At 71.6% G+C, this 55,235-nt stretch carries 56 protein-coding genes and 2 pseudogenes (2 of these 58 cut by a window edge); 22 read left to right on the forward strand and 36 right to left on the reverse strand.

The annotated features are described in order from the left end of the window. Nucleotides 1-360, reverse strand: the beginning of a protein-coding gene (locus tag FF096_RS09350) for a D-alanyl-D-alanine carboxypeptidase family protein (RefSeq protein ID WP_230462471.1). The gene continues 882 nt to the left of window position 1, outside the view; the window shows 360 of its 1,242 coding nt (coding positions 1-360); it begins with the start codon at nt 358-360; the stop codon falls past the left edge of the window. Between the two features lie 369 nt (nt 361-729). Between FF096_RS09350 and FF096_RS09355 the strand changes: the two genes are divergently transcribed. After that, on the forward strand, nt 730-1,578 hold the full coding sequence (locus tag FF096_RS09355; protein ID WP_155216410.1) for a hypothetical protein: 849 nt from the start codon (nt 730-732) through the stop codon (nt 1,576-1,578). A 113-nt stretch (nt 1,579-1,691) separates the two neighbouring features. On the opposite strand, the gene FF096_RS09360 is transcribed toward FF096_RS09355, so the two are convergent. Together FF096_RS09360 and FF096_RS09365 are read right to left on the reverse strand one after the other, a co-directional pair. Next, the gene (locus tag FF096_RS09360) at nt 1,692-2,123 is read right to left on the reverse strand and encodes a protein-tyrosine phosphatase family protein (RefSeq protein ID WP_309222977.1); all 432 of its coding nucleotides are present in this window, start codon (nt 2,121-2,123) and stop codon (nt 1,692-1,694) included. Nucleotides 2,124-2,179: 56 nt separating this feature from the next. Beyond that, nucleotides 2,180-2,977: a DedA family protein gene (locus FF096_RS09365; RefSeq protein WP_155216412.1), complete on the reverse strand. Its 798-nt coding sequence runs from the start codon at nt 2,975-2,977 to the stop codon at nt 2,180-2,182. Nucleotides 2,978-3,057: 80 nt separating this feature from the next. Here FF096_RS09365 and FF096_RS09370 point away from each other — a divergent pair, with 80 nt between their 5' ends. After that, nucleotides 3,058-3,753: a carbon-nitrogen hydrolase family protein gene (locus FF096_RS09370; protein ID WP_155216414.1), complete on the forward strand. Its 696-nt coding sequence runs from the start codon at nt 3,058-3,060 to the stop codon at nt 3,751-3,753. 13 nt (nt 3,754-3,766) lie between these two features. On the opposite strand, the gene FF096_RS09375 is transcribed toward FF096_RS09370, so the two are convergent. Then, complete coding sequence (locus tag FF096_RS09375) at nt 3,767-5,272, reverse strand: serine/threonine-protein kinase (RefSeq protein WP_155216416.1); 1,506 nt, start codon at nt 5,270-5,272, stop codon at nt 3,767-3,769. Nucleotides 5,273-5,449: 177 nt separating this feature from the next. Between FF096_RS09375 and FF096_RS27470 the strand changes: the two genes are divergently transcribed. From FF096_RS27470 to FF096_RS09390, 3 genes are all read left to right on the forward strand, one after another. Further along, nucleotides 5,450-6,091: a TetR family transcriptional regulator gene (locus FF096_RS27470; RefSeq protein WP_375335316.1), complete on the forward strand. Its 642-nt coding sequence runs from the start codon at nt 5,450-5,452 to the stop codon at nt 6,089-6,091. Nucleotides 6,092-6,194: 103 nt separating this feature from the next. Continuing rightward, nucleotides 6,195-7,115: an ABC transporter ATP-binding protein gene (locus tag FF096_RS09385; RefSeq protein ID WP_155216418.1), complete on the forward strand. Its 921-nt coding sequence runs from the start codon at nt 6,195-6,197 to the stop codon at nt 7,113-7,115. Continuing rightward, nucleotides 7,112-8,770 (forward strand): ABC transporter permease, encoded by a 1,659-nt coding sequence (locus tag FF096_RS09390; RefSeq protein ID WP_155216420.1) that lies wholly within the window; start codon nt 7,112-7,114, stop codon nt 8,768-8,770. The genes FF096_RS09385 and FF096_RS09390 overlap by 4 nt, the downstream gene beginning before the upstream one ends. Nucleotides 8,771-8,861: 91 nt before the next feature. Here FF096_RS09390 and nhaA read toward each other — a convergent pair whose 3' ends face one another. Then, on the reverse strand, nt 8,862-10,130 hold the full coding sequence (gene nhaA / locus FF096_RS09395; protein ID WP_155216422.1) for a Na+/H+ antiporter NhaA: 1,269 nt from the start codon (nt 10,128-10,130) through the stop codon (nt 8,862-8,864). A gap of 166 nt (nt 10,131-10,296) precedes the next feature. Here nhaA and FF096_RS09400 point away from each other — a divergent pair, with 166 nt between their 5' ends. From FF096_RS09400 to FF096_RS09410, 3 genes are read left to right on the forward strand one after another with little or no spacing between them, the layout of a single operon-like run. After that, nucleotides 10,297-10,872, forward strand: coding sequence for a TetR family transcriptional regulator (locus tag FF096_RS09400; protein ID WP_309222978.1), 576 nt, complete (start codon nt 10,297-10,299; stop codon nt 10,870-10,872). Beyond that, nucleotides 10,865-11,590: an ABC transporter ATP-binding protein gene (locus FF096_RS09405; RefSeq protein WP_155216426.1), complete on the forward strand. Its 726-nt coding sequence runs from the start codon at nt 10,865-10,867 to the stop codon at nt 11,588-11,590. The genes FF096_RS09400 and FF096_RS09405 overlap by 8 nt, the downstream gene beginning before the upstream one ends. Beyond that, the gene (locus FF096_RS09410) at nt 11,587-12,351 is read left to right on the forward strand and encodes an ABC transporter permease (RefSeq protein WP_155216428.1); all 765 of its coding nucleotides are present in this window, start codon (nt 11,587-11,589) and stop codon (nt 12,349-12,351) included. Before FF096_RS09405 ends, FF096_RS09410 begins: the two co-directional genes overlap by 4 nt. Nucleotides 12,352-12,453: 102 nt before the next feature. Here FF096_RS09410 and FF096_RS09415 read toward each other — a convergent pair whose 3' ends face one another. Both FF096_RS09415 and FF096_RS09420 read right to left on the reverse strand, forming a co-directional pair. Beyond that, nucleotides 12,454-13,329, reverse strand: a complete 876-nt coding sequence (locus tag FF096_RS09415; RefSeq protein ID WP_155216893.1) for a helix-turn-helix transcriptional regulator — start codon at nt 13,327-13,329, stop codon at nt 12,454-12,456. A gap of 140 nt (nt 13,330-13,469) precedes the next feature. Further along, entirely contained in the window at nt 13,470-13,709 is a 240-nt protein-coding gene (locus FF096_RS09420) for a DUF397 domain-containing protein (RefSeq protein ID WP_155216430.1), read from the reverse strand. 254 nt (nt 13,710-13,963) lie between these two features. On the opposite strand from FF096_RS09420, the gene FF096_RS09425 reads away from it, so the two are divergent. After that, nucleotides 13,964-14,611, forward strand: a complete 648-nt coding sequence (locus tag FF096_RS09425; protein ID WP_309222980.1) for a GGDEF domain-containing protein — start codon at nt 13,964-13,966, stop codon at nt 14,609-14,611. Nucleotides 14,612-14,694: 83 nt separating this feature from the next. Here FF096_RS09425 and FF096_RS09430 read toward each other — a convergent pair whose 3' ends face one another. The 6 genes from FF096_RS09430 to pstS form a co-directional block, all read right to left on the reverse strand. Next, nucleotides 14,695-15,174 carry a type II toxin-antitoxin system PemK/MazF family toxin gene (locus FF096_RS09430; protein WP_309222981.1) on the reverse strand — a complete coding sequence of 160 codons (480 nt, stop codon included), beginning with the start codon at nt 15,172-15,174 and terminating at the stop codon, nt 14,695-14,697. Nucleotides 15,175-15,249: 75 nt separating this feature from the next. Next, the gene (locus FF096_RS09435) at nt 15,250-15,606 is read right to left on the reverse strand and encodes a DUF2267 domain-containing protein (RefSeq protein WP_309222982.1); all 357 of its coding nucleotides are present in this window, start codon (nt 15,604-15,606) and stop codon (nt 15,250-15,252) included. A 296-nt stretch (nt 15,607-15,902) separates the two neighbouring features. Beyond that, nucleotides 15,903-16,766 carry a phosphate ABC transporter ATP-binding protein PstB gene (gene pstB, locus FF096_RS09440; protein WP_155216433.1) on the reverse strand — a complete coding sequence of 288 codons (864 nt, stop codon included), beginning with the start codon at nt 16,764-16,766 and terminating at the stop codon, nt 15,903-15,905. Between the two features lies 1 nt (nt 16,767). Further along, nucleotides 16,768-17,682: a phosphate ABC transporter permease PstA gene (gene pstA / locus FF096_RS09445; RefSeq protein ID WP_309222983.1), complete on the reverse strand. Its 915-nt coding sequence runs from the start codon at nt 17,680-17,682 to the stop codon at nt 16,768-16,770. Then, nucleotides 17,679-18,671: a phosphate ABC transporter permease subunit PstC gene (pstC, locus tag FF096_RS09450; RefSeq protein ID WP_155216435.1), complete on the reverse strand. Its 993-nt coding sequence runs from the start codon at nt 18,669-18,671 to the stop codon at nt 17,679-17,681. Before pstC ends, pstA begins: the two co-directional genes overlap by 4 nt. Nucleotides 18,672-18,756: 85 nt before the next feature. Then, nucleotides 18,757-19,857, reverse strand: coding sequence for a phosphate ABC transporter substrate-binding protein PstS (gene pstS / locus FF096_RS09455; RefSeq protein WP_309222984.1), 1,101 nt, complete (start codon nt 19,855-19,857; stop codon nt 18,757-18,759). Between the two features lie 264 nt (nt 19,858-20,121). Between pstS and FF096_RS09460 the strand changes: the two genes are divergently transcribed. From FF096_RS09460 to FF096_RS27030, 5 genes are all read left to right on the forward strand, one after another. Continuing rightward, entirely contained in the window at nt 20,122-20,733 is a 612-nt protein-coding gene (locus FF096_RS09460) for a bifunctional 2-polyprenyl-6-hydroxyphenol methylase/3-demethylubiquinol 3-O-methyltransferase UbiG (RefSeq protein ID WP_155216439.1), read from the forward strand. A 103-nt stretch (nt 20,734-20,836) separates the two neighbouring features. Further along, nucleotides 20,837-21,436 carry a bifunctional 2-polyprenyl-6-hydroxyphenol methylase/3-demethylubiquinol 3-O-methyltransferase UbiG gene (locus FF096_RS09465; RefSeq protein WP_155216441.1) on the forward strand — a complete coding sequence of 200 codons (600 nt, stop codon included), beginning with the start codon at nt 20,837-20,839 and terminating at the stop codon, nt 21,434-21,436. 95 nt (nt 21,437-21,531) lie between these two features. Further along, nucleotides 21,532-23,283 (forward strand): ABC transporter ATP-binding protein, encoded by a 1,752-nt coding sequence (locus tag FF096_RS09470; protein WP_155216443.1) that lies wholly within the window; start codon nt 21,532-21,534, stop codon nt 23,281-23,283. Next, the gene (locus FF096_RS09475) at nt 23,280-25,040 is read left to right on the forward strand and encodes an ABC transporter ATP-binding protein (RefSeq protein ID WP_309222985.1); all 1,761 of its coding nucleotides are present in this window, start codon (nt 23,280-23,282) and stop codon (nt 25,038-25,040) included. Before FF096_RS09470 ends, FF096_RS09475 begins: the two co-directional genes overlap by 4 nt. A gap of 17 nt (nt 25,041-25,057) precedes the next feature. Next, the gene (locus FF096_RS27030; protein WP_255456607.1) at nt 25,058-25,180 is read left to right on the forward strand and encodes a hypothetical protein; all 123 of its coding nucleotides are present in this window, start codon (nt 25,058-25,060) and stop codon (nt 25,178-25,180) included. Nucleotides 25,181-25,285: 105 nt separating this feature from the next. Here FF096_RS27030 and FF096_RS09480 read toward each other — a convergent pair whose 3' ends face one another. Continuing rightward, the gene (locus tag FF096_RS09480; protein WP_155216445.1) at nt 25,286-25,861 is read right to left on the reverse strand and encodes a dihydrofolate reductase family protein; all 576 of its coding nucleotides are present in this window, start codon (nt 25,859-25,861) and stop codon (nt 25,286-25,288) included. A gap of 117 nt (nt 25,862-25,978) precedes the next feature. Beyond that, nucleotides 25,979-27,355 carry a type VII secretion protein EccB gene (eccB, locus tag FF096_RS09485; protein WP_155216447.1) on the reverse strand — a complete coding sequence of 459 codons (1,377 nt, stop codon included), beginning with the start codon at nt 27,353-27,355 and terminating at the stop codon, nt 25,979-25,981. A 111-nt stretch (nt 27,356-27,466) separates the two neighbouring features. Here eccB and FF096_RS09490 point away from each other — a divergent pair, with 111 nt between their 5' ends. Together FF096_RS09490 and FF096_RS26315 are read left to right on the forward strand one after the other, a co-directional pair. After that, nucleotides 27,467-28,186 (forward strand): spermidine synthase, encoded by a 720-nt coding sequence (locus FF096_RS09490; protein ID WP_309222986.1) that lies wholly within the window; start codon nt 27,467-27,469, stop codon nt 28,184-28,186. A gap of 98 nt (nt 28,187-28,284) precedes the next feature. Continuing rightward, nucleotides 28,285-28,461, forward strand: coding sequence for a hypothetical protein (locus tag FF096_RS26315; RefSeq protein WP_196222498.1), 177 nt, complete (start codon nt 28,285-28,287; stop codon nt 28,459-28,461). Nucleotides 28,462-28,553: 92 nt separating this feature from the next. Here FF096_RS26315 and FF096_RS09495 read toward each other — a convergent pair whose 3' ends face one another. Together FF096_RS09495 and FF096_RS09500 are read right to left on the reverse strand one after the other, a co-directional pair. Beyond that, nucleotides 28,554-29,711 carry an acyl-CoA desaturase gene (locus FF096_RS09495; RefSeq protein ID WP_155216449.1) on the reverse strand — a complete coding sequence of 386 codons (1,158 nt, stop codon included), beginning with the start codon at nt 29,709-29,711 and terminating at the stop codon, nt 28,554-28,556. Between the two features lie 14 nt (nt 29,712-29,725). Further along, nucleotides 29,726-30,817, reverse strand: coding sequence for a ferredoxin reductase (locus FF096_RS09500; protein ID WP_155216451.1), 1,092 nt, complete (start codon nt 30,815-30,817; stop codon nt 29,726-29,728). A gap of 84 nt (nt 30,818-30,901) precedes the next feature. Here FF096_RS09500 and FF096_RS09505 point away from each other — a divergent pair, with 84 nt between their 5' ends. Next, nucleotides 30,902-32,149 (forward strand): helix-turn-helix domain-containing protein, encoded by a 1,248-nt coding sequence (locus FF096_RS09505; RefSeq protein WP_309222987.1) that lies wholly within the window; start codon nt 30,902-30,904, stop codon nt 32,147-32,149. A gap of 18 nt (nt 32,150-32,167) precedes the next feature. Here the strand turns inward: FF096_RS09505 and FF096_RS09510 are convergent, their stop codons facing one another. The 9 genes from FF096_RS09510 to FF096_RS09550 all read right to left on the reverse strand — a co-directional run bounded on the left by FF096_RS09510 (nt 32,168) and on the right by FF096_RS09550 (nt 40,027). Then, nucleotides 32,168-33,739 carry a Na+/H+ antiporter gene (locus tag FF096_RS09510; RefSeq protein WP_309222988.1) on the reverse strand — a complete coding sequence of 524 codons (1,572 nt, stop codon included), beginning with the start codon at nt 33,737-33,739 and terminating at the stop codon, nt 32,168-32,170. A 97-nt stretch (nt 33,740-33,836) separates the two neighbouring features. Continuing rightward, nucleotides 33,837-34,625, reverse strand: a complete 789-nt coding sequence (locus tag FF096_RS09515; protein WP_309222989.1) for an IclR family transcriptional regulator C-terminal domain-containing protein — start codon at nt 34,623-34,625, stop codon at nt 33,837-33,839. After that, a complete protein-coding gene (gene pcaC, locus FF096_RS09520) occupies nt 34,622-35,002 on the reverse strand; it encodes a 4-carboxymuconolactone decarboxylase (protein ID WP_155216455.1) in 381 nt (126 codons plus the stop codon). Before pcaC ends, FF096_RS09515 begins: the two co-directional genes overlap by 4 nt. Then, a complete protein-coding gene (gene pcaD, locus FF096_RS09525; RefSeq protein WP_309222990.1) occupies nt 34,999-35,781 on the reverse strand; it encodes a 3-oxoadipate enol-lactonase in 783 nt (260 codons plus the stop codon). The genes pcaC and pcaD overlap by 4 nt, the downstream gene beginning before the upstream one ends. Next, on the reverse strand, nt 35,778-37,115 hold the full coding sequence (gene pcaB, locus FF096_RS09530; protein WP_155216457.1) for a 3-carboxy-cis,cis-muconate cycloisomerase: 1,338 nt from the start codon (nt 37,113-37,115) through the stop codon (nt 35,778-35,780). The genes pcaD and pcaB overlap by 4 nt, the downstream gene beginning before the upstream one ends. Further along, nucleotides 37,090-37,659 (reverse strand): protocatechuate 3,4-dioxygenase subunit alpha, encoded by a 570-nt coding sequence (pcaG, locus tag FF096_RS09535; RefSeq protein ID WP_155216459.1) that lies wholly within the window; start codon nt 37,657-37,659, stop codon nt 37,090-37,092. Before pcaG ends, pcaB begins: the two co-directional genes overlap by 26 nt. Further along, nucleotides 37,652-38,392, reverse strand: coding sequence for a protocatechuate 3,4-dioxygenase subunit beta (gene pcaH / locus FF096_RS09540; protein WP_309222991.1), 741 nt, complete (start codon nt 38,390-38,392; stop codon nt 37,652-37,654). Before pcaH ends, pcaG begins: the two co-directional genes overlap by 8 nt. A gap of 43 nt (nt 38,393-38,435) precedes the next feature. Beyond that, nucleotides 38,436-39,203, reverse strand: coding sequence for a CoA-transferase subunit beta (locus FF096_RS09545; RefSeq protein ID WP_155216461.1), 768 nt, complete (start codon nt 39,201-39,203; stop codon nt 38,436-38,438). Then, the gene (locus FF096_RS09550; protein ID WP_155216463.1) at nt 39,200-40,027 is read right to left on the reverse strand and encodes a CoA transferase subunit A; all 828 of its coding nucleotides are present in this window, start codon (nt 40,025-40,027) and stop codon (nt 39,200-39,202) included. Before FF096_RS09550 ends, FF096_RS09545 begins: the two co-directional genes overlap by 4 nt. Before the next feature lie 379 nt (nt 40,028-40,406). Here FF096_RS09550 and FF096_RS09555 point away from each other — a divergent pair, with 379 nt between their 5' ends. Together FF096_RS09555 and FF096_RS09560 are read left to right on the forward strand one after the other, a co-directional pair. Beyond that, nucleotides 40,407-41,186: an IclR family transcriptional regulator gene (locus tag FF096_RS09555; protein WP_155216465.1), complete on the forward strand. Its 780-nt coding sequence runs from the start codon at nt 40,407-40,409 to the stop codon at nt 41,184-41,186. A gap of 122 nt (nt 41,187-41,308) precedes the next feature. After that, complete coding sequence (locus tag FF096_RS09560) at nt 41,309-42,478, forward strand: 4-hydroxybenzoate 3-monooxygenase (protein ID WP_155216467.1); 1,170 nt, start codon at nt 41,309-41,311, stop codon at nt 42,476-42,478. Nucleotides 42,479-42,518: 40 nt separating this feature from the next. Here the strand turns inward: FF096_RS09560 and FF096_RS09565 are convergent, their stop codons facing one another. From FF096_RS09565 to FF096_RS09590, 6 genes and pseudogenes are all read right to left on the reverse strand, one after another. Next, a complete protein-coding gene (locus FF096_RS09565; protein WP_155216469.1) occupies nt 42,519-43,499 on the reverse strand; it encodes a hypothetical protein in 981 nt (326 codons plus the stop codon). Nucleotides 43,500-43,600: 101 nt separating this feature from the next. After that, nucleotides 43,601-44,098, reverse strand: a complete 498-nt coding sequence (locus FF096_RS09570) for an N-acetyltransferase family protein (protein WP_309223054.1) — start codon at nt 44,096-44,098, stop codon at nt 43,601-43,603. Between the two features lie 171 nt (nt 44,099-44,269). Continuing rightward, nucleotides 44,270-45,058, reverse strand: a pseudogene (locus tag FF096_RS09575) (AMP-binding protein); the annotation flags it as partial. After that, on the reverse strand, nt 45,055-45,519 hold the full coding sequence (locus tag FF096_RS09580; RefSeq protein ID WP_155216471.1) for a MaoC family dehydratase: 465 nt from the start codon (nt 45,517-45,519) through the stop codon (nt 45,055-45,057). The pseudogene FF096_RS09575 and the gene FF096_RS09580, both read right to left, overlap by 4 nt. After that, nucleotides 45,516-46,688 (reverse strand): acyl-CoA dehydrogenase family protein, encoded by a 1,173-nt coding sequence (locus FF096_RS09585; RefSeq protein ID WP_155216473.1) that lies wholly within the window; start codon nt 46,686-46,688, stop codon nt 45,516-45,518. Before FF096_RS09585 ends, FF096_RS09580 begins: the two co-directional genes overlap by 4 nt. A 23-nt stretch (nt 46,689-46,711) precedes the next feature. Then, the gene (locus FF096_RS09590; RefSeq protein WP_155216475.1) at nt 46,712-47,860 is read right to left on the reverse strand and encodes an acyl-CoA dehydrogenase family protein; all 1,149 of its coding nucleotides are present in this window, start codon (nt 47,858-47,860) and stop codon (nt 46,712-46,714) included. An 89-nt stretch (nt 47,861-47,949) separates the two neighbouring features. On the opposite strand from FF096_RS09590, the gene FF096_RS09595 reads away from it, so the two are divergent. The 3 genes from FF096_RS09595 to FF096_RS09605 all read left to right on the forward strand — a co-directional run bounded on the left by FF096_RS09595 (nt 47,950) and on the right by FF096_RS09605 (nt 51,197). Then, complete coding sequence (locus FF096_RS09595; RefSeq protein ID WP_155216477.1) at nt 47,950-48,615, forward strand: TetR/AcrR family transcriptional regulator; 666 nt, start codon at nt 47,950-47,952, stop codon at nt 48,613-48,615. A gap of 90 nt (nt 48,616-48,705) precedes the next feature. After that, nucleotides 48,706-50,124 carry an aldehyde dehydrogenase family protein gene (locus FF096_RS09600; RefSeq protein WP_155216479.1) on the forward strand — a complete coding sequence of 473 codons (1,419 nt, stop codon included), beginning with the start codon at nt 48,706-48,708 and terminating at the stop codon, nt 50,122-50,124. Further along, nucleotides 50,121-51,197 (forward strand): alcohol dehydrogenase catalytic domain-containing protein, encoded by a 1,077-nt coding sequence (locus FF096_RS09605; RefSeq protein WP_155216481.1) that lies wholly within the window; start codon nt 50,121-50,123, stop codon nt 51,195-51,197. Before FF096_RS09600 ends, FF096_RS09605 begins: the two co-directional genes overlap by 4 nt. Nucleotides 51,198-51,283: 86 nt before the next feature. On the opposite strand, the gene FF096_RS09610 is transcribed toward FF096_RS09605, so the two are convergent. The 4 genes and pseudogenes from FF096_RS09610 to FF096_RS09625 form a co-directional block, all read right to left on the reverse strand. Then, nucleotides 51,284-51,772: an NUDIX domain-containing protein gene (locus FF096_RS09610; protein ID WP_155216483.1), complete on the reverse strand. Its 489-nt coding sequence runs from the start codon at nt 51,770-51,772 to the stop codon at nt 51,284-51,286. Beyond that, entirely contained in the window at nt 51,769-52,929 is a 1,161-nt protein-coding gene (locus FF096_RS09615; RefSeq protein WP_155216485.1) for a hypothetical protein, read from the reverse strand. The genes FF096_RS09610 and FF096_RS09615 overlap by 4 nt, the downstream gene beginning before the upstream one ends. Then, the gene (locus FF096_RS09620) at nt 52,926-53,630 is read right to left on the reverse strand and encodes a hypothetical protein (RefSeq protein ID WP_155216487.1); all 705 of its coding nucleotides are present in this window, start codon (nt 53,628-53,630) and stop codon (nt 52,926-52,928) included. Before FF096_RS09620 ends, FF096_RS09615 begins: the two co-directional genes overlap by 4 nt. 460 nt (nt 53,631-54,090) lie before the next feature. Beyond that, nucleotides 54,091-55,235 (reverse strand): annotated as a pseudogene (locus FF096_RS09625) (MFS transporter) (its annotated part continues 142 nt past the right edge of the window); the annotation flags it as partial.

Consider the following 55,235-nt stretch of genomic DNA (forward strand, 5'->3'; position numbering starts at 1 on the left):
ACTGGCCGGGGTGGCGTACTCGTGGGGCCCACAACCACCCAACACCTCGCCACTGTCCAGATCGGCCACCAGCCACGACGACGCGGTCACCTTCGGTGGCGCGGGCACTCCGGGCGGCACGATCAGGCCGGGGGTGGCGAGTGCGTCACCGCCGACCACCCGATGCTCCGGAACGGGCGGCGGCGGTGTCGGTTTCGGTGATCGGGTCACCTTCGGCGCCACCGCCTTCGGGCAGGGCACCGCCGTCGGGGCCGACCCGGCAGAGTCCGGTGCGGGCGGCGGTGTCACGGCGGCAGCCGGACGTGCGAGCGGGACGGACCGTCCGGAACCCGCAGTGTTCGCGGCAACACCGGGAGTCATGGATATCGTCACTGCGGCGACGGCGGCGCAGCCGGCGACCAGAGCCCGAACTCTCATGAAGACGCAGACTAACGGCACGATCGCCGATGCCGTCCACCCCGCCGGGCCGGGATCGCCCCGCCGACAGCCGCGATCTTCGCGGGGATCTGTTGAACCGGTCCCCGGTGTCTTCGCGTATCCACGACCGAACACACGAAACGCCCGGACCTGCTGCGGGAGCGCTCCCGCAGCAGGTCCGGCAGCACCCGAAGGTCCTCGGCACGCGGGGCGGGGCCGGCCGCCGCTGTCGAATCGTCCTCCCGGGCATCCCACTGCGCACACCCGCCGACCGGGCGTGTCCTCCGGCGGTCACATCATGAGGAGAAGAACATGGTCAGGCGTACCCGCACGCACCAGAAGCACGCCGCCCTGAAGCTTGGCGGCGTCGGTGTCCTGGCGGTGGTGCTGCTGGGCGGTGGCCTGGCGCTGGCCTCCGCTGACGAGGCCGCCGGGCCACAGACGGCGAACTGCCCCACGGTGCGGGACAAGCTGTCCAGTGTGCCCGCAGCCGCCCGCGACGGCGTGGAACAGGAACTGGCCAACCTCGACAAGCAGATCGCCGACGCCAACGCCCGCCTCGCCCAACAGGCCGCCAACCCCCAGGGCGGCCCGAACTTCATCCAGAACGCCATCCTCGGCCCGCTGGCCAGCAAGCGCACCGCCGCCCTCGACCGCATCGGCATCACCATCAACCGTGCCGGTGGCCAACGCCCCGACCTCGCCGCCCTGGCCACCTGCGGCCTGAACGCCCCGGGGGTACCCAGCGCCGTCAACGGCGACGCGGGCAACGGCGACGCCGGAAACACGGGCAACGGCAACGCCGGGGACGCCGGGAACGCGGGCGACGGCGGCGCCGGGAACGCGGGTGACGGGGTCGCCCAGCGGGTGAGCTGCCCGACGGTGGCCGACCGGCTTCCGGCAGTGCCGGCACAGGCGGCAGCGGAGGTACGACGGGAACTGGCCAACTTGGAAAACCAGATCGCCGACGCCGACGCCCGCCTCGCCCAGCAGGCCGCCAACCCCCAGGGCGGCCCGAACTTCGTCCGCAACGCCATCATCGGCCCACTGGAGGACCGACGCGTCGCGGCGATCAACCGCATCGCCACCGCGATCGGCCGGGTCGACGGCAACCGCCCCGCCGACCTGGTCAACCTGGCCCGGCCCTGTTCGACGCACTGACCGAGCGGGACCTCGGTGGGCGTGGACGAGACGCCCTGACCCTCCGCCGGGGCCGGTCGGCGCGTCGCCTACCGGCCCCGGTGCCCGTGGCCCGACCGGCCGGGCGTCACCGCCTAGCGGGTCGACGCGCCGACCACCCGGCGCAGCCAGCGCCGCTGCCAGGGAGTCTCCACCGCGCCCGGCCGGTAGGCGGCGCGTACCCAGTCGACCGCGCGCTCCGCAGGTAGCCCGTCGAGGATGGCGAGCGCGGCCAGCGCGGTGCCGGTCCGTCCCCGGCCACCCAGACAGGCCACCTCCACCCGCTCGCCGGCGTACCCACGGCGCAGCGCCTCGCGCAACGCGTCCAGGGCGTCCGCCCGGTCCAGCGGAACCCAGAAGTCCGGCCACCGGATCCGCCGGTACGCCCAGCCCGGCACCGGCCCGGGGGCGAGCAGCAGGCTGAACTCGGCCGGTGAGGCGTGGTCACCGATGCGTCGGCCCCGTACCCGCACCCCGCCGGGCAGTTCCACCACACCGGCCTCGTCCGACCAGGCTCGCCTCTCCACCACCACGACCTCTCCCGAGTTGGCCGGTCCGGCCGGATGTTGTCACAGTCCGCCGTTCACCGCTCCTGGTCGCCCTGCCGGTAGCCGTCCGACCAGACACTGCGGTAGATGGTGCCCCGCCCGTCGGGGTCGGGGACTCCGGTGGACCCCACCTCGGTCAGACCGGCCCCGCTGTCGTTGGACCGCAGACCGCCGGCTCGGCGGGAGCGGCGCAGCCGGGTGACGACGAACCAGACGAGAGCCAGCAGCGTGGCGACGATGACCAGGTTCTGCAGGATACCGGCGTACCCCTCCACCAGGTGCCAGTTGTCACCGAGCAGGTAACCGGCCATCACGAAGGTGGTGTTCCAGATCAGACTGCCCAGCGTGGTGTAGACCGCGAAGGTCAGCAGCGGCATGCGTTCCACCCCGGCCGGAATGGAGATCATGCTTCGGAAGATCGGAATCATCCGTCCGAAGAAGACGGCCTTGACGCCGTGCCGCAGGAACCACTCCTCGGTCCGGTCGATGTCGGTGAGCTTCACCAGCGGCAGTCGCGCCGCGATGGCCCGCGTCCGCTCCCGGCCCAGGGCGGCGCCGATCCAGTAGAGCGCCACGGCACCGACCAACGAGCCGAGGGTGGTCCAGAAGATGGCGCCGATGACGTTCATCCGCCCCTGCGCCGCGACGAACCCGGCCAGCGGCAGGATCACCTCGCTGGGAATCGGGGGGAACAGGTTCTCCAGCGCCACGGCCAGCCCCGCCCCGGGGCCACCGAGCCGCTCGACCAGGTCGGTGACGAAACCGACCAGACCGTCCTCGGGCGGTGCGGACTGGCCGAGGACGACGGAGGAGGCGTGCCGGGCATGCGTCATGGGCTACACGCTACGAACCTCGCCGCGACGGCGCTCGCCCGGCATCGACCTTTCCGACCTACGGGGCTTAAGCTGCACGGATGTCGCGCCCTCCGCTGAGCATCGCCGTCGCCCAGCCCTCGTGTGTGGCGTACGACGTCGACGCGAACGTGGCGGCGCACGCCGCGTTGCTGCGGACCGCTGCGGCCCGGGTGGTGGTCTTCCCGGAGTTGTCGCTGACCGGTTACGAACTCGACGCCGAGCCGGTCGACCCGGCCGATCCGCGACTCGCGCCGCTGGTCGCGGCATGCGCGGCGACGGGGACGCTCGCGCTGGTCGGCGCGCCGGTGGCCGGCGAGCACATCGCCACCCTCGCGGTGGACGGCACCGGGGCCCGGGTGGCGTACCGAAAGATGTGGCTGGGCGACGTCGAGGCCCGCCGGTTCCGCCCGGGACCGGCACCGGTCGTGCTGGACGTCGACGGTTGGCGGATCGGCCTGGCGATCTGCAAGGACACCGGAGTCGCGGACCACGCGGCACGCACCTGCGCCGCCGGCATCGACGTGTACGCGGCCTCGATCCTCGACGCCGCGACGGAGGCGCACGTGCCGGACCAGCGGGCGGCGCGGATCTCCACCACCCACCGGGTCGTGGTCGCGGTCGCCAGTTTCGCCGGTTCCACCGGTGGTGGCTACACCACGGCGGCCGGGCGATCGGCGATCTGGGCGGCGGACGGTTCGGTGCTCGCTCGCGCCGGGACCGCACCGGGCGAGGTCGTCGGAGTGAGCCTGACCTGAGCGGCCGGACGGCTCACCGCCTCGGCAGGGTCGCCTCGAGCCGGTCCAGCACGTCGTCGACCCGGTCGGCGACGTCGCTCGGCAGCCGACCGCGTGCCACCTCGTCGTCGAGGCGATCACGCAGGTCCTCGAGGCGCTTCTCCTGGTCCTTAGGTCGCCCCTCGACGAGGTCGGTCAGGTGCTTGCGCAGCCGGTCGGCGACCTTACGGTCGACCTCGCCGGTGAGCTGCGCCTCGGTGAGCAACGCGATGAGTTCCACCGCCGCCCGGCGCAGGTTCACCGGCTCCGTGCGCTCGGCGGGCGACGTGGTGGCCGGTCGTGGCGAATTCGCCGCCGACGGGGGCGGTGGAGCGGTCGTCGGGGTCAGCGGAGCGGTGGTCGGCTGCCCGTCGCCCCGGTCACCGAGAACCACCATCGCGCCCAGGCCCAGGAGCAGCACCAGCGCGAACGTGACCAACGCTCCGGTGGGCGGGCCGGTACTCCCCCGGCGGGCCCGTGGTCGTCCGGGTGCCGGCCCGCGCAGCGGTCTACCGGTCACGGAACGGGGCCTGACGACGGACGTGACCCGCGCCGGGCGGGCCGCCGGCTCGACCAGGGTCGGTGGGTGGTGCCGCAGCGGCCGGGTGGCGTCCGGGTCGCCGCCGGTGACCGGGGTGTCCAAAGTGGCCGTCGCCGCCTCGGCGGCAGCGGCGGCGCGGAGCCGGGTGGCCAGTCGCCCGGCGGTGGGGCGTCGTTCCGGGTCCGGGTCGAGACAGGCCAGCACCAGTTCGGCGAGGTCGTCCGGCAGGCCCGGCGCCCGTGGGGGTGCCACGCTCGGGCGGTCCGCGTGCACCCGGACCGCGTCGGACCAATCGCGTACGGGCAGCGGCACATCACCGGTGACGGTGCGGTACAGCAGCGCGCCGAGGGCGTACACGTCGCTGGCCGGATGCGGTGGGGCGGCGCTCAACCGTTCCGGCGCGACATACGCGGGCGTACCCATCAGGATGCCGCTCGCCGGTCGGCCGCCGGGCGTCGGCGCGCCCGCCAGCGCGGCGATGCCGAAGTCGAGAACCTTGGCACCGTTGTCGGTGAGCATCACGTTGCCCGGTTTGATGTCCCGGTGCACCACGCCCAGGCGGTGCGCGGCGGCCAGGGCGGCGGCCACCTCGGCGGCCATCCGCAGGGCCGGTCGCCAGGGCAGTGGCCCCTCGGCCAGGCGGTCGGCGAGACTCTGCCCGTCGACCAGTTCCATCACCAGGTACGGCACGACGCTTCCGCCGGCCAGGGCCGCTTCGCCGTAGTCGTACACCTGGGTGACGTGTGGGTGGGTCAGTCGCGCCGCGGCGCGGGCCTCCCGCCGGAGGGTGGCCCGCAGGTCCGGGTCGACGGCGAACGTCCCGGCGAGCATCTTCACCGCGACCGGTCGGCCGAGGACCTCGTCGTCGGCCCGCCACACCTCGGACATTCCGCCGAGGCCGATGCGGTCGTGCAGCACGTAGCGGTCGTGCAACCGCAGGCTGGGGGTGAACGGCGACATGGGCCCCCAGTGTGCCCGCTGCACCAGTTGGCGCACCACCCCTGTCTCGGGTCGCCGTCGCGAGGGCTGGGAAACCGGTGGGCAGCGCCCTTGCAGGTTCATTGAACACCGGTTTAATCTGGGTTCGTGGCGTCGAATGGCGTGAGGTCAGGGGCGCACGATGGCGAGTTCGCCACCGTGAGTCGGATCCGTGACGCCGCCATCGCCCGGTTCGCCCGAGACGGTTTCGGTGCCGGGTTGCGCGCCATCGCCGCCGACGCCGACGTCACCGCCGGCCTGATCGTGCACCATTTCGGCTCGAAGGACGGGCTGCGTCGCGCCTGCGACGCGCACGTGCTCGCGTTCATGCGCGAGGAGAAGGCGAAGGCGCTGACCAGCAACACCGGCACGACGCTGCTGGCGCAGATGGCCGAGATCGCGCGCTTCGCGCCGATGGTGCAGTACCTGCTGCGCAGCATGCAGGCCGGCGGCGAGTTGGCGCTCAGCATGCTCGACCACATGATCGCCGATGCGGAGGAATACCTGTCGACGGGTGAGGCGGCCGGCGTGGTCCGGCCCAGCCGAGATCGGGCCGCGCGGGCGCGATACCTGGCCTATCAGGCGACGGGCAGCATGGTGCTGTGGTTCACCCTGCACGGGTCCGCCGCCGCCCCGGAAGAATTCCCGGTCCTGTTCCGTCGGTACATCGACGACCTCGTGCTCCCCGCTCTGGAACTGTTCACGCAAGGGCTGCTCGTCGACCGGTCGATGTTGGACGAGTACCTGATGTACGTGCCGGATCCGCCTGCGACGGGCGACGCGGGTAACGCCGCACGCTAGCCACCACGCCCCGGCGTGGCCACCTTTTCTCCGCGAGTTCACGGTCTCACGACGTCAGTTTCCCGGGACGCCCCTGGGCTCTCCTCAGACGAGGTCTACGACGATGACTCCTGCTATCGACATCCAGCACCTTGACAAGTCATTCGGGCGGGTCAAGGCCCTCAGCGGGCTCGACCTCCGGGTCGCCACCGGCACCGTGCACGGCTTCCTCGGGCCCAACGGCGCGGGCAAGTCCACCACCATTCGGATCCTGCTCGGGCTGCTCCGTGCCGATGCCGGCCGGGCCCGGCTGCTCGGCGGTGACCCGTGGGCGGACGCGGTGACGCTGCACCGCCGGCTCGCCTACGTCCCGGGCGACGTGGAGTTGTGGCCCAACCTCACCGGGGGCGAGGCGATCGACCTGTTCGCCCGGCTGCGCGGCGCGGTGAACGCGGGCCGCCGCGACGAACTGTGCCAACGCTTCGACCTGGACCCGAGTAGGAAGGGTCGCACCTATTCCAAGGGCAACCGGCAGAAGGTGGCCCTGATCGCGGCCCTGGCCAGCGACGTCGAGTTGCTGCTGCTCGACGAGCCCACCGCCGGGCTGGACCCGCTGATGGAGGCGGTGTTCCAGGAGTGCATCCGCGAGGCCAAGGAGGCCGGCCGCACCGTGTTGCTGTCCAGCCACATCCTGGCGCAGGTCGAGGTGCTCGCCGACCAGATCTCGATCATTCGTCAGGGCACCATCGTCGAGACGGGCTCGCTGACCGACCTGCGTCACCTGACCCGGACCTCGGTCGACGCGATCACCGATCGCCCCGCCGACGCCCTCACCGGCCTGCCCGGCGTACACAACCTGCGCTCCGACGACGGACACGTCCGTTTCGAGGTCGACGGCGACCACCTCGCCGCCGTTGTCCGTCACCTCGGCGAGCTCGGCGTACAGGGGCTGACGGTCCGGCCGCCGACCCTGGAGCAACTGCTGCTGCGTCACTACGGCGACCAGGTCACCCACCACGGTGCGACGGAGGTGGCGGCCCAATGACTACGAAGGTGCCCAGCCCTCCGGAGCGCGTCGCGGTCGGTGGCGGCAACGCCGTCACCGGAACGGGCACGCTCCTGCGCTTCATGATCCGCCGTGACCGGATCCGGTTCCCCGCGTGGACGCTCGGGCTGACGCTGCTCATGATGTACTTCGCGACCGCGCTGGACGCCATCGTGCAGAGCCCGGAGGATCTCGAAGGGCTGACCGCGTTCTCCAGCAGCCCGGTCGGCGCGGTGTTCGGCGGACGGGGCTTCGGCTTCGACGAGCTGACCATCGAGCGGTTCCTCGCCGGCCAGTACGGCCTCTACGTGGCCCTCGGCGCGGGCCTGATGGGACTGCTCACCGTCGTACGGCACACCCGGGTCGAGGAGCGCTCCGGCAGGGCCGAGCTGATCCGCGCCAACGTGGTCGGCCGGCACGCCCAACTCACCGCCGCGCTGACCCTGACCGCCCTGATGGCGGTGCTGGTCGCGGTGCTGATCGGCGCGACGATGATCAGCCGTGGCTTCGACGGCCGTGGTTCGCTGCTGTTCGGCGCGTCCGTCGCGGCGGTGGCCCTCGCCTTCGCCGGCATCGCGGCGGTCACCGTGCAGTTGTCGGAGTATCCACGGGCCGCCTCCGGCCTGGCCGGCGCGGCTCTCGGTGCCGCGTTCGTCGTGCGGGGACTCGGCGACATGGCGGCGGTGCAGGGTAGCGGACCGTCGTGGTTGTCCTGGCTGTCGCCGTTGGGCTGGTCGCAGCAGACCGCGCCGTACGTCCACGACCGGTGGTGGCCGCTCGCGGTGTCACTCGTGTTCGCGGCGGCTACCGCCGCCATCGCCTACCTCCTGTCCGCGCGGCGGGACTTCGGTGGCGGCCTGGCACCGCCCCGCCCGGGTTCGCCGCGCGCGGCGGCCTGGCTGGCCACCCCGATCGCCCTCGCGTTCCGCCTGCACCGGGCGAGCCTGGTCGGCTGGAGCATGGCGCTGCTGGTCGCCGGGCTGGCCTACGGTTCGTTCGCCGAGCCGCTGCTCGACGGGCTCGACAACGCGCCCGAGGACCTGCTCGCGGTCATGGGTGGACCGGGGAACCTGCTCGCCGGGTACCTGGCCATGATGGGCCTGACCATGGCGCTCGCCGTCGGTGTCTACGCGGTACTCGCCGTCCAGACGCTACGCGCCGAGGAGGTCGAGGGGCGCACCGAGCCGGTCCTCGCCACCGCGGTCAGCTGGCGCGCCTGGCTCGGCAGCCACGTCGCCGTGGTGGCCCTCGGCGTACCGTGGCTGCTGCTCGTCGCCGGTCTGGGGGTCGGCGTGGGGGCCGCCGCGAGCACCGGTGACGCGGCGCTGGTCGGCGACCTGCTCCTCGGCCACGTGGCGCACGCTCCGGCGGTGTGGCTGGTTCTCGCCGCCGCCGCCCTGCTGTACGCGACGGATCCCAGGGCGCTGCCGGCGATCTGGGCCGTGGTCAGCTACGGGCTGATCGCCGGCTACTTCGCCCCGCTCCTCGACCTCCCCGAGGCCGCACTGCGGCTGTCACCGTTCGAGCACGTCGGGGACTACCCGCTGGAGGAGATCAACGTCGTCGCGGTCGTGGTGCTGACCGTGCTCTCCGGCGCGCTACTCCAGGCCGCCCTGGTCGTGTTCCGTCGGCGCGACCTGGTCAGCGGCGGCTGACCGCGACCGGGCGGGCCGCCGAGCCGACATCAGCGTTCGGCGGCCCGCCCGGCAGCGGAGGCTCAGCGAGTTCGGACCGGGGCGGGCTCGCTCAGGTCTCCTCCGCAGGGTCGCGGATCGGCCGGACATCGGTGTCGACGATCCCGTCCTCGTTCATGTCCCGGTGTCGTGCCTTGCGGGCGTCCCACCGCAGGGTGACCGCAGCGAGGATCGCGGCCAGCGCCGTGCCGGTGAGCACGCCGATGGTCGCGCCATCGGTGTGCGCCGAGTCGGAGAAGGAGAGCTCACTGATCAGCAACGAGACGGTGAAGCCGATGCCGGTGAGGAACCCGACCGGGAGCAGGTCCCGCAGGCCGATCGCGTCCGGCAGGCGCAGCTTGGTGAATCGGGTGACCAGCGCGGTGACCCCGAGTACGCCGACGAGCTTGCCTGCCACGAGGGCAACGATGATCGCGATGAGCACCGGCTGCGTGAGCACGGCGTCGTCGCCGTCGCCACCGACGAACGTGACACCGGCGGCGAAGAACGCGAACACCGGCAACGCGAATCCAGACGAGACGGGGCGGACGGCGTGTTCGAACCGGTGCGTACGGGCGGCCGACTCACCGTGCACGGGGCGGGCGGTCACACAGAGCCCGAGCAGGACGCCGGCGATGGTCGCGTGCACGCCGGAAGCGTGCATGAACACCCACGCGATCACTCCGATGGGCAGCAGCAGCCACCATCTGGGTCGTGCGGAACGGACCACCACCCTGAACACCGCGATCGCGGCGAAGGCAAGCAGGAGCGCGACCCAGTCGAGGCTGCCGGTGTAGAAGACGGCGATGACGATGATGGCGAGAAGGTCGTCGACCACCGCCAGGGTCAGCAGGAAGGTGCGGAGCGCGACCGGTAGTCCCCGACCGAAGATGGCCAGAACCGCCAGGGCGAACGCGATGTCCGTGGCGGTGGGAATCGCCCACCCGCGCAACGCGGCCGTATCCCCCAGCGCCATGACGAGCACCACGAACGCGGCTGCGGGCAGGATCATCCCACCCACGGCCGCGACCACGGGAACCGCCGCCTCGCCGAGCCGACGCAGACTGCCGGCGACGATCTCGTGCTTGAGTTCGACGCCCACGACGAAGAAGAAGATCGCGAGTAGCCCGTCGGCTGCCCAGGCCGACACGGACAGGTCCAGATGCAGAGCGGCCGGGCCGATGACCTGATCGGAGACCGACGTGTAGTGGGACCGCCAGGGTGAGTTGGCCATCCCCAGCGCCGCGATCGCCGCCACCAGGAGCAGCGCGCCACTCGTGGTTTCGAGGGATATCCAACGACGGAAGCGGCCATGCCGGGACGCGTGAGGTAGATCAGCCATCACAGTGCTCCATCTGGTCGACGCCTCCTCGGTGGGGGTCACCGACGGGCATGCCGACCAGGCTTCCCGGCGCACCGACGATCACTCTAGCCGGTCGGACCCGGTGCGGCGCGCGGTGGTGGCCCCCCTTCCAACGGCTTGAATGTTAGTGACCAACATTTGCCGGGTGACGCTTCCGAAACTCCGGGGCAGGCGGGCCCGTACGCGGGACCGCCTGGTCACCCATGCCCTGGACCTGTTCGAGGACAACGGATTCGAGCAGACCACCGTGGGTCAGATCGCCGCGCGGGCGGGCGTATCGGAGATGACGTTCTTCCGCTACTTCCCGAGCAAGGAGATGGTGGTCCTCGACGACCCGTACGATCCGGTGATCGTCGACGCGGTCGCCCGCCAGCCGGCCACGTTGCCGCCGCTGATCCGGGCGGTACGGGGACTGCGCGCGGCGCTCACCCAGCTGGACGACTTGGATGACCAGACCGCCCGGCGCCGGATCCGGATCGCGGCGAACAGCCCGGCCCTGCGGGGCGGCATGACCCGGATCAACGCGGCCACCGAGACGGCCATCGCCGACCAACTGATCGCCGACGGCGCCGCGTCGCTGCCGGCCAGGGTCGCCGCCGCTGCCGTCCTCGCCGCGCTGACCTGCGCCCTGCTGGACTGGGCCACCAGCGAACAGGGCGGCGACCTCACCCTCGCGGTCACCACCGCCCTGGACACCATCGAGGCAGGTCGGCATGACTGACCGGCTGGCGGTCCACGGTCTGGTCAGGGCCTTCGGGACCGACGCGGGCGTGCTCGGCGTCGACCTCACGGTGCGCCCCGGCGAGATTCACGCCCTCGTCGGCCTCAACGGCGCGGGCAAGACGACCCTGATGCGGATGGTCCTCGGCATGCTCCGTCCCACCGCCGGCGACTGCCGGATCAACGGCCGCCAGCTCGCTCACCTCGCCGCCGACGACTGGGCCAGGGTCGGCCACCTGGTCGAGCATCCGTTCGCCTACCCCGACCTCACCGTGCGGACCAACCTGCTGCTGGCCGCACGACTACGCCGGATCCCGACCGCGCACGCCACCAGGCTGGTCGAACAGGCACTGATCGAGCTCGACCTGACCCGTTACGCCGAGGTCACCGCACGCCGCCTGTCCCAGGGCAACCGGCAGCGCCTCGGCATCGCGGCGGCGCTACAGCACCGCCCCGACCTGATCGTGCTCGACGAGCCGACCAACGCGCTCGACCCCGCCGGAGTGATCCTGCTGCGCAACGTGCTGTCCGGCCGAGCCGACGACGGTGCCGGCATCCTGGTCTCCAGTCACCACCTCGACGAGGTCGCCCGGATCGCCCACCGCATCTCGGTCGTCAACCGCGGGCGGCTGATCGGCACCCTCGACCCCGCCGCCACCGATCTCGAACGCGCCTTCTTCGCCCTGGTCTACGACGACGAACAGGACCATCCACGATGACACCCGCGCTGCCCACGGCGCTCCACGTCGAGCTGCGCAAGCTCACAGCGTCCCGGGTCATCCGCACGACGAGCGTCATGATCGTCGTCGGCATCACCGTCCTGTCCGCCGCCCTCACCTGGTCCGCGACGACGGGCAACGAACAGGTCATCGCCCAACTCGGTCCGCTCGCCGACGCCGACGGCTGGGACCTGCTCACCGGCGTGGCAGCCCAGGTCACCGCGGCCGGTGGGATGCTCGCCTTCGGGGTCGCCCTGAGTTGGCTGATCGGCCACGAGTTCAGCGACGCGACGATCACCGGCTTGTTCGCGCTGCCGGTGTCCCGCCGCACCATCGTGTCGGCCAAGCTCCTGTCGCATCTGCTCTGGGCCGTGCTGGTCGCCGTCGGGTTGACCGCTGCCATCGCCCTCACCGGAACCGTCCTCGGTCTGGGGCACCCGACGACCGACGTGCTCGACTCCCTGGGGCGACAGTTCGTGTTGACCGTCCTGTCCGCACTCATCGCCACCCCGGCCGCGTGGGCAGCCACCCTGGGACGCGGCCTGCTGCCCGGCATCGCCACCACGATCGGTCTGCTCGTCGTCGCGCAAGTCGCTGTCATCGGCGGTGCCGGCGCCTGGCTGCCCATCGCCGCGCCAGCCCTGTGGGCGTTGCAGCCGCACGCCGTGAACGCGGTCCAACTCGCCCTGGTCGCCGTCGTGCCAGCAGGTTTCGCCGCACTGACCCTCGCCGCCTGGGCCCGACTTCAGCTCGACCGCTGACCACGACCGGTGATCATGGGGCGGCCAGCACCGGTGGCCGCCCCGGGCGACGATCTCCCGGTCAGCGCACGGTCGCACTCGTGGCCGGCACGCGGTGTGGGATCAGTTCAGGTCGGCGAGGATCTGTTCGAGGATCTCCGGGGTACGCTCCGGTGGTTCCGCCTCGACGCAGAGCCGTTCCATGGCCACCGCGTAGAAGTCGAGGTCCTCGCGCTTGTCCAGGTAGATGGCACTGGTCAGCTGTTCGATGTACACGATGTCGGGCAGGTCCTGGTCGCCGAAGCGCAGGATGGTGAACGCTCCCCCGGCGGCGGCGTGCCCACCGGCGGCGAACGGGATCACCTGCAACCTGACGTTCGGCGTCCGGGTCGCCTTGAGCAGCGCCTCCAGCTGCCCGCGCATCACCTCGGGGCCACCGATCGGGCGGCGCAGCGCCGCCTCGTCGACGACCGCCCACAGTCGGGGTGGGCGCGGCCTGGTCAACAGTTCCTGCCGACGCATCCGCAGGTCCACCCGACGGTCGATCTCCTCGGGCCCGGCGGTGCTGTGACCGAGCAGGACCACGGCTCGGGCGTACTCCCGGGTCTGCAACAGGCCGGGGACGAACTGGACCTCGTAGCTACGGATGAGAGCGGCTGCGGCCTCCAGGCCGAGATAGGACTGGAACCACGACGGCAGCACGTCGCCGTAGCGGTGCCACCAGCCGGGGTTGTTCGCGTCCCGGGCCAGTTTGAGCAGCGCCGAGCGCTCCTGCTCGGCGGTGACGCCGTAGAGCGTGAGCAGATCGGCGACGTCGCGCTCCTTGAACCCGACGCGCCCCAGCTCCATCCGGCTGATCTTCGATTCCGATGACCGGATCTCCCAGCCGGCGCTCTCCCGGGTCACCCCCCGCGACTCGCGTAGCCGCCGCAACTGGGCACCGAGCAGCATCCGCAGCACGGTCGGGCCGGCCGCCGGGCCCTCCTCGGCGGAAACCATGGTCACCTACCGTCCTCCGCAAGGCAGTCAAGAGTCGGAGCCGGTGGACTGGCTCGACCGACGTGTAAGCATGCCATGAACCATCAGTGAGGTGAACCACCCATCCCGTGCAGGGCGAATCCCGTGGATGGGATGCCGGGTCAGCCGATCAGGTGATCGAAATCACCATCTCGGGCCCCGAGCACGAACGCGGCGATCTCGTCCACCGTGTAGATCAGCGCGGGTCCGTCAGGGTGCCGGGAGTTACGCATGGCGATGCCCGCTCCCCCGGGCAGTTCGGCCAGCTCGACGCAGTTACCGCTGGGATTGCTGCGCCGACTCTTCTGCCAGGCGAGGGGAGGCAAGTGGTTAACGGGAACACCGTTGGGCGGCTGCTGCATGAGGCTTTTCTGTTCTCTCCGATGGGCGCCGGTGCCGTGGGAGGAGCGGTAGCGGCTTGAGGGACGGTGTCGGCTCGTTATGCACGTGCATCTGCTATTGCATCTGCAATGGACACCGGGGATGATAACGCACGTGCGGGACGACTACCTGCTCACTTTTGTCCCGCACGCATGACAGCCATCAGGGGAAACGGGGTGCCTGGCAACGTCCGCCGCTCGACGCCGGGCGAGTGTCGCGGAGAAGGGAGATGGTGGTGCCGGATCCGCTGACCGTCGCGTCCGGCATCTGCGCCGCCGGAGCCCTGCTCTCTTCCTGGCAGTTGGGGCGGCGGGCCATCCGGGCCGAAGCCGAGATCGGGCGGCTACAGGCGGAACTCACCGCCGAGCGGCACGCCGCCAGCCACGACCCACTCACCGGTCTGCCCAACCGGCGGGCCTTCTACCGCCTCGCCGCGACGCTGCTCACCAACCGGTCCGGCTGCCACCTGATCGCCGTGGTGCTCGACGTCGACGACTTCAAGCAGATCAACGATCGGTACGGGCACGCCGCCGGCGATCAGGTGCTGGTCAGCGTCGCCGAGCGACTGGCCACCTTCGCCGGTGACAACCTGGTGGCCCGCCTCGGCGGCGACGAGTTCGCCGGGCTGCTGGCCAGCCCGACACTGGACCGGCGGTGGATCGACCATGCCACCCGCCGGTTGTACGACATGCTCGCCGCGCCCATTCCGATGGGCACCATCACGCTGCGGGTGACCGCCTCGGTCGGCCTCGCCCCTGTGCAGGACTGCCAGCTCACCGAGGCGCTCGACCGCGCCGACGCGGCGATGTACGAGGCCAAGGCGCTCGGCAGCGGCCGACCCGGCCGGGCGCTACGCGACGCCGCGCACCTCGCCGAGTGCTGACGCCACCCCGAACGCCGTCCCACTGTCGCGCGTCGTTCCGCCGTCGCGCGGTCGAATGCGCCAGCAGGCTCCGGGGCGGGCGGTCAGCGCCAGCCGTACCCGGCGCGCAGCGCCTGACCCACCCGGTCGAACCGGGCCCGGTCCAGCACCGCGCCCTCCCGCCGGATGCCGTCCTCCCGCATGGTCAGCACCCGGTCCAGGCGTACCCAGCTCGGCCGCCGCTCGCGGTCCCACTCACCCGGCCCGAGGGCCAGCCAGTGCCGCTCACCCTGGCGGTCCTGGCTGGAGAGCATCAGCCCGAACAGCGTCCGGCTGTGTCGACCCACCACCAGCACCGGCCGGTCCTTGCCCTGCCGGGGGTCGTCCTCGTAGGGCACCCAGGTCCAGACGATCTCCCCCGGGTCGGCATGGCCGTCGAGCTCCGGGGCGTACGACAGCTCGCGGCGCTGCAACGCGCTGACCTGGCGCGGTCGCGCGAGCTTGGCCGGGGAGGGCCCCGCCGACCGCGGTTTCGGGATCACCGCGCCGACGCGGGACGCCATACTCCTCAACAGACCTGCCACGGCGGCAGCCTATCCGCTGCCGCCGGTCCCCTCGCCGGCAGGGAGTGGTCGGCCGCACCGCGTGCCGGTCAGATGTCACCCGGCGAACGGCTCGGTGCCACCGCCGGCGCTCGGTAGCCGCGCCACCATCTCCTGGAACTCGCCGACGGTCACCGTCTCGCGGAGGGTGGCGAACACCGCGGCGGCACCGGCCGCCGCCGTACTCTCGTCGACGCCGGCCCGGTCGGCGACCCGGCGCAGGAAATCACCCGGTCCGCCCGGCGAGATCGCGTCGGTCAGCTCGGTCGGCAGGTAGCCGGTCGGATCGGTCGGCGCGCTACCGGTCATCCGTTCCACGACGGTCTGGAGCACCGCGCGCGCGACGACGGCCGCTGGTTCGGGCGCCAGCCCTGAACGGCGGGACACCGCGGCGACGAACAGCGGAAACCGCACGGCGGTGGCTACCCGTCTCGGCGGCGGACAAACGCGCGGACGACCGTACGGTCCCGGGCGGGCCCGTCAGGCACCGACCAGGTGCGGGGCCGGTGGGACGAGCGCCGCCCGGAGTCTCTCGGCCGTCGTGTGCGACTCGCCCGCACCCGTCGCGCCCCCGTTAACCACCACGTGCGCGGACCCGAAAGACCCGTCGGCCACCGGCCCGGCCGGCAGTTGCCCGGCCGCCGGGGGTTGCCGAACGAAGGATATCGTACGCGTACAGTAAGGAGCCCTGTCAATGTTCGTTCGTGATCTCAGCCGAAGCGCCCGGTGATGTAGTCCTCCGTACGCTTGTCGGCCGGGTTGGTGAACAGCTGGTCGGTCGGGCTGAACTCGACCAGCCGACCGTGCCGCTCCTGCCGCTCGTCCACCTCGGCGGTGAAGAACGCGGTGTGGTGGCTGACCCGGGCCGCCTGTTGCATGTTGTGCGTGACGATCACGATGGTGTAGTCGTGCGTCAGCTCGAAGATCAACTCCTCGATCTTCGCCGTGGCGATCGGGTCGAGGGCCGAACAGGGCTCGTCCATCAGGATCACCTCGGGCTTGACGGCGATCGTCCGGGCGATGCACAGCCGCTGCTGCTGGCCGCCGGAGAGCGCCAGTGCGCTCGTACGCAGCTTGTCCTTGACCTCGTCCCAGAGCGCGGCCTGCGTCAGCGCCGCCTCGACGTGCTCGTCGAGACGGCCCTTGACGCCGTTGATCCGCAGCCCGTACGCGACGTTGTCGTAGATGGACTTCGGGAACGGGTTGGGCTTCTGGAACACCATGCCGATCCGTCGACGGACCTGGGTCGGGTCGACGTGCCGGGCGTACAGGTCCTGACCGTGGAAGAGGACGTCGCCGCTGACCCGGGCGCCCGGGATCGAGTCGTTCATCCGGTTGAGCGTGCGCAGCACCGTGGACTTGCCGCAGCCGGACGGCCCGATCATCGCGGTGACCTGGTTCCGCTGGATCGGCATGCTGGTGCGACGCACCGCCTCGTAGTTGCCGTAGTGGACGCTGACGTCGCGCAGTCGCATCACCGAGGTGTCGGCGAACGCCGCGCCGGAGGTGGTGACGGCGGCGGGAGCGTGCACCGTCACGGACGGACGGGTGATGAGGTGGGTGTCACTGACCATGTCAACGCTCCTTGGTGGCGAATCGGCGGGAGATGAGGCGAGCGAGGACCGTGCAGCCGAGGACGATCACGATGAGCGTCAGCGCCGCCCCCCACGCCCGGTCCTGGGCGGCGTCGAAGGGCTGGCTGGCGTTGCGGAAGATCTGCGCCGGCAACGCCGTGTTGGACCCGTCGAAGAGGTTCCAGTTCGGGGAGAAGACGATCCCGGTGACGATGATGATCGGGGCGGTCTCACCGGCCGCGCGGGCGACGGCCAGCAGCGAGCCACTGGTGATCCCGGAGATCGCCGCCGGCAGCACCACGGTGAGCGTGGTCTGCCACTTGCGGGCACCGAGCGCCATGCTGGCCTGCCGCAGCTCCTCCGGGACCAGCCGGAGCATCTCCTCGCTGCTGCGGATCACCACCGGCAGCATCAGGCAGGCCAGCGCCAGCGCACCGGCGAAGCCGGTCTGCGCACCGACGAGCAGCACCCAGGAGAGGTAGACGAACAGACCCATCACGATCGACGGCACTCCGGTCATGACGTCGGCCATCAACCGGATGAGCCGGGCCAGTGGTCGCTGCTTGCCGTACTCGTTGAGGTAGATCGCGCCGAAGACGCCGAGCGGGATCGCCATCAACGCGGCCGTCCCGGTGATGAGCAGCGTGCCGACGATCGCCGGGGCCATGCCCCCGCCGTCGCGGCGGTAGGAATTCGGGATGTCCTCGGTGAGGAACGACAGGCTCATCACCCCACCGCCTCTGGTGATGACGGTGTAGGTCACCAGCGCCAGCGGGACGACGGCGAGTAGCACGGCGGCCCAGATGGCGGCCGTGGCGAGATGGTTGGTCAACCGTCGACGGCCGGACAGCGCCGCCCGGGTCAGGTCGGGTCCACCCCCGGCCGGGCGGAAGGTCGGTGGTGCGGTGAGAGTCACGCGACGCCTCCCTTCATCCGGGCCTCGGCCCGACGGACGACCACCCGGGCGAACACGTTGATCAACACCGTCATCGCGAACAGCACCACGCCCAGCCCGATCAGCGCGGCGGTGAAGGTGCCGGTGGATTCGCCGAACTGCTGCACGATGACGGCGGCCATCGAGTTACCGGGGGCGAACAGGTTGGCGGTGATGTTGGTGGCACCGCCGATGACCAGGGCCACCGCGATCGTCTCCCCCATCGCCCGGCCCAGGCCGAGCATCACCGCGCCGACGATCCCACCGAAGCTGTGCGGGAGGACCGCGCCCCGGATCATCTCCCACCGGGTGGCACCCAGGGCGAGGGCGGCGTCCTTGTCGGCACGCGGCACCGTGCCGAACACCTCGCGGGTGATCGAGGTGATGATCGGCGTGATCATGATCGCCAGGATCAGCCCGGCGGTCATGAAGGTGCGACCGCTGCCCACCGGGCCGACAAGGCGACCGAGCAGTGGCACGCCACCGAAGACGTCGTGCGTCCACTGGTAGACCGGAACCAGCGCGGGCGCCACGACCAGGATGCCCCAGAGGCCGAAGACCACCGACGGCACGGCGGCCAGCAGGTCGATCACGGTCACTGCCGGGCCACGCAACCGGCGTGGGGCCAGTTCGGTGAGGAACAGCGCGATGCCGACCGAGACCGGCACCGCGAACAGCAACGCGATCAGCGACGAGACGGCGGTGCCGTACGCGAACGACAACGCGCCGAAGATCGCGTCGCCGGTCGCCGGGTTCGGGTCCCAGACCCGTTCGGTGACGAAGCGCGGGCCCATCGCGTCGAACGCGGGCCACGCCTCCCGGACGGTGGTGACCAGGATCAGCCCGAGGATCGCCAGCACCAGCAGCCCGGTGCCGAGCGTCCACCAGGAGAAGACCCGGTCGCCGAGGGCACCGTGACCGCGTCGACGCACGGCCACCTCGGCGGCGGGGGACGGATTCGTCAAGGTCATCTTCACTCCTGCCCCGGGTACTCCGCCGGGGACGGGATCGACGAGATCCCGTCCCCGGCCGGACGCCCCGGCGCTCCTGGTTCGCTCAGCCCTGGATCTTCTCGATCTGGGCGAGCGCCTTGTCCCGGAGAGAGGCCGGCAGCGGCGCGAAGTCCGCGTCCTCGGCCAACTCCTGGCCCTCGGTGAGCAGATAGTTGAGGAAGCCCCTGACCAGCGCGGCCTTGTTCGCGTCGTCGTAGGCGGTCCTGACGATGACGAAGGTCGGCGCGGTGATCGGGTAGGCGGTGGCCCCGGCGGCGTTGAGCGGGTTGTAGCTCAGGTCGTCGGCGACCTCGGCACCCTCCAGACCGGCGGTGGTGCCCTCCAGCGACGGCTCGACGAACTGGCCGTCCTTGTTCTTGATGGCGGCGAACGTCAGGCCGGTGGCCTTGGCGTCGCTGAGGTCGACGTACCCGACGGCACCGTTGGTCTGCTTGACGATCTGGGCGACACCGGTGTTCTTCTCGCCGCCCTGGGTGTTGGCCGGCCAGGCCACCGTGTCACCGCTGCCCAACTTCCAGGTGCCCGCGGCGGCGGCTTCGAGATACTTGGTGAAGTTGCTGGTGGTGCCGGAACCGTCCGAACGGTGCGCCACCGTGATCGGAGTGTCGGGCAGCTCGACACCCGGGTTGTCGGCCTTGATGGCCGCGTCGTCCCAGGTCGTGATGTCGGTCTGGAAGATCTTGGCGAGGGTCTCCGGGCTGAGCTGAAGCTTGTCGACACCCTCGAGGTGGTAGGAGACCGTGATCGGGGCCGCCACCGTCGGGACGTAGCGGAACGAACCGGCGGCCACGCCGTCGGTCTCCTTCACCAGCGAGTCGGTGCCGGCGAAGTCGACCAGACCCGCACCGAACTGCTTCTTGCCGGTGCCGGAGCCGGTCGCGTTGTAGGTGACCGTCACGTCGGGCGCCGCGCTCTTGAACGCCTCGACGACCTCTTGGTAGTAGGCGTCCGGGAAGCTGGCGCCCGACGCCGTCAACTCGCCGGACAGGTCCGCGTAGGCGCTGCCGCCGCCGCTGCCCGGCTGGGAACTATTGCCGTCACCGCCCGGCTGGGAGCTGTTGTCGTTGCTGCCGCAGCCGGTAAGCGCGAGCGCGACAAGCGCGACGCCGGCAAGGACGCGCCGCGAAAGCACGTTGCGGTTCACCAGGTAAGCCTCTCTATCGGGATGCATCAGCCCGGCCGGGCCGTACGCGAGTCAAGCTAGGAGGCACAGGTGGCCGGACTCCCCGACCCAGGTGAACGCGACATGAACGTGGCGGGTCGGAACCGGTGACCCGAGCGGATCGGTTCGCCCGGTGTCGCCACGGGGTAGCGACACCGGGCGAGGCTAGGCTGGGACGATCGCGGCGCGGGTCACGGTGCCACGGGCGTGGACCAGCACACGTGGGTACGGGACTGGGGAGATCTGATGGCACACGCACGGCAGGACCCGACGGACACGGAGAGCGTCGACTACACCCAGCGACTGCGACGCCTCAGCGGGGCGCGTTGGAAGCAGGTGCTGGACGTACAGGCGCCCTACCGGTGGAACCTGCGGCGGCTGCGGTTGGGCCGGACCCTCGACGTCGGCTCGGGGCTCGGCCGGAACCTGGTCAACCTCGGCACGGGCGCGGTCGGAGTGGACCACAACCCCACCTCGGTGGCCCACTCCCGGGAACTCGGTCTGGAGGCGTACACCGTCGAGGAGTTCTTCCGCTCCGAGCACGCGCGGCCGAACGCCTTCGACTCGATGCTCGCCGCGCACCTGCTGGAACACATGCCGGCGGAGCAGGCGCGCGAGGTGGTCTCGTCGTACCTGCCGTTCGTCCGCCCCGGCGGCCGGGCGGTGTTCATCACCCCGCAGGAGCGCGGCTACCACAGCGACCCCACGCACGTACGCTTCGTCGGTTTCGCCGAGGCGGCGGAGACCTGCCGGGAGCTGGGCCTGACCGTGTTGCGCCAGTACTCCTTCCCCTTCCACCGCCTCGCCGGCAAGGTGTTCACCTACAACGAGTTCGTGACCGTCGCCCGACTCCCCTGAGCAGCCCGGATACCGTGGCCCTCATGAGCGAGCGACAGCGAGCGGGTCAGCAGCGCGGCCCGACGGTGCCCCAGACCGCCCCGCGACGAAGCGGAGGCGCGGCATGAGGAACACACGCTGGGTCACCGACACCGGTCCCGGGCACTCACAGTGGTACGTCAACCGCTTCCGCCAGTTGGCCGCCGAAGGAGCCGACCTGGCTGGTGAGGCCCGCCTGCTCGACGCGCTGGTGCCGCCGACCTCCCGGATCCTCGACGCGGGCTGCGGCACCGGCCGGGTCGGTGCCGAGCTGGCCAAGCGGGGGCACACGGTGGTCGGGGTGGACGCCGACCCGGTCCTGATCGACGCGGCCCGCGCCGACCATCCCGCGCCCCGCTGGCTCGTCGCCGACCTGGCCGAACTGGACCTGCCGGCGGCCGGCGAGGAGGAGCCGTTCGACGCGGCGGTGCTGGCCGGCAACGTGATGGCCTTCGTGGCCGCCGGCACCGAAGGTCAGGTGCTCCGCCGGGTGGCCGCCCACCTCCGCCCGGACGGTGTGCTCGCGGTCGGATTCGGCACCGACCGGGGTTATCCGGTCACCGACTTCGACGCCGACGCCGTCGGTGCCGGGTTGCGCCTGGAGCACCGCTTCGCCACCTGGGACCTGCGCCCGTGGCACGACGACGCGGACTTCGTCGTCACCATCCTGCGTCGTCCCGCCTGACCGACGCCGCCCACCTCGGCGCTGACGGCACGGCCGCCACCCGACGCCTATCGCCGCCGTCGAAAAAGGATCGCGCCAGGTCGTAATCTGTACCGATGCCCCCACACCTCCCGCATCCCGAACCGGGCACACCGGATACGAGGGGGCCACTGAGGTACATCTGGTGGCTGGTCCGCTGCCAACCCCTGCGGGTGTTGCGTGGCGGACTCATCGGCACGGCCTGGATGGTGGGGTTGTCGCTCCGGCCGTACCTCATCGCACGGGCCATCGACGACGGGCTGCGCACCGGCGACTACCGGACGCTGCTGTGGTGGGTGGCCGCCATCGTCGTCGCCGGGATGGGCCTGGCCTATCTGGGCATCATGCGGCACCGGACGATGACGTTCGTCCGGGAGGACGCGTCGGCCCGCACCGCCGCCGTCCTGCTGCGTCACCTGTCCGGCATCGGTGCCGTGCTGCCCCGCCGACTCGCCGCCGGGGAGGTCGCCACCGTCGGCGGCGCCGACATCACCCACACCTCGGCGGTGCTGACGATGACCGGCCCGGGGGTCGGGGCCGTGCTCGCGTACGCGTTCGTCGCCGTGGTCCTCTGGTCGGTCGCTCCGCTCCTGGCGGTGTTCGTGCTGCTCGGTGTGCCGGCGGTGGTGCTGATCGTGGCGCCGCTGCTACGCCGTCTCGAACGGGTCGAGTCGGTCTACCGTCACCAGCAGGGCGTCCTCACCACCCGCGCCGCCGACATCGTCGCCGGGTTGCGGGTGCTGGCCGGGGTCGGTGGCCGGGGACTGTTCGCCCGCCGGTACGCGGACCGCTCCCGGCGGCTGTTGGCCGAGGGCTACCGGGTCGGTGCCGTGAACAGCTGGATCGAGGCGCTGACGATCGCCGTCCCGGGGCTGTTCCTGGCCGCCGTGGTGTGGCTGGCCGCGCGCATGGCCGCCGCCGGTGACATCAGCATCGGGCAGATGGTGGCGGTGTACGGGTACGTGGCGGTGCTCATCGTGCCGGTGTGGTTCCTGCTCGAAGGTGGCCATCAGCTGATCCGGGGTCGGGTCTCCGCCCGCCGCATCGTCGCGCTGCTCAACCTGACCCCGGACGAGGTCGGCCCGACGTCGCCGGGCGACGCGACGCCGACTCGACCCGCACCGGAGCACCCCGCCGACCTGCACGACCCCGACACCGGCCTGACCGTGCCCGCCGGGCGGCTGCTGGCCGTCGCCGCCGACGATCCGGGCGCGGCCGTCGCACTGGCCGACCGCCTCGGGCGGTTCGTGCCCAGCGACGTGACCTGGGGTGGCGTACCGCTGACCGGGGTCGCGCTCGACGAGGTGCGGGCCCGGATCCTCGTCGCCGACCACGACTCCTACATCTTCGCCGGGACGCTGCGCGAGATCCTTCAGGTGGGGGCCGGTGGCAGCGACGCCGACCTGGGCGCGGCTCTGCGTGCAGCCTCGGCGGAGGACGTCGTCGATGCCCACCCGGACGGGCTCGCGATGCCGGTCAGCACCCGGGCCCGGACCCTCTCCGGCGGTCAACGGCAACGCGTACGCCTGGCCCGTGCCCTGCTCGCCGAACCGGAGGTGCTGATCCTCATCGACCCGACGTCGGCCGTGGACGCACACACCGAGGCACGCATCGCGCAGCGACTCCGCGCGGCGCGGGCGGGCCGGACCACTGTGGTGCTGACCAGCTCACCACTGCTGCTCGGTCACGCCGACCAGGTCGCGCACCTGTGCGAGGGCCGGATCGTCTCGGTCGGCAGCCACGGCGAGCTGCTGCACCGTGACCCGGGCTACCGGGCCCTGGTCACCCGGGACGGCGTGGCCGTCGACGTCGACGGGTCGCTGCGGTGAGCGGGCTGCCGGTCGCCGACCGGTCGACCGTCCGCCGCGCCGCACTGGGTCTGCTCGCCGTGGATCGTCGCGCGGTCGCCGTCGTGCTGGTGCTGCACGCTGCCGCCGCGGTCGCCGGGCTCGCCACGCCGTGGCTGCTGGGCAGGATCGTCGACGCGGTCGCGGCCGGTGCCGGTACCGCCTCTCTGGATCGCCTGGCGCTCGCGATCGTCGGATCCGTGCTGGCGCACGGTCTGCTCACCCGATACGCCCAGTACACCGGACACCGGTTCGGCGAGCGTGCCGTCGCCCGGTTGCGCGAGGGTTTCGTCACGCGCACGCTCGACCTGCCCGTCTCCGTCGTCGAGCGGGCCGGCACCGGTGAACTCGCCACCCGCAGTTCGGTGGACGTGGCGACCGTCGGGAGCACCGTCCGGGACGTCGTGCCGGTCATGGTCATCGCCTCGACCCAACTGACGTTGCTGTTCGGTGCGATCTTCCTCCTGCACCCGCTGCTCGGCCTGGTCGCCCTGACCGGCCTGCCGTCGATCGTCGCGGTCACCCGCTGGTATCTACGCCGAGCCCGGCCGGCGTACCTCGCCGAGGGAGCCGCGACAGCCGAACTGACCGAGTCGTTGACCACGACCGCGGAGGGTGCCCGCACCATCGAGGCGCTGCGCCTCGGTGCCGACCGGGTCGCGCACGGCAGGAAGCGCATCCGCCGGGTGTGGGACACCCGCCGGGCGACCCTGGCACTGCGCTCGGTCTTCTTCCCGGTCGTGGAGGCGAGCTACGCGCTGCCCATCGCCGCGGTCCTGCTGTTCGGCGGCGTGCTGCTCGACCGGGACATGGTGACCCTCGGCGAGGTGGTCGCCGCCGCGCTCTACCTCCAGCAGGCGATCGATCCACTGGACCGGCTGCTGCAATGGATGGAGCAGGCCCAACGTGGCCTCGCCTCGTTCGCCCGCGTACTCGGTGTCGGCCAGCAGTCGGCACCCGCCGCCGTCCCGGTCGCCACCGCGACGCCACGACCGCGCGACCCGGCGCCCGCGCGATCCGGCAGCCTCGTCGTGCGCGCGGCCCGCTTCTCGTACGCCGACGGCCACGACGTGCTGCACGGGATCGACCTTTCGGTGCGCCCCGGCGAACGCCTCGCCATCGTCGGCCCGTCCGGGGCGGGGAAGTCCACCCTGGCCAGGCTGCTGGCCGGCATCGACGCGCCACGCGAGGGCGTGGTCAGCCTCGACGGTCAACCGGTGACGGACCTCGACCCGGCCGAGCGCCGTCGCCGGATCGCCCTGGTCACCCAGGAACACCACGTCTTCATCGGTACGCTGCGCGACAACCTCGCCTTCGCCGCGCCCGACGCCTCCGACGAGCAGATGCGCGCGGCGCTGGAGGCCGTGAGCGCCGACTGGGCCACCAACCTGCCCGACGGACTCGACACGCAACTCGGCGACGGTGCCCGCGAACTCGGTCCCGCCGACGCCCAGCAGCTCGCGCTGGCCCGGCTGGTGCTGGCCGACCCGCACATCCTGATCCTCGACGAGGCGACCGCCGCCCTCGATCCGACGACCGCCCGGCGTACCGAACGGGCACTCGCCGCCGTGGTCACCGGGCGTACCGTCATCGCCATCGCACACCGGCTGAACACCGCGCACGACGCCGACCGGGTGGCGGTGCTGGAGGACGGCCGGATCACCGAACTCGGCAGCCACGACGAACTCGTACGCGCCGGTGGCGCCTACGCCGCCCTCTGGCACTCCTGGCACGGCTGACGGCAGTTGGAGACCCAGTGGACACCACAAGCGACCCAGGCAAGAAGCACAGCGCCGAAACCTTCGCCGCCGAACTCAGGCGCCGGATCGCCGCCGCCGAGGAAGGCGTTGCGCGTGGCGTCGCGGAGCTGTCCGGGTAGCTGCGATCGCGCAGCACGCCAATCCCCGTGCCGCTCCGGGTGCACCTCGGTGCTGGGAACAGCAGCGGATGCACCCGGAGCGCACAACGGTCGGCCCGCAGGCGGTCAGCGGACCACGTCGTAGATCAGCTTCTGGATGCCGTTGGCGTACGACTCACTCTCGACGAGCTTGAGGTTCTGCTTGTCCCGGTCGGTGTCGCTGAACAGCCGCTTGCCCGCGCCGAGCAGAACCGGGAAGACCAGCAGGTGGTAGCGGTCGATCAGATCGGCGTCGGACAGGTTGCGGTTCAGCGTGGCGCTGCCGTGGATGATGATCGGCCCGCCCTCGGTCTGCTTCAGCGCGGCGACGTCGTCCAGCGACCGGAGGATGACCGTCTCCCCCCAGTTGGACACCAGGTCCCGCTCGTCCAGAGTGGTCGACACGACGTACTTCGGCATCGCGTTGTAGCCGGGGAACTCGTCGGTCATCGTCGGCCACACCGGCGCGAACGCTTCGTAGCTGACCCGGCCCAACATCATCGCCGTGGCCTCGTCCTGTTCACGGCCCTTCAGCTCGTAGGCGGCCTCGTCGAACACGATGTCGTTGAAGGTCCAGCCCGAGTTGCGGTAGCCCGGTTCTCCGCCGGGTGCCTCGACGACGCCGTCGAGCGAGACGAACGCGGTGGCGATCAGGGTACGCATGGGTTGCTCCTCGGTCTTGTCTGACGTGCTGTCATCAGTGCGACGAGCGGGAGTCGCCGGAATCGACAACGCGCGCCAGAAATTTCCTACCACTGCCGGACGGCAGGTCCGCGCACGTCAGGCGGGCGCGGCACGTCGGCGAGCCACGGTCGGGTCGAGCGGCGCACCGGCGGGTACGAGGCTGACCACCCCCGCCGGCAGCCGGACGGGCGGCACGTCGCCGTAGCCGAGCATCCCGGTCACCTCGGGACCGGCGAGCGCGTACCGGCGGCCCAGGTCCGTCACCACGGAGATCGCGCCGCCACCGGCGCCCGGCGTGGCGACCGATTCGACGATCGCACCCCGTCCCGGCTCCACGACCACGTGGTCGGCGCTGGTCGCATCGGTCGGTCGTTCCGACACCGGAGGCAGCGGCGGCAGCTCCCCGCCCAGCCGCAGGTCCACCCGGCCGGTGTCGTCGCCGACCCGCGCGCAGATCGTCGACGAGTCAGACGTGGCCAGCCGGGGCAGCGTGCCCGGCGGCGCGTCGGGCCCGGCGGGGACGAGGTCGGGCAGCTGCGGCAGGGCGGCGAACCGTCCGAGACTGATCCGCTCCGGCTCCCGCTGACCGGTACGGGCCAGCAGCAGACCGGCCTGTAGCTCGGTGATGGCGGCGAGGCCGTCGCGCAGTACCACCGCGTACTGCCGTCCGCCACCGGGGTTGCTCACCACCAGCACGTCACCGACCCGTGCACCGGCGACGCGGGCGGACCGGCGGCCCACGCCGGGCGGGTCCAGCGGGGCCAGGTCGGTGCCCGCCGGCACGGCGTTGAGCAGCGCGGCGGCGACCGGCACGGACCGGGAGCGGGTGATCGCGAGCGCCGCCAGCACCCGGTCGGCGTCCCGGATCAGGTGGCGTCGCTGCTGCCAGAGCAGGTGCAGCCGCCCGCCGGGGTCACGCAGCAGCAGGGCATCGCGGCCCAGCGGCCGACCGCCGGAGTCGCTGGTGCCCACCAGCAGCACCGACCGGGTCGCCGAGGCGTGCTCGGTCGGGGAGACCGAGCAGACCGTCCACGGTGCGGTGGTGAGCCCGGCCGCCGCGGGCAGCGAGTCGGGGGCGTCGCGGATGCCCAGCGGCAGGCCCCGGGGCACCCCGTCGATCGACCGGCGGGACACCAGGACGGTCTTCGGCCGCTGGACGCCGATGATGAGCAGCGCCGAGGCGTAGTTGAGCACCGGATGGAGCTTGTCCTCCCGGTAGACGAACCGGGCGCCGGACTCCCGCTCCACGATCACCGCACCCGGGTCGCGCCAGGTCGCGCCGTCGCCGGTGACCAGGCCGTACAGGGCGGTGCCACCGAGCCCGATGGACGCCACCAGCAGACCGGCCAACCCGGCTCCGGCGAGCCGACGCAACGGCGACCGCGCCGGATCGGGATCCCGCGTCACCAGGGCGGCCACCGTCCGTTGGACGGTGAACTGGTACGAGTGCAGCTGGTCCTGCCGCGACGCCATCGTGTCCCCTCCGGCGAGACGATCGGGGCACAGGATATGCGCTGCGTCGATGTTCCGAGGACCGTGCGTCACATCAGGGCCGATCGGTGGCCGCCGGGTAGCATCCCGGCGGTGAGCCTGCGCTTCGAGGAACTGGCCTGGCGGCCGACACCCATCGGCGAGATCAGCCTGCGTCGGCGTCGCGAGCCACGGCTCGACCTGGACGTGTACGAGGTCAAGCTCGACGACGAGTTCCTGATGTCGAGTCTGTTCACCGTCGGCGAGGTCGAGTTGGCCCGATCGGCGTTGGCGGCGCTGACCGGTGACCGCCTCGACGTCGTCGTCGGTGGCCTGGGCCTCGGCTACACCGCCCGTACCGCCCTGTCAGACGACCGGGTCGCCTCCCTGCTCGTGGTGGAGGCGATCGAGGACGTGATCGACTGGCACCGGCGTGGCCTGCTGCCCTTCGCCGCCGGGCTGGCCACCGACCCGCGTACCCGGATGGTGCGGGCGGACTTCTTCGCCCGGGTGGCCGGTCCCGACGGTCTCGACCCCGACGACCCCGGACGTCGCTTCCACGCGGTGCTGCTCGACGTCGACCACTCGCCCCGGCACCCGCTGCACCCGAGCCACGCCGCCTTCTACCAGCCCGACGGACTGCGCCGGCTGGCCCGGCTGCTGCTCCCGGGCGGGGTGTTCGCCCTCTGGTCGGACGACCCACCGGATCCGGACTTCGAAGCCGTCCTCGCCGCCGTGTTCCCCACCTGGCACAGCCGGGTGGTGCGGTTCGCCAACCCGCTGACCGGCGGCGAGTCGACCAACACCGTCTACCTGGGGCAGCTTCCGGCCTGAGCCGGGCAGACGCCACCGGTCGGCATGAACCCGCCCGATCCGGGTACGCATCTCGGCACCTGCGCCCGGATCGGCCGGGCAGCCGGTGGGAGGTGGAGATGCGTGCCCTGCTCTGGGTCGTGGCCGTGGTCGCCGGGGTGCTGGTCCTGCTCGGCCTGCTCCTCGAAGCGGTCCGCTGGCTGATCATCATCGGCGTCATCGCGCTCGCCGCAGTGATCATCCTGTCTTTCGTCAAGGGCCGCCAGTCCGCCCACAACTATCCCAACCGCCGCTGAGACCGACCCCGGCCCTGGGACCGACCCCGGCCCGCCCAGCCGAGCAGGCCGGTGCCGGGCCTGGGGGGGGCCGGGCGGGCCGGTGCCGGCGGTCAGGCGGCGACGAGGGCCCGGGTCGGACGGTCGCCGGAGTCGTCGATCGGGGTGGCCGGGGCCGTCGGCTGGCGGCGGTTCGGCAGCGCCAGCCGGAAGACCTTCTTCCAGGCGGAGAAGACCTGCCGGGGCAGCGAGCCGGTGGTGTACTTCAGCCCGTACCGCTTGAACAGCGCCTGCACCTCCGGCGCGATCTCCTGGTAGCGGTTGCTCGGCAGATCCGGGAAGAGGTGGTGCTCGATCTGGAACGACAGGTTCCCGGTCATGATGTGCATCAGTTTGCTGCCGCTGATGTTGGCCGAGCCGAGCATCTGCCGCACGTACCACTCCCCCCGGGTCTCACCCTCGATGGAGGTCTTCTCGAAGGTCTCCACCCCCTCCGGAAAGTGCCCGCACATGATCACCGAGTGGCTCCACAGGTTGCGGATCAGGTTCGCGGTGAAGTTGGCGGCCAGGGTGTGCAGGAAAGACGGGCCGGACAGCAGCGGGAACAGCAGGTAGTCCTTGAGGAACTGGCGGCGGATCTTCCGGCCGACCGCGCGCAGTCGGGTGCGGAACTCCGGGTCCTTGAGCCCACCGTTCTTCAGCCGGTCGCCCAGTTCGAGGTCGTACGCGGCGATGCCGTACTCGAAGAAGCAGGCGTTGAGGAAGTTGTAGAACGGCTGGCCCAGGTGCGCCGGGTGCCAGGGCTGGTCCTCGTCGACGCGCATGATGCCGTAGCCGAGGTCGTTGTCCTTGCCGACCACGTTGGTGTAGCGGTGGTGCAGCTCGTTGTGCGACTGCTTCCACTGGTCGGCCGGGGCGACGTGGTCCCATTCCCAGCTGGTCGAGTGGATCTTCGGGTCGCGCATCCAGTCCCACTGCCCGTGCAGGACGTTGTGCCCGATCTCCATGTTCTCCAGGATCTTCGCCACCGACAGCCCGGCGGTGCCGACGATCCAGGCCGGCGGGAACAGCGAGAACAACAGCACCACCCGGCTGCCGATCTCCAGCTTCCGCTGCGTCGAGATGACCTTGCGGATGTACGCGGCGTCCCGTTCGCCCCGGGAGGCGATGACCCGTTCGCGGATGGCGTCGAGCTCCCGGCCGAGGTTCTCGATGTCCTCGGCGGTGAGGTGGGCGATCGGGTTGTCGGCCTTCTTCTGGATCACGGTCATCGGTGGTTCTCCGATCAGATTTCGAGTTCACACGGGCCGGCGGCGGCTGACACACAGGTCTGCACGCGTACGCCGTCACCCGGCAGGGCGGTGGTCAGTTGGCCGTTGCGCAGGTCGCGGACCGCGCCCTGGCGCAGCGGCAGCACGCACCCGAAGCAGATGCCCATCCGGCAGCCCGACGGCATGAGCACCCCGGCGTTCTCGCCGGCGTCGAGCAGCGGGGTGCCTCCGTCGGCGTCCACGGTCACCGACGAGCGGGTGAAGGTGACGGTCCCGCCGTCACCCGCGGTGATCACGGTGGGTCGGAAGCGTTCGGTGTGCAGCCGCGCGGCGTGGCCGCGAGCCGACCAGTGCTCCTCCACCGCGTCGAGCAGCCCGAGCGGGCCACAGGCCCAGGTCTCGCGCTCCAGGTGGTCGGGGACGAGGGTGTCGAGTTCGGCGACGTCCAGCAGGCCCTCGGCCTCGGTGTGCCGCTCGACGAGGCGGATCGCGCCACGGTCGGCGAGGTCACGCAGCTCAGCGCCGAAGACCACGTCGGCGGCGGTGGGCGCGGAGTGCACCACCACCACGTCGCTGTCGGCCAGCGCACCGGAGCGCAGCATCCCGGCCACCGGGGTGATGCCGCTGCCGGCGGTGAGGAAGAGGACCCGCGACGGGGCCCGCTGCGGCAGCACGAAGTCGCCGCGTGCCTGGTCGAGCTGCACGATCGTGCCCGGCTTGATCCGCCGGACCAGGTGGTTGCTGACCACGCCGTCGGGAATCGCCTTCACCGTCACCGTGATCGGGTCGGTACGCCGACCGGGGGCTGAGGTGACCGAGTAGGCCCGCCACTGGCGGACCCCGTCGACGTCGACGCCGAGCCGGACGTACTGGCCGGGGACGTGTCCGCGCCAACTACGGCCGGGCTGGATCCGCAGGGTCGCCGCGTCGGGGGTCTCCGGCTGCACGGCGACGATCCGGCCGCGCAGCTCGGCACCGGCGCGTAGCGGGGCGACCAGGTCGAGGTAGTCGCTGGGCAGGACCGGCGTGGTCACCGTCTCGGCGAGCCGCCACAGGCGGCGTCGTAGAGATCGTGTCGTGCCCGGTCGCGGGACGGTGGCGGTCATAACTCGATGGTCGCCGCAGGCTGGCATAAAATCTTGGCCGGTGAAGGTAAAGCGATCCATCCCTTTTGTGCGGGGAGAACAACCGTGGCGGAACCAGCCGGAACGACCAGAAGGGCGGCTCGCATCGCGCTGGACCAACGGGTGGCGCGTGAGCTGCGCGACCGGCTGCCGCTGGTCGCCGCGCAGACCGTCACCGCGATCACCGCCGAGGTGCCAAGCTACTCCGGCACTTTGACCGGGCAGATGCGGGACAAGATCGAGGGCGCGGTGCAGATCGCCCTGGGTACCTTCCTGCAACTGCTCGAACGATCCCAGTCCGCCGACCACGCACCGGCCAGCGATCCGAGCACCCCGCTGGGCCCGGCGCTGGAGGCCGCGTACGCCCTGGGCAGCGGCGAGGCCCGGTCGGGCCGCAGCGTGGACGCGCTGCTGGCGGCGTACCGGGTGGGTGCCCGGGTCTCCTGGCGGGAGTTGGCCGCCGCCACGGTGGCGACCGGCCTACCCGCCGCCACCGTCGCCGAGTTCGCCGAGTTGATGTTCGCGTACATCGACGAACTCTCCGCCGCCAGCGTCGCCGGGCACGCCGACGAGCTGGCCAGCGTGGGTCGGGCCCAACGGCGCAACCTGGAACGCCTCACCCAGCAGTTGCTCGCCGGAGAGGCGGAGGAGGTACTGCTGCGCAGCGCCGATCGGGCCGACTGGCCGGTGCCCGAGACCCTCACCGTGGCGCTGTTGCCGCAGGAGAAGCTGCGTGGGGCACTGGCCCTGCTGGACGAGCACACCCTGGAGAGCAGCGAGGAACTGCCGACCGGCGAGCCCGGCGAGGAGACCGCCGTGCTGCTCGTGCCGGACATGCACGGCGACCGTCGCCGACAGCTCGTCCGGGTGCTGCACGGCCGCCGCGCGGTGCTGGGCCCCTCCCGGCCCTGGGCTCGGGTCTGCTCGTCGTACCGGCGGGTGCTGCGGGTGGTCGCGCTGGGTATCCCCCAGCCCACCGACGGCGAGCCCCTGGACACCGAGGCGCACCTGGCCGAGTTGCTGCTCAGCGCCGACTGCGAGGCGCTCGCCGACCTACGCGCCCGGGTCCTGCAACCGCTCGCCGCGCTGCCCGCCGCCACCGCCGACCGGCTCACCGAGACGCTGCGGTCGTGGCTGCTGCACCAGGGCCGCCGGGACGACATCGCCGCCGACCTCTTCGTCCACCCGCAGACCGTGCGTTACCGGATGGGCCAGCTGCGCCAGCTCTACGGCGACCGCCTCACCGATCCGCGCAGCCTGCTCGACCTGACGGTCGCGCTCGCGTTCCCGGCCGGTGGCGCGCTGGCCGGGTAGCCGCCCCGACACCGTCGGTCACTCGGAGACCACCGGGCCCAACAGGCGGATCTCCTCGACGTCCAGTCTGGCCTGCAACTCCCACAGGACGGCGTCGTCGATCTCCCGCCGGTTCCGCATCCGGGTGACCTCGCGTCGCTTGTGCTCGAGGGCCGCCAGGCGCAGCTGACGTTCGACCTCCCGGGCGTCGAGCGAGTCCTGCTCCGGCTCGGACCGCACCGCGTCGAGGTGGTTGGTGTACTCGGCCCGGAGCCGCTGCACCGCCTCCTCCTCCGCACCCACCCGCTCGGCCAGATCGGGCAGGGCGTCGAGGGTGGCCTGGGTGGCCGCCACCTGCGCCTGCCGCACCTCCGAGACCTGTTCCGGGTCACCGCCCAACCCGGCCCACCGGAGCAGAAGGGGCAGGGTGGTGCCCTGCACGAGCATGATCACCAGGATCACCACGGCGACGGCGAAGATGATCAGGTCCCGTTCCGGCACCCGTTCACCGTCGATGGTCAACGGCACGGCGAGCGCCGCTGCCAGGGAGACCGCACCCCGGAAGCCGGCCCAGCCGGCGACCGTACGCACCCGCCAGCTGACCTGGCGGTCCACCCTCGACCGTCGCCAGTCCACCAGCCGGGCCACGGCGGCGATCAGGTGCAGCCAGAGCATCCGGACCAGCACCAGCACCACGGCCACCACCAGCGCGATGGCGACGGCCCGGCCGAGGGAGACGCTGGTGACACTCCGCACCGCCCGGGGGATCTGCATGCCCACCAGCACGAAGAGGGCGCCGTTGATGAGGAAGGTGGTCAGGTCCCAGAACGACAGCGCGAGTATCCGGGACCGTGCCCGGACCACCCGGGGGCTGGCGTAGGCGAGCATCAGACCGGCGACCACCACCGCCAACACCCCACTCTCGTGGATGCTGTCGGCGAGGAAGAAGGCGGTGAACGGGGTGAGCACGCTCAGCGCGCCCTCCCGCAGCGGGTCGTCGAGGCGCTTGCGGATCAGGATCACCACCGTGCCGACCAGCACGCCGACCGCGATGCCCCCGAAGAACGACAGGCCGATCCGTTCGACGAGTTCGACGGCGTTCGGTGCGGCACCCCCACCGAGCAGGCCGAGGGCGACGGCGAACAGCACCAGGGCGGTGCCGTCGTTGACCAGGCTCTCCGCGCGCAAGGTGGTCAGCAGGCGGCGCGGCATCCGCTTGGCCAGCCCGGCCACCGCTGCGGCGTCGGTCGGCGCGAGCACCGCACCGAGCACCCAGGCCACCGCCGGGTCGATGTCGAACCGCTGGAGGACCAGCGACACCGCGACCATCGTGACCCCGACCAGACCGACGGCCAGCAGCGCGATGACGATGATGTTCGCCCTGATCTCCCGCAGGCTGATGACCAGGCTCTCCCGGTACAGGATCGCGGGCAGGAACACCACGAGCACCAGGTCGGGTGCGAGCATCACCTCCGAGAACGGGGGCAGCAGCGCCACCAGGGCGCCGATGCAGATGAGCAGCACCGGCGGCGCCACCCGGTACCGGCCGCCGATGGTGGTGCCGACCAGCACGATGACGCCCAACGTGATGACCAGCAGCAGCTCACGCACCTCGTCCCCCGTTCGTCGTCCCCCACATCGTGGTACGCCGACGGGCCGCCCCGGGCCGATTCGGCGCAGGGCCGGACGTTCTGGACGTGCGTGGTGTTCAGCGACCGGGCGTCGCGCCCAGGTCTTCCTCGATGCGCTTGGCGGTGACCAGCAACGGCGGCAGCAACTCCCTGCGGACCATCTCGAAGGAGCCACGGCTGGCGTGGGCGGAGACGTTGACCGCCGCCACCACCGCGCCGTTGTCGCCGTGGATCGGCGCGGCCAGCGACCGCAGTCCCTCCTCCAACTCCTGGTCGACGAGGGCGTACCCCTGGGTGGCGATCTTCGTCAGGATGGCGCGGAGTTTGGCCGGGTCGGTCACGGTGCGTCGGGTCAACGGCCGCAGCCGCGCGGTGGCGAGATAGCGGTCCAGCCACTCGGCCGGCTGCGCGGCGAGCAGCACCCGGCCCATCGACGTGGCGTACGCGGGGAACCGGGTGCCGACGCTGATCCCCACCGTCATGATCCGCTTGGTGGGCACCCGGGCGACGTAGACGACCTCGTCGCCGTCGAGGACCGACACGGAGCAGGACTCGTGCACCTGCGCGACCAGCGCCTCCATGTGTGGTCGGGCCACCTCGGGCAGCCCCAGGCTGGACAGGTAGGCGTAGCCGAGGTCGAGGATGCGCGGACGCAGGGAGAACAGCCGCCCGTCGGTGCGTACGTAGCCGAGTTCGACCAGGGTGAGCAGGAAACGGCGGGCGGCGGCCCGGGTCAGGCCGGTGCTACGGGCCACGTCGCTGAGGGTGAGGCGCGGGTGCTCGGCGTCGAAGGCCCGGATCACCGCGAGCCCCCGCTCCAACGACTGGACGAACTCCCCCGAGCGGGCCGTTGCCTCGTCGGTCACTGGGCCTCCTGCCGCAGAGTCTGCTGGGCCACCTTGAACGCCCGGTTCGCCGCCGGCACACCAGCGTAGACGGCCACCTGGAGCAGCACCTCGCCGATCTCGTCGGGGGTCAGGCCGTTGCGCAGGGCGGCGCGTACGTGCATGGCCAGCTCCTCGTCGTGGTGCAGGGTGGCCAACACGGCGAGGGTGATGCAGCTGCGGGTACGGCGGTCCAACCCCTCCCGGGTCCAGATCTCCCCCCACGCGTAGCGGGTGATCAGATCCTGGAAGTCGGCGGTGAACTCGTCGGTGCCGGCGACCGCCCGGTCGACGTGCGCGTCACCGAGCACCTGCCGGCGTACCGCCATGCCGGCCTCGTAGCGCTGCTGGTCGGTCATGTGCTCACCGCGCCTGTCGGATCGAGATGGTCGACGAGTAGCCGGGTGACGGTCTCGGGCTGCTCGACGTTGGCCAGGTGCGCCGCGTCGTCGATCACGACCAGGCGGGCCGACGGGATCCGCTCGGCGATGGCGACCGCCTGCTCCGGCGGGGTCGCCGGATCGTCGGCGGCGGCGATCACCAGTGTCGGGGCGCGTACGGCGGCCAGGTCCGCGCGCAGGTCCATCGCGGCGATCGCCTCACAGCAACCGGCGTACCCGGCGGCGGGGGTGCTGAGCAGCAGGTCCCGGTGGGCGGCGACCACGTCCGGATGGGCGGCGGCGAAGTCGGCGGTGAACCAGCGCTGCACGATCGCGTCGGCGATGGTGTGCAGCCGTCCGGCCCGCACGGTCGCGGCCCGCGCCCGCCAGCCGTCGGCCGGTCCGAGCGAGGCGGAGGTGCACAGCAGGGCGAGGCGGTCGATCCGCTCGGGAGCGTGCGCGGCCAGCCACATGCCGACCATGCCGCCGAGGGAGAGCCCGGCGTAGTGGACGCGGGCGATGCCCAGGTCGTCCAGCAGCCGCAGCACCTTCCGGCCGAGCAGGTCGATGGTGTACGCCCCGAGCGGCACCGCCGAACCGCCGTGGCCGAGGTGGTCGTAGCGGACCACGCGGTACCGCTCGGCCAGCGCCGCCACCTGTGGTTGCCACATCGCGCCGGTGGTGCCGAGGGAACTGCCGAGCAGCAGCACCGGGGCGTCCGGCGGGCCGTCCTCGGTGGCGTGCAATCCGCTGGTCACGACGACTCCCGGTGCAGGTCGAGGGCGCGGTCGACGAGGTGCCCGGCGCTGCCGAGCCAACCGGCCGGGTCGAGTGCGGCGTCGACGTCCGCCGCCGACAGGTGGGCGCGCAGTTCCCCGTCGGCCAGCAGCGCCGCCCGGAAGTCGGGCTCGGCGGCGGCGCGGCGCACCAGGTCGTGGGCGGCGACCCGACCCAGGGCCGGAGCGAGTCGCGCGGCGACCGCCTCGGCGAGCAGCAGGCCGCCGGTGGCGTCCAGGTTGGCCCGCATCCGCTGCGGACGTACGTCGAGGTCGGTGAGCATCCGCGCGGTACGGGCCGCGGCCCCACCGGCGAGGCGCACCAGGTCGAGCAGGGGTTCCCACTCGGCGTGCCAGCCGCCGGTGGCCCGCTCGTGTTCCTGACCGGCGGCGGCGTACAACGTGCCGACGAGCCCGGGACCGCGCCGGGCGGCGGCGGTGACCAGCACCGAGTCCACCGGGTTGCGTTTGTGCGGCATCGCCGAGGAGCCACCGCGCCCGTCGCCGCCCTCGGCCACCTCACCGACCTCGGTCTGCGCGAGCAGGCCCACGTCGAGCGCGACCTTCCCGGTGGCGGCGAGCAACCCGCCGAGCGCCGAGGCCAGGTCCAGCAGCGGCTGGCGGCGGGTGTGCCAGGGCAGCGGACTCGCCGCCAGGCCCAGGTGCGCGGTGTACCGTTCGACCACCGCCGGTCCGGCCGAGGCGTACGCGGCGAGGGTGCCCACCGCCCCGCCGAGCTGTGCCGGCATGGCACCGACCGCGCGGGTCAGCCGGGCCTGCGCGTCGACCAGGCCGACCAGCCAGCCGGCCGCCTTGAGCCCGAAGGTGGTCGGTGCGGCCTGCTGGCCGAGGGTGCGGGCGACCATCAGGGTGTCGCGGTGGGTCCGGGCCAGTCGGGCGGCGGCGTCGGCCGCGTCGGCGACGTGTCGTCCCAGTGGCCCGGCGGCACGGACCACCACCAGCGACAGGGCGGTGTCGAGGATGTCCTGGCTGGTGGCGCCGTAGTGCACCCACGGTCGGGCCGGTTCGGCGACCGCCGCGGTCAGCTCCCGCACCAGCGGGACCACGGGGTTGCCGGCGGCCTCCGCGGCAGCGCCGAGGGCGGCCGGATCGTACCGCTCGACGCGGCACTGCCCGACGATCTCGTCGGCCGCCGGGGCGGGCACCGGCCCGGCCTCGGCACCGGCGCGGGCCAGCGCGGCCTCCGCGTCCAGCAGCGCCCGCAGCAGGGCGTGGTCGCCGAGCTCCGCGACGACGTCAGGTGTGCCGGAGAGCCCGCGCAGCAGTGCCTCAGACGGCGAAGAAGACGGTCTCATGCTCTCCCTGAAGGCGGATGTCGAAGCGGAACCCGTCCGTGTCCGGGCTGGCCAGCAGCGTGTCACGACGCCGTGGGTCGACCGTACTCAGCACCGGGTCGGTGGCGTTGGCGGCCTCGTCGGGAAAGTAGACCCGGGTGACCAGGCGGTGCAGCAGCCCTCGGCCGAACACCGACAGGGTCAGGTGCGGCGCCTCGGTGTCGCCGTCGAAGGTGGGCAGCGGCCCCGGCTTGACGGTGTGCAACGCGTACCGGCCCTCGCTGTCGGTCGCCGCCCGCCCGAAGCCCCGGAACCCGGGAATCGTCGACCGCCGCGCCCCGCGCGGATCGTCGGGATGGTCGAAGCGGCCGTCCGGGTCGGCCTGCCAGCTCTCCACCATCGCGTCGGCCACGGCGGCACCGGTGCCGTCGACGATCCGTCCGCGCAGCCAGAACGCCCCAGGCGTGCCCTCCGGCACCACGTACGCCCCGTCGGCCCAGGTCAGGCCGATGTGCAGGTACGGCCCGACGGTCTGGGCGGGCGTGACGCCCAGCGACTCACTCATCGTCGTCCTCGTCCTCGAACACGGTGGCCTCCCGGCCCCGCAACACGATGTCGAACTCGTAGGCCAGCGCCCACTCCGGGCGGGTGGTGGTGTGGTCGTAGCGGGCCACCATCCGCTGCCTGGCCCGCTCGTCGCGGACCGAATTGAAGATCGGGTCCTGGAAGAACAGCGGGTCGCCCGGGAAGTACATCTGGGTCACCAGCCGTTGGGTGAACGCCCGACCGAAGAGGGAGAAGTGGATGTGCGCCGGTCGCCAGGCGTTGTCGTGGTTGCGCCACGGGTACGCCCCGGGCTGCACGGTGACGAAGTGGTAGCGGCCGTCGGCGTCGGTCAGCGCACGCCCGACGCCGGTGAAGTTCGGGTCCAGCGGCGCCGGCCAGGTGTCGGCGGCGTGCCGGTACCGCCCGGCGGCGTTGGCCTGCCAGATCTCGACGAGGGTGTGCGGCACGGCCCGGCCGTCGCCGTCGAGGACCCGGCCGTGCACGATGATCCGTTGCCCGAGGGGCTCGCCGTCGTGCTGGCGGGTCAGGTCGTGGTCCAACTCGCCGATGCGGCCCTCGCCGAGCAGCGGGCCGGTGATCTCGGTGAGCCGCTGTGGCAGGTACGTCAACGGCTGCCGCGGTGCCCGCGCCACGGTGGACCGGTAGCCGGGGCTGAGCAGTGGTGGGTGGGCGTCGACGTCGTCGCGCCGGTAGCTCGGCAGGATCAGTCTCCGGTCGGCGTCCTGGGTCACGGCCGCTCCTCCCCTTCAGTCGCTCCGAGTATCCGCCGCCCGTTCACGCGGGCGTCCGCATGGTCGCTTCGAGGGCGCGCAGCACGGTGAGTTCCTCGGCGGTGGGCGGTTCACCGGTGCTCAGGTCGTCGGCCACCGCCAGCGGCCAGCCGGTGGCGTCGTGCACCTGTTCCACCGTGACGCCCGGATGCAGCCGGGTCAGGGTGAGTTCACGGCTGACCGGGTCGGCCTCGAGGACGCCGAGGTCGGTGATGACGGTGCGAGGTCCGCCGCCGCGCAGTCCGAGCCGGGCCCGGTCGTCGGGGCCGGAGCCGTAGCCGACCGAGGTCACGAAGTCGACGCGTTCGGTGAAGGTACGTCGGCTCTGCCGGACGATCACCACCACCTCACCGCAGGAGGCGGCGATCTCGGGAGCGCCACCGGCACCGGGCAGCCGCACCTTCGGACCGGTGTAGTCGCCACCGATGACCGTGGTGTTGATGTTGCCGTAGCGGTCCAGCTGCGCGGCTCCGAGGAAGCCGACGTCGATGCGCCCGGGTTGCAGCCAGTAGTTGAACACCTCGGGTACCGGGACCACGGCGTCGGCGGTATCGGCGAGGACACCGTCACCGATGGACAGCGGCAGCCGGTCCGGCTTGGCCCCGAGACAACCGGACTCGTAGATCAGCACCAGGTTGGGGGCGTGGGTGGCCCGGGCCAGGTTGGCCGCGGTGCTGGGCAGGCCGATCCCGACGAAGCAGGCGGTGCCGTCGCGTAGTTGTCGGGCGGCGGCCACCGTCATCATCTCGTCCGCCGTGTACTGCTCGCTCATGCCCGCCCTCCATCGCGCTCCGGGGTCCGCACGTGCGTGGCGATCCAGTCCTGGAACGTGTCACGGTCCCGGCTGATCTTGTCCCAGGCCACGTAGAAGGCGTTGTCGCGCACCGAGTAGCCGTGCGCGTACGAGGGATGGGCCCCGCCGGGTACGTGCGCCACCGCGCTGACCGCCCAGCCGGGCAGCACGACCTGACCGGCCACCGGGGTCAACTCATCGACGATCTCCTCGACGGTGACCAGTGACCGGCGGGCGGCCAGCACCGCCTCCTTCTGCACGCCGGTGATGCCCCACATCTGCACATTGCCCGCGCGGTCGGCGCGCTGGGCGTGCACCACGGTCACGTCGGGGTTCAGCGCGGGTACCGCGGTCAGGGTCTCCCCGGTGAACGGGCAGTCGATGCTGCGGATGTTGGTGGTGTGCCGGGGCAGGTCGGTGCCGGTGTAGCCGCGCAACACGGCGAACGGCAGGCCGGAGGCCCCGGCCACGTAGCGGTTGGCCATCCCGGCGTGGCTGTGCTCCTCCAACTCCAGCGGGGCCGGCCAGGCGTTCTGCACCGCGTCGCGGAAGCGGTGCAGCGATCCCACGCCGGGGTTGCCACCCCAGGAGAAGACCAGGCGGCGGGCGCAGCCGGCACCGATGAGCTGGTCGTAGATGACGTCGGGCGTCATCCGCACCAGGGTCAGGTCGCGCCGCCCCTGCCGGATGATCTCGTGTCCGGCAGCGAACGGGATCAGGTGGGTGAACCCCTCCAGCGCCACCGTGTCGCCGTCCCGGACCAGCTCCGCGACCCCTTCGGCCAGCGAGACGAGCTTCGCCATGTGCCTCCCTGCCTCCTGTGTCGAGCACCCGCCGAGATGTGTTCGCTATGCGGACTCACGTACTTATCTCGAACGTAATCCGCCACAGCGGCGTTCGTCAACGCGTAGAGGTCGGGCGGACGCCCCCCTTCGACGGATCGCGGGAAATGTCGCCGCGAGCCGTTGACGCGAGCCGAGTCCCCGTGCAAATGTCCTAGATGAGAACGCCTGTTCGTCTACCGAACACGCGTCGCGCACGCTCGGTCCCCGGCCGCCGCGCACCGTCGTACGCGAGCACCGCGCCGGCCGTCCCGTCCGCGACGTGAGGAGGAGCACCCATGCCCGACCCCGGTCCGCGCCGCGCCCGGCACGTCGACGACCCCCGCTGAGCAGCGCGGACATGGCGGGCAGGACGGGAACTCCCGGGGCCTCGGTGACCTCGCGGGTGCTGGCCGTGCTGGGCGCGTTCGACGCCACCCACCCCGCGTTGACCCTCAGCGACATCGCCCGGCGCAGCGGACTACCGCTGGCCACCACGCACCGGCTGGTCGCCGAGCTGGTGGCCGGTCGGGCGTTGGCCCGCGCCGCCGACGGCAGGTACACCATCGGCGTACGACTGTGGGAGGCCGGGCTGCTCTCGCCGCTGCACACCCGGCTGCGTGAGGTGGCACTGCCCTACCTTCAGGAGCTGTACACCGCCGTGCGCGAGAACGTGCACCTCGCCGTCCGCGACGGCGACGAGGCGCTGTACGTGGAGAAGGTCACCGGGCACCGGTCCGTGCCGACCATCTCCCGGGCCGGTGGACGACTGCCGCTGCACGCCACCGGCGTCGGCAAGGCGCTGCTCGCGTACGCCCCGCCGGAGGTGCTCGCCGCGCACCTGCGCCGGCCGTTGCGCCGCTGCACCGCGTACACGATCACCGAGCCTGGCCGCCTGGCCCGCGAGCTGGCCACGGTACGCGAACGCGGCTGGGCGCGGACCCACGAGGAGATGACCCTCGGCTCCTGCTCGGTCGCCGTCCCGGTGCGCGACGCCACCGGGGCCGTGCTGGCCGCGATCGGCGTGGTCGGGCACAGCCTCGGCACCACGCCGCGCCAGCTGGTGCCGGCGCTGCTGACCGCGGCCGACCGGATCGCCGCCCGGCTGGCCGATACCCCGCCGGTCGCCGACACCGCCTGACCCTCCCGAGCCGGGCTTCCACTGGGTGGAAACCGGCAGCGGCGGCCCGGGGCCGCAACGGGCAGGCTGGCGACCGGGCGACAATGTCGCCCCCACCCACCATCGGCGACGAGGAGGCACGGATGCGTACCCAGGTCGGCATCGTCGGAGCGGGACCGGCCGGTCTCATGCTGTCGCACCTGCTGCACCGGCACGGGATCGACTCGGTGGTCGTCGAGAGCCGCAGCCGGGAGTACGTGGAGCACCGGCTGCGCGCGGGCGTGCTCGAACAGGGCTCGGTCGACCTGCTGCGGGAGACCGGGCTGGGGGCGCGTCTGGACCGGGAGGGCATGCGGCACGAGGGCATCGAGCTGCGCTTCGACGGCGAGTCGCACCGGGTGCCGATGACCGAGCTGACCGGCCGGGCGATCACCGTGTACGGCCAGCAGGAAGTGGTCAAGGACATGATCGCCGCACGGCTGGCGGCGGGCGGGACGATCCTGTTCGAGGCACCGGCCGAGCGCCTGTCCGGGCTGGACTCCGCTCCGGTGATCCACTTCAGTCGGCAGGGTCGCCGCGAGGAACTGCACTGTGACTTCGTGGTCGGCTGCGACGGCTACCACGGGGTGAGCCGCCCGACCGTGCCCGACGGGGTGCTGACCACCTACGAGCGCACCTACCCGTTCGCCTGGCTGGGCGTCCTCGCCGCCGCCCCGCCCGCGGTGGAGGAGCTGATCTACGCCCACCACGAGCGCGGCTTCGCCCTCTACAGCATGCGCTCGCCCCAGATCTCCCGGCTCTACCTCCAGGTCCCGGCCGACGAGGACATCGCCGACTGGCCGGACGAGCGGATCTGGGCCGAGCTGCGTACCCGGTTGGAGACGGTGCCGAACTGGACGCTCAACGAGGGTCCGGTGCTGGAGAAGTCGATCACTCCGCTGCGCAGCCTGGTGGTCGAGCCGATGCAGTGGCAACGGCTCTACCTGGCCGGCGACGCGGTGCACATCGTGCCGCCGACCGGCGCCAAGGGGATGAACCTGGCGCTGGCGGACGTCAAGCTGCTCGGTGCCGCCTTCGCCGCCTGGTACGCCGACGGCAGCACGCACCTGCTGGACGACTACTCGCGTACGGCGCTGCGGCGGGTGTGGCGGGCGCAGCAGTTCTCCTGGTGGATGACCTCGATGCTGCACCGGCTCAACGCCGACGACCCGTACGAGGCGAAGCTCCAGTCGTCGACCCTGCGCTACGTCACCACCTCCCGGGCGTACGCGACGAGCCTCGCCGAGAACTACGTCGGCCTACCCGAGGTGTGACCGTCCCGTCCCGCAGACCTTGGACGATTCCCGTTCGGCGCTAACCGGAATTGTCCAAGGTCTCGGTGTCTCCGGGGTTCGGTCGCCAACCGGCGGCCAGGAGTGCGCGTCGGACGGTGTCGGCCACCTGCTCGGGGTGCGCCCGCACCAGCCAGGCGGGAAACCGCAGGATCCGGTCGCCGGCCGTCCACACGTCGTTCTGTCGCCGCATGTCCGCCGCCCACTGGCGTACGTCCATGTGGTGTGCGCCGTCGATCTCCGCGTGCACTCCCCACTCCCGCCAGTACGCGTCCAGCCAGCGCGTCCGGCCCGCCGCGTCGGTGCGTCGTTGTTGCAGGTCGGGCCGGGGCAGACCGGCCCGGCGACAGAGCCGGACGAAGTCGATCTCACTCAGCGCCTGCGCCCCGCCGGCGATGTCGTCGACGGTCTGCCGGATCAACCGCCGTCGGGGCGCGCGAGGCAGCACCTCCAGCACCGCCGCCAACTCCTGCGGCGACACCCGCCGCTGCTGGCACCCGGCGGCGAGCATCTCCTGCGCCACCCGTGGCGAGGACGCCCACCCGGCGGCGTCGACCAGCGCTCGCGCGGTGGTGGTCCGGGGCGGGCGGCCGACCTGGAGATGTGCGGCGGGCAGGACCGACGTGCGGTGCAGCACGACAGCGGCCATGTCGATCGGCAACCTGCGCAGCGTCGTCCGACCGGGCCGCCGGGCCGCCGGCACGAGCACGTGCAGGGGCTCGGGCCGCAGGCCGCGTACTCCGGCCTCGGCGGCTGCCGTGGCACCCGCGAGGACGGCACCCGCACCGGCGACGAGGACCGCCACCCACAACTGCTGATCGCGGGTCAGTCGCCCGTTGCCCGCCAGCAGCAGACCGCGACTGATCGAGCGCCACCGCCCGGAGCGGACCAGCCCGCGTACGGTGCCGTCGGTCAGCACGGTGCGGGCCTGCGCGCTGGTGAGCACGCCGGCCTGTTCGAAGGCCAGCCACTCCAGCGCCCCGGCCGCGTCATCGGGAACCATCCGTCGACTGTGGGCGGCGACCACCGGCCACACCACCAGATCATGGACAGTTGTCGTTACGCGCTAACGGCAACTGTCCAAGAATGTGCGACCTTCAGGGCTCAGAGCAGCTTTGGGCTCCGGCGTTCGAGCAGGACGACGTCGCGCCAGCGGCCGTGGTGCCGGCCCACCCGCTCGCGGGTGCCGATCACCCGGAAACCGGCCCGCCGATGCAGAGCGAGGCTGGCGGTGTTCTCCGGGAACACCCCGGACTGGATGGTCCAGATGCCTGCCGCCTCGGTCGACTCGATCAGCGCGTCGAGCAGCAGCCGGGCCACCCCCCGGCCCTGGGCGGCCGGGTCGACGTAGACGGAATGCTCCACCACCCCGGCGTAGACCGTGCGGGTGGAGGTCGGCGACACGGCGATCCAACCGACGACCGTCCCGGCTGCGTCCACCGCCACCAGACGGTGCGCCGCCAGCCGACCGGCGTCGAAGTCGGCCCACGACGGCGCGACGGTCTCGAAGCTGGCGTTCCCGCTGTCCAGCCCCGCCTGGTAGATCTCCAGCACCCGGTCGGCGTCGTCGGCCGTCATCGGCCGCAGCCGCACATCCGCCACCAGACGACTCCGTTCCCTCACCACCGGGACCGGGTGCACCCGGCGTTGCCCATCATGACACCAGCGGCCCCGGGAGCGGGGCTGGCGGGAGGCGCGCGAAGCGCCGCCGGTGGGCGTGGGTACGGTGCGGCTCTGCTCCTGGCCGGCCACGTCGACGGTGGTGTCGAAGACGGTCGTGAAGCGCTGCCCCAGAGACGGCGGCAACGGTGCCCTGCTGATGCAGCGACGCAGCCGGGGCAGCACGTCGCGCCCGCGCGCCGCGTCGAGCAGCGCCGCGTACATCGCCGAGGTGCCGTGGAAGACGGTGACCTCCTCCCGGAGCATGAGGTCCAGCGCCGCCGGGCCGGTGAAGCGGCTCAGCAGCACCAGCGTCGCCCCCGCCCGGAAGGTGCCGGTCAACGCGACGGCCTGGCCGAACCGGCCACTCAGCGGCAGACAGCCGAGCACCACGTCGCTGCTGTCCGGGGCCAGGTCGGGCCGGTGGGCCGGTTCCGCGACGGTGCCCGCGAACGCGGCTGGCTCGCCGGGGACGTCACCGAGGTCCTCCAACCGGGGCACCTCCGACGGGCCCCGCATCGGGCCGACCGTGAGCAGTGGGACACCGGCCCGGGCGCTGAGCCGCCGCCCGGCGGCCAGCTGCGAGGTGTGGCAGACCAGCAGTCGGGCGTCGCGGGCCAGGTGGACGGCCTGCGGCGCGACCGGCACACCGACCGGCACGGCGACGGCACCGGCGGCGAGGGCACCGAAGTAGACCCGGGGAAAGTCCACCACGTTCGGCGCGAGCAGGGCCACCCTGTCGCCGTCGCGCACCCCGGCGGCCCGCAGGCCGGTGCCGTAGCAGCGGGCCTCCAACCACAGTTCGGCGTACGTGACGCGGGCCCGCCCGTCGACGACAGCGACGGTGTCGGCGTGCCGATAGGCGGATCCGGCCAGTACGGTCGCCGGGGAGAGCGCGGTCATCGCGGTGCGTCCACGTACAGGCGGCTCACCGTCTCGGCCACGCAGACCGGCTTGCCGCCGCCGTCACCGTCCACGGTCACCGTGGTGACCAGTTGCGCGCCGCCCTCGAACGGGCTCACCTGGTCGATCGTGGCGACGACCCGCACCGAGGTGCCGACGCGTACCGGTGCGGGGAAGCGGACCCGGTTGAGGCCGTAGTTGACCCCCATCCGCACCCCGTCGACCCGGTACAGGCGGCCGACCAGCGCGGGCAGCAGGGCGAGCGTCAGGTAGCCGTGGGCGATGGTGCCGCCGTACGGCCCGGCCGCCGCCCGCTCCTGGTCGAGGTGGATCCACTGGTGGTCGTCGGTGGCGTCGGCGAACAGGTCGACCCGGCGCTGGTCGATGGGAAACCACGCGCCTGGGCCGAGACGCTCGCCGACCGCGCCGGCCAACTCGTCGAGGCTGGCGAAACTCCTCATCCCAGGTGTCCTCCGAGTTTCGTGTAGCCGCGCAGCAGGTCGCGGGAAATGATCAGTCGCTGCATCTCGTCGGTGCCCTCGAAGATCCGGTACAGCCGCACCTGCCGGTACCAGCGTTCGATCGGCAGTTCGCGGGTGTAACCCATGCCGCCGTGGATCTGCATGACCCGGTCGACCACCCGGTTGACCATGCCGGCGCCGTAGAGCTTCGCCATCGAGGAGGCGTGCCTCGGGTCCAGACCGGCGTCGACCGTCCAGGCGGCACGCAGGATGAGCCAGCGGGCCGCCTCCAGCTCGGTCTCCGAGTCGGCGATCATCCACTGGATGGCCTGGTTGGTGCCGATCTTGGCCCCGAACGTCTCCCGGGTGTTGGCGTGGTCGATGGCCATCCGCAGCGCGCGTTCGGCGATACCGACGGCGTGCGAGGGGATCGTGTAGCGCCCCTTGCCGATCCACTGCATGGCCAGCGAGAAGCCCTGGCCCACCTCGCCGAGGATGTTGCGGTTCGGCACGCGTACGTCGTCGAAGAACAGCGAGGCGGGCCCACCCTCGCCCATGGTGGGGATGAACTCCGACCGCCAGCCCATCTCCCGGTCCACCAGGAAGGCGGTCGCTCCGCCGTTGCGGGCTCCCCGCTCGGGATCGGTGACCGCGATGACGATGGCGAAGTCGGCCTCGTTGCCGCCGGTGATGAAGGTCTTCTCGCCGTTGAGGATCCAGTCGTCGCCGTCGCGTCGGGCACGGAACCGGATGTTGGCGGCGTCGGAGCCCGCGCCGGGCTCGGTGATGGCGAAGCAGGAGAACCGCTCCCCCTCGATGGTGGGCAGCAGGAACTCCTGCCGCTGCTCCTCGGTGGCGTGGAAGAGGATGTTGTCCGCCTCGCCGCCGAAGCGGAACGGCACGAAGCTGCGGCCGATCTCGGTCCAGATCAGTGACTGGACGACGGCGGGCAGGTCCATACCGCCGTACTCCGTCGGTGTGGCCAGCCCCCAGAAGCCGAACGCGCGGGCCTTGAGCTGCAACTCGCGCAGCTCGGAGCGTTCCAGACCGGGCTGGTGGGCCCGTTCACGGCGCAGTAGCTCCTGCTCCAGTGGCATGACCTCCCGGGTGATGAAGTCGCGGGCGGTGTCGCGGATGGCCCGTTCCTCGTCGGACAGCCCGAAGTCCATGTGCTCGGTTCCTCTCCCCGGTTCTAGAAGGCGTTGACGCCGGTGAGCGCCCGCCCGATGAGTAGCTGCTGGATCTGACTGGTGCCCTCGTAGAGGGTGGCGACGCGGGCGTCGCGTAGGTACTTGCCGACCGGGTACTCGTCGATGTAGCCGTACCCGCCGTAGACCTGGATGGCGTCGTTGGCCGCGCGGACGGCGGCCTCGCTGGCGAACAGCTTGGCCATCGACGCCTCGGTCGCGAACGGCTCGCCCCGGTCGATCAAGTCGGCGACCCGCCAGACCAGCAGCCGCGCCGCAGCGGTGTCGACCGCGATACCGGCGAGCAGTTGCTGCACGAGCTGGTGGCCGGCGATGGGTTTGCCGAACTGGGTACGGGTGCCGGCGTAGGCGACGGCGGCGTCCAGGCAGCCCTGGGCGATGCCGACACAGCCGGCGGCGACCGACATGCGGCCCTTGGCGAGGGTGGACAGCGCCAGCCGGAAGCCGCCACCGCACTCGCCGAGGCGGGCGGTGTCGGGCACCCGGACGCCGTCCAGGGCGAGTTCGGCGGTGGCCTGCCCGCGCAGGCCCAGCTTGCCCCGGATCTCCGACCGGGTGAGGCCGGGACTGTCGGTCGGCACCAGGAACGCGGTGATGCCACGGTGTCCCGGGCCGCCGGTACGGGCGAAGAGCAGCGCGACGTCGGCGGTGGTGCCGTTGGTGATGAACATCTTGCGGCCGGTGATCAGCCAGTCGTCGCCGTCGCGTACCGCCCGGGTGGTCAGCGCCGCCGCGTCCGAGCCGCTGTCGGGCTCGGTGAGCGCGAAGCAGCCGAGGGCGGCGCCGGAGCACAGCGACGGCAGCCACCGCTCACGCTGCTCCGGGGTGCCGTGTTTGGCGATCGACGTGGCGACCAGGCCCAGCGAGACCGACACGATGCCGCGGACGGCGGAGTCACCCCGGCCGAGTTCCTCCAGCACCAGGCAGTACGCGAGCTGGTCGCCACCGGATCCGCCGTACTTCTCGTCGATGGTGAGGCCGAGGAAGCCGACGTCGCCGAGCTTGCCGACGATGTCCGGGTCGACCGCCTCACGCCGATCCCAGGCCGCCGCGTGCGGTAGCACCTCACGGTTGACGAAATCCGCGGCGAGCGCCCGGACCGCGACCTGCTCGGCGGGGAGGTGAAGGTCCATGGCGATAAACTAGCGGTGGAAGTTTTAAGCTGTCCAGACCCCGGTATGGCAAAGTTCCCCGCGAACCGCCCGCCCCAAGGAGGATGCCCATGCCCCGGCCGCGACAAGCCCTGCTCAGCCGGGAGCGGATCGTCGAGGCCGCCGCCGCGTTGATCGACTCCGAGGGACTGGACGCGTTCTCCACCCGTCGGCTCGCCGCCGCCCTGGGCGTACGCGGGCCGTCGCTGTACAACCACTTCGCCACCAAGGACGAGATCCTCGACGCGGTCGCGGACAGCATCACCGGCCAGGTCGACGTGTCGTACTTCGGCGAGGTCGACTGGCGCGAGGCGTTGCGTCGCTGGGGTCACTCCTACCGGGCCGCCCTCGCCGCCCACCCGAACATCGTGCCGCACCTGGCCCGGGGCCCCGGTCGACGTCCGGCGGCACTGGCCATGGCCGACGCCGTCTACGGCGGACTGGTCGCGGCGGGCTGGCCGCCCGCGCGGGCGACCCACATCGGCGCGCTCATGCGTTACTTCGTGACCGGTTCGGCGCTCGGGTCCTTCGCCCGGGGTTTCGTGGAGGACCCGGGACTGTACGCGGACCAGTACCCGCACCTGAGTCAGGCGCACCGCCTCGCCGAGCATCAACAACGCGTCGACGAAGGCGCCTTCGCGCTGGGGCTGGAGGCGCTGATCGACGGACTGTCCCACACGTACGAACGCGTCGTCGGGCCGCTGCCACCCCTCCCGCCGACGGAGTCGGCGTACTAGAGTCCCAACTTGCACCGCTAGTTTTAGGAGCGATCGGCGTCAGCCCCACCAGTCCTGTCGCCGCCCGCTCCGAGTCGAGGTGAGGAGCCCATGGAACCCGTACGGACCGACTTCTACCTCGACGGACGCTGGGTGGACGCCACGGGAAGGCCGCCGCTGGAGGTGCACAACCCGACGACCGAGGAGGTCATCGGCACCGTCCCGGCCGGCACCGCCGACGACGTCGACGCGGCCGTCGCCGCCGCCCGGGCCGCCTTCGAAGGCTGGGCGGCGACCGACCCCGCCGAGCGGGCCGCCCACCTCGACCGGCTGCACGCCGCCCTGACCGACCGTGCCAAGGACATCGCCTACACGGTCGCCAGTGAACTCGGCACGCCCCTGAAGGTCGCCACCCGCGTCCAGGCCGGACTACCCCTGACCGTGCTGCGCAGCTTCGTCGACCTGGCCGCCCACCCGCCCGCGCCACAGACCATCGGCAACTCCCTGGTGGTACGCGAACCCGTCGGCGTGGTCGGCGCGATCACCCCGTGGAACTATCCGCTGCACCAGATCGTCGCCAAACTCGCGCCCGCCCTCGCCGCCGGCTGCACGCTGGTGCTGAAGCCGAGCGAACTGACCCCGCTGACCGCGTACCTGCTCTTCGACGCCATCCACGAAGCCGGCCTGCCTCCCGGAGTGGTCAACCTGGTCACCGGCACCGGGCCGGTGGTCGGCGAGGCGCTCGCCGGGCACCCCGACGTGGACCTAGTCTCCTTCACCGGCTCCACCGCCACCGGCCGCCGGATCACGCACCTGGCCGCCGACCGGATCGCCCGGGTGGCGCTGGAACTGGGCGGCAAGTCGGCGAACGTGATCCTCGACGACGCCGACCTGGCCAGCGCGGTGAAGGTGGGCGTCGGCAACGCCTTCCTCAACTCGGGACAGACCTGCACCGCGTGGACCCGGATGCTGGTGCACCGGGACCGCTACGACGAGGCCCTCGACCTGGTCGCCAAGGCGACCGACGGCTACCGGGTCGGTGACCCGTTCGACTCGGCCACCCGCCTCGGCCCGCTCGTCTCCGCACAGCAGCGAGACCGGGTACGCGACCACATCGCCCGGGGTCTGGCCGACGGCGGCCGACTCATCGCCGGTGGACCCGACGCCCCCGTCCCGCAGCGAGGCTGGTTCGTCGCACCGACCGTCATCGCCGACGTCGACCCGGACAGCGCGCTCGCCCAGGAGGAGGTCTTCGGTCCGGTCCTGGCGGTCATCCCCGTCGACGACGACGACCACGCGGTACGGGTCGCCAACAACTCCCGCTACGGGTTGGCCGGCGCGGTCTGGTCGGGCGACGACGAGCGGGCGCTGCGGGTGGCGCGCCGGCTGCGTACCGGTGCCGTCGACATCAACGGCGCTCCGTTCAACCCGCTCGCCCCGTTCGGCGGCTACAAGCAGTCCGGCCTCGGCCGTGAACTGGGTGTGCATGGCCTGGAGGAGTTCTGCGAAGTGAAGGCGATCCAGCGATGAGGGGCCTGGTGGCCCGGGTGGCCGGCACACCGCCCACGATCGAGCAGGTCGAACCGCCCACCACCGGCGCCGGCCAGGTACGGGTGGCGGTCCGGGCGGCCGGGGTCTGCCACTCCGACCTATCCATGGTCGACGGCACCATCGCCGCGCCGTACCCACTGCTGCTCGGCCACGAGGCCGCCGGCGTGGTCGTGGAGGTCGGCGACGGCGTCGACCGGGTCGCGGTCGGCGACCACGTGGTGCTCAACTGGGCACCCCCGTGCCGCGCCTGCTGGTACTGCGAACGCGGCGAGCCCTGGCTCTGCGAACGCTCCGGAAACCCGGCAGCCTCCGTCGGGCACACCATCGACGGCGAGCCCCTGCACGTCACCCTCGGCCTCGGGGCGCTGGCCGAACAGGTGGTGGTGCCGCAGCACGCCGTGGTGGCGGTACCGGCGCAGTTGCCCTTCCCCACCGCCGCGCTGCTCGGCTGCGCGGTGCTCACCGGCGTCGGCGCGATCCGCCGTACCGCCGAGGTCCGGCCCGGCGACACCGTCGCCGTCATCGGTCTCGGCGGCGTCGGCCTCTCGGCGGTCGCCGCCGCCCGCGCGGCCGGTGCCGCCACCGTCATCGCCGTCGACGTCGCACCCGCCAAGGCCGAACTCGCCCACGCCGCCGGTGCCACCGACTTCCTGCTCGCCGACGACACCCTCAGCCGCGCGGTACGGAAACTGACCGCCGGTCGCGGCGTCGACCACGCGGTGGAATGCGTCGGTCGGGCCGCCACCATCCGCACCGCCTGGCGGGCCACCCGCCGGGGCGGACAGGTCATCGTGGTCGGTATGGGGGCCAAGGACGACATGGTCGGCCTCAGCGCCCTGGAGATCTTCCACTCCGCCCGGACGCTGCGATCCTCGGTGTACGGCTCCTCCGACCCTGACCGCGACGTGCCCGAAATGGCCCGCGCGGTGCTCGACGGCACCCTCGACCTCGACTTCCTGGTCACCGACCGGATCACCCTCGACGGGGCACCGGAGGCCCTGACCCGGATGGCCCGAGGCGAAGGAGCCCGCACGGTGGTCGTCTTCGACTGACCCGCCCCGTCGACCGGCGGTAGTCCGCTCCGCAGGCCGCTGTGGGGCCGTCGCACCTGCGTCTCCGGCGGCTCGGGGACCTTCCGTCAGTACGTGTCACCCCAGTAGGTGTCAGTGCTGGTTTTCACCACGTCCTCCAGATTACGGAGACCGGTGGGGAAGATGTTGAGTTGCCGCAGGTCGGCTAGATTGCACCAGCGCATCCCCTGCTGGCCTTCGTCGGAGACATCGTCTGCGGCCAGGTAGTCGGCGGACAACTCCGATGTGAGTTCCGCGAGGAAGTAGAACTCGACCTTGTGCTGATCGCGCCCCTTCCCGGCCAGTTCGTGGTGCGCGTGGATGTACTCGCGAACGAAGAGCAGGCGTCCTGGCGTCACGTCCGCGCCGATTTCCTCCTGGCACTCACGGATCAGGGTCTCGGTCAGGGTCTCACCGTACTGCTGCCGACCGCCGGGAAGCGAGTACCAGACCCCGAGCCCCATCTTGCGGTCCACATACTTCAGTAGAAGCACCTTGTCGCCGTCGAGGATGACAGCCTTGGCGGAGTTTTCGAGCCGGCTCTCGGCACCCGTCATGTCGTCGCTTCCAATCCCGCTGCTTCGATCATCTCCTGGAACGTGTGCGGAGGTGGGTTGTCCTGCCAGCCATTCATCGCCAGGCGGTCGAGCAGCGCGCGCTTGAGATCAATGATCGCCAACAGCGGCTCACCGAACCGGGGGTCCAGGGCATCGAGGCCGAGCGCGATCTCACGCCAGAGGAGATCCGCCTCTCGATAGCACTCCCGCATGATGCCACCCGATACCAGCATCTCCAAGATGGCGCTGTGCGTCTCGTTCAGCTCGGTATCGCCGGTCAGCGCGCGGTGGAGCACACCCGCATGCCTGCCGTGGCTGCCGATGACCTGCTGTGCCCGGATCCACAGCCTGCTGATCGAATGGCGCAGGTCCGCGTTGAGCGTCGGCTCTGCGAGCCCCTTGGCGACCGGGTAGCTCACCAGTCCGGTAACAGTGTCCTCGAACAAATCCGCCAACTCGTCCACCCGCTGCCTCAACCGGCGCATATCGCAAAGCCGGTCGGCCAAGCCGTCCGGCACGGGCTCCCCGACGTAGGCAAGCAGTCCGAGTAGGCCAGACGAGTAGAAGCCAGAGCCGAGGTGTCGAGACCTGGCATCCATTCGATACCAGTTGACGAGACTCTCTCCGTCTTCGAGCGGTGCCGGGTCAAAGCGGACGGCGTAGTTGTCGTACATGGACTGCACGATTTCCGCCGTCACCTCGGCCATCACCGGTAGCGCCCGAACGCCTGCTGGCGTGAGCGACGCCTCGCGGACCATCGTCAGCAGGCTGGTAACCGAGAGGCACATGGTCGAGTTGACGTCGGCAAGCAGCAAGGCCGGGTCGCGGATGCTGTAGGAAGCCGAAAGGTCGAGGTGGCGATCCATGTTGTTGAGGATGAGGGTCTGACCCAGTGCGTAAATCTTCACGTACTCGGCCAACGCTTCTGGGTCGACACCGATCCGGGCACCAACCGCCGCCGCCGGCATCGTCTGCCGAAACAGCAACCCGGGATCAACGGCATCCTGATACAGCCGGGACATCCGAGGAAACAGGAAGTCCATAGTGCGTAGTTGGCTGATGGCCAGCGCGATCGGGCGACCGTATAGCGCGAGAAGTTCGACCATCGTCCGGAAGTCGTAGCCGACAGGGTCAGTACCCGTGGAGAAACGCCTCATCCGCCCGCTCCCACTGACCGTTTCCGTTGCGCCTTCTGGAGGACCTCCCAGGTGAACTCCATCTGCAGGAGGAAGTAGATCAGAGCGAACGCCGCTGACAGCAGAGGCGTCCAGGAGATCCCTGTTCCATACTTGATGAGACGGTCGGTGCCTACGGCAACGTACGCGGCGTTGAGCGATCCGATCACCACTGAAGTGAGCGCTGCGGCCTTCAGCTTGCGCCGACTCTCCAGGTATGGGTTGGCCGACCCCCACACCGGTTTCCAGCCTTCGGGAAACTCTGCGGCGAGGGCATGCAGGTAGAGGCTTCGCAACCGGTTGACCTGGTGTTTAGCTTCGGTCTGCACGCGATCGGTGACGACATAGGCCCGCAGGACGATCGTGTTCAACACCCCGGCGATCACCACCGCCGCATAGATGATCGGTAGCCGCAGCACCGTGCCGACCTGCCCCACCGAAGAGATCAGTTTTGCGGATACCAGGGCGCCGGCGACCAGCACCGGAAAAGCCAGTATGCGGAGACTGAGCTTGTAGAGATCCCTTTCGGCGTCCTTGTAGTCGTTGTGCAGGATGAACGCCTGCTCGAAGTCGATCAGCAACATCTTGCGGGCGGTCTCTACGTCGATGCCCCCAGGTCGCGTCGGCGCTGGCGGCGCGGTGGGCACCTCCGCGTTCTTGGGCATCAGCGCTCGCTTGATCACCTGGCGGAGACGATCGCGGCGCTCATGAGTAGGCACGGATAATCGCCACCTCCCCAGGGTCACGTGCTGCGCATTATCGCGCCACGCATGGCAGCGGGGAAACGGCTCCGCAGAGACGACAAATGCCGACGGAAGCGATCGCTCCCGTTCGAGACGGTTCGTGACGTGCCCCGATTGCCAGCGAGAATGGCGTGTCCGAGGGCGCGGTTATCCTCCCGCACATGGTCGCGTCGCCGGGCGTGCTGCCTGATCCGGCGTCGAGCCGGAGCCTGGTTGACCCTGGCGACGGGCACTGTGCGTCGGCTTGTCTCAGGCGTAGGGTCCGGCAGGTGGACTACGGGGACTTCGGTTTCTTCGGTGGCGTTGCTGCACTGCTCTGCGGAGGGATCGGATGCATAGTCCTCGTGGGTGCCGTGGGCTTGCTTGTCGTGTGGTGGCGAGAAAAGTGGTAGTCCCTGCCGTCCCGTTCGGTAGCGTCCCGTTCGGCGGCGGCGATATTGGCGTCGGTGACGACGAACATGCCGAGCAGCAGGGTCAGCGTCAGCACTCCCATGATGGCGAAGACCGCACGGAGGCCGAAGACCTCGGCGGCCACACCTCCGACGAGCGCGCCGGCCGGCATGCTCCCCCAGGCCAGCATCCGGTAGCCGCTGTTCACCCGGCCGAGCAGCCGGTCCGGGGTGATCCGCTGGCGCAGCGAGACGGTGATGACGTCCCAGGTGGCGAGCAGGAGGCCACCGGCGAAGAAGACCGTACCGATCACGAAGGGGTTGGTGCTCAGCGCCGGTGCGCCGACGACGGCGGCCATCGCCAGCACGGAGACCACCAGGGTGCGGGACCGCCCGAGCCGTTGTTCGATCCGGCTGGTGGCGACCGAGCCGAGCACGATGCCGGCGGCGACGGTGGTGAGCAGGAGGCCGTACCCGGGTTCGGTGAGGCCGATGGCCGAGTCCGGGCCGACCGCGTAGAGCACCAGCACGGCGAAGACGGCGCTGGTGATGAAGTTGCTGGTCCCGACCATGGTGGCCAGGGTGCGCAGCAGCCGGTGCCGCCAGAGGAAGCGCAGCCCTTCGACGATGTCGGCGCGGATCGTCGTCGGCTCGTCCCGCTCGACCCGGAACCGGCCGGCGACCAGGAGCAGCGCCGCGACGGCCAGCACCCACAGCACCGCCGGCCCGGCGAGCGCCAGGGTCACCCCGGCAGCGACCAGGAAACCGGCGAGCGGCGGGCCGACGAACTGGTTGGCGGCCACCTCCACCGCGGACAGTCGGCCGTTGGCCCGGGGCAGTTGGTCGCGCGTGACCACCTGCGGCAGGATCGACTGGGCGCAGGTGTCGTAGCGGGTCTCGGCGGTGCCGAGGCCGAGCGCCACCAGGTAGAGCAGCCAGATCGACCCGGAGTCGTAGGCTACCGCGAGCGCCAGCGCGCCGATGAGCACCGCGCGCAGGATGTTGGCGGCGAGCATCACCCGACGCCGGTCGAGCCGGTCGGCGAGAGCGCCGGCCGGTAGCGCGAACAGCAACCACGGCAGGCTGTACGCGGTGGCGACCCCGGCCACCAGCACCGGTGAGCGGGTGTAGCCGACGGCGACCAACGGCAGTGCGA

It is taken from the genome of Micromonospora sp. CP22 (assembly GCF_009712475.1).
Taxonomy (GTDB): domain Bacteria; phylum Actinomycetota; class Actinomycetes; order Mycobacteriales; family Micromonosporaceae; genus Micromonospora.

What these genes read in the sequence shown, in the direction of transcription:
- pcaG (WP_155216459.1), bottom strand. Translation starts at nt 37,659, where the DNA reads ATGAGTGAGTCGCTGGGCGTCACGCCCGCCCAGACCGTCGGGCCGTAC.
- FF096_RS09385 (WP_155216418.1), top strand. Translation starts at nt 6,195, where the DNA reads ATGACTCCTGCTATCGACATCCAGCACCTTGACAAGTCATTCGGGCGG.
- FF096_RS09545 (WP_155216461.1), bottom strand. Translation starts at nt 39,203, where the DNA reads ATGAGCGAGCAGTACACGGCGGACGAGATGATGACGGTGGCCGCCGCC.
- FF096_RS09595 (WP_155216477.1), top strand. Translation starts at nt 47,950, where the DNA reads ATGCCCCGGCCGCGACAAGCCCTGCTCAGCCGGGAGCGGATCGTCGAG.
- FF096_RS09560 (WP_155216467.1), top strand. Translation starts at nt 41,309, where the DNA reads ATGCGTACCCAGGTCGGCATCGTCGGAGCGGGACCGGCCGGTCTCATG.
- pcaC (WP_155216455.1), bottom strand. Translation starts at nt 35,002, where the DNA reads ATGACCGACCAGCAGCGCTACGAGGCCGGCATGGCGGTACGCCGGCAG.
- FF096_RS09565 (WP_155216469.1), bottom strand. Translation starts at nt 43,499, where the DNA reads ATGGTTCCCGATGACGCGGCCGGGGCGCTGGAGTGGCTGGCCTTCGAA.
- FF096_RS09370 (WP_155216414.1), top strand. Translation starts at nt 3,058, where the DNA reads ATGTCGCGCCCTCCGCTGAGCATCGCCGTCGCCCAGCCCTCGTGTGTG.
- FF096_RS09590 (WP_155216475.1), bottom strand. Translation starts at nt 47,860, where the DNA reads ATGGACCTTCACCTCCCCGCCGAGCAGGTCGCGGTCCGGGCGCTCGCC.
- eccB (WP_155216447.1), bottom strand. Translation starts at nt 27,355, where the DNA reads ATGGCGTCGCGGCAGGACCAGCTGCACTCGTACCAGTTCACCGTCCAA.
- FF096_RS09615 (WP_155216485.1), bottom strand. Translation starts at nt 52,929, where the DNA reads ATGAGGCGTTTCTCCACGGGTACTGACCCTGTCGGCTACGACTTCCGG.
- FF096_RS09405 (WP_155216426.1), top strand. Translation starts at nt 10,865, where the DNA reads ATGACTGACCGGCTGGCGGTCCACGGTCTGGTCAGGGCCTTCGGGACC.
- FF096_RS09390 (WP_155216420.1), top strand. Translation starts at nt 7,112, where the DNA reads ATGACTACGAAGGTGCCCAGCCCTCCGGAGCGCGTCGCGGTCGGTGGC.
- FF096_RS09495 (WP_155216449.1), bottom strand. Translation starts at nt 29,711, where the DNA reads ATGACCGTGATCCAGAAGAAGGCCGACAACCCGATCGCCCACCTCACC.
- FF096_RS09610 (WP_155216483.1), bottom strand. Translation starts at nt 51,772, where the DNA reads ATGACGGGTGCCGAGAGCCGGCTCGAAAACTCCGCCAAGGCTGTCATC.
- FF096_RS26315 (WP_196222498.1), top strand. Translation starts at nt 28,285, where the DNA reads ATGCGTGCCCTGCTCTGGGTCGTGGCCGTGGTCGCCGGGGTGCTGGTC.
- FF096_RS09555 (WP_155216465.1), top strand. Translation starts at nt 40,407, where the DNA reads ATGGCGGGCAGGACGGGAACTCCCGGGGCCTCGGTGACCTCGCGGGTG.
- FF096_RS09355 (WP_155216410.1), top strand. Translation starts at nt 730, where the DNA reads ATGGTCAGGCGTACCCGCACGCACCAGAAGCACGCCGCCCTGAAGCTT.
- pstC (WP_155216435.1), bottom strand. Translation starts at nt 18,671, where the DNA reads ATGACCTTGACGAATCCGTCCCCCGCCGCCGAGGTGGCCGTGCGTCGA.
- FF096_RS09500 (WP_155216451.1), bottom strand. Translation starts at nt 30,817, where the DNA reads ATGACCGCCACCGTCCCGCGACCGGGCACGACACGATCTCTACGACGC.
- pcaB (WP_155216457.1), bottom strand. Translation starts at nt 37,115, where the DNA reads ATGAGACCGTCTTCTTCGCCGTCTGAGGCACTGCTGCGCGGGCTCTCC.
- FF096_RS09465 (WP_155216441.1), top strand. Translation starts at nt 20,837, where the DNA reads ATGAGGAACACACGCTGGGTCACCGACACCGGTCCCGGGCACTCACAG.
- nhaA (WP_155216422.1), bottom strand. Translation starts at nt 10,130, where the DNA reads ATGGCTGATCTACCTCACGCGTCCCGGCATGGCCGCTTCCGTCGTTGG.
- FF096_RS09600 (WP_155216479.1), top strand. Translation starts at nt 48,706, where the DNA reads ATGGAACCCGTACGGACCGACTTCTACCTCGACGGACGCTGGGTGGAC.
- FF096_RS09585 (WP_155216473.1), bottom strand. Translation starts at nt 46,688, where the DNA reads ATGGACTTCGGGCTGTCCGACGAGGAACGGGCCATCCGCGACACCGCC.
- FF096_RS09365 (WP_155216412.1), bottom strand. Translation starts at nt 2,977, where the DNA reads ATGACGCATGCCCGGCACGCCTCCTCCGTCGTCCTCGGCCAGTCCGCA.
- FF096_RS09375 (WP_155216416.1), bottom strand. Translation starts at nt 5,272, where the DNA reads ATGTCGCCGTTCACCCCCAGCCTGCGGTTGCACGACCGCTACGTGCTG.
- FF096_RS09460 (WP_155216439.1), top strand. Translation starts at nt 20,122, where the DNA reads ATGGCACACGCACGGCAGGACCCGACGGACACGGAGAGCGTCGACTAC.
- FF096_RS09415 (WP_155216893.1), bottom strand. Translation starts at nt 13,329, where the DNA reads ATGGTTTCCGCCGAGGAGGGCCCGGCGGCCGGCCCGACCGTGCTGCGG.
- FF096_RS09480 (WP_155216445.1), bottom strand. Translation starts at nt 25,861, where the DNA reads ATGCGTACCCTGATCGCCACCGCGTTCGTCTCGCTCGACGGCGTCGTC.
- FF096_RS09470 (WP_155216443.1), top strand. Translation starts at nt 21,532, where the DNA reads ATGCCCCCACACCTCCCGCATCCCGAACCGGGCACACCGGATACGAGG.
- FF096_RS09580 (WP_155216471.1), bottom strand. Translation starts at nt 45,519, where the DNA reads ATGAGGAGTTTCGCCAGCCTCGACGAGTTGGCCGGCGCGGTCGGCGAG.
- FF096_RS09550 (WP_155216463.1), bottom strand. Translation starts at nt 40,027, where the DNA reads ATGGCGAAGCTCGTCTCGCTGGCCGAAGGGGTCGCGGAGCTGGTCCGG.
- FF096_RS09605 (WP_155216481.1), top strand. Translation starts at nt 50,121, where the DNA reads ATGAGGGGCCTGGTGGCCCGGGTGGCCGGCACACCGCCCACGATCGAG.
- FF096_RS09410 (WP_155216428.1), top strand. Translation starts at nt 11,587, where the DNA reads ATGACACCCGCGCTGCCCACGGCGCTCCACGTCGAGCTGCGCAAGCTC.
- FF096_RS09420 (WP_155216430.1), bottom strand. Translation starts at nt 13,709, where the DNA reads ATGCAGCAGCCGCCCAACGGTGTTCCCGTTAACCACTTGCCTCCCCTC.
- pstB (WP_155216433.1), bottom strand. Translation starts at nt 16,766, where the DNA reads ATGGTCAGTGACACCCACCTCATCACCCGTCCGTCCGTGACGGTGCAC.